We start from the raw sequence: 53,626 nt of genomic DNA, 5'->3' as shown, positions 1-53,626 counted from the left end.
GGGCTGCGTCGGCGGCGCGCCGGAACCCACCCGTTCCGGCGCGCCGCCGCCGTTCCCGGTCTCCTCCTCGCCGTTCCCGGCTTCCGCTCGTCCTCATGCGCGACCCGGCCTCTCGCGTCGTGCGCGACCCGGCCTGTCGCGTCCCCGTACGCGACCCGGCTTTTCGTGGCCTCGCGCGCGGTCTCGCGGCGGGGTGTTTCCCGCCTCCGACCTGGGCGATCACGGTCCGGCCGCGCCGCCTCGCACCGGCACCGCACGGGCGGGGAATCGGCCGTGGCCGGTTAGGCCCGGACGTGCAGGGCAAGTGCTCTGGCAACCGGCTGTGAAAGGAGGGGACCGTGGAGGCAACCATCGCGCTGCGTCTGCCGCGTGACGCCGCGAGTGTTCCCGTCATCAGGCAACTTCTCGACTCCTCGCTGCAGGCCCTGGGCGTCATCCCCCAGATCCGCGAGGACATCCAGCTCATGCTCTCGGAGGCGTGTTCCAACGTCATCCAGCACGCCACCCCCAGCGACGACTACATGGTCAGCACCGAGCTGTCCCGGGACCGTTGCGTGATCAAGGTGGTGGACGCCGGCAACGGCTTCGACTTCGACGGCGCCTCCTCCCCCGCCCCCACCTCCGAGCACGGCAGGGGACTGCTGATCATGCAGGCCCTGGCCGACGACATCCGGTTCGTCAACCGGCACGAGAAGGGCTCGATCGTCTGCCTGGAGAAGGCACTGCGCTTCGTCGACGACGCCCCGGGGCTGTCACTGCTGCTCAACGAGGAGCTTGAGCTCGACGAGGGCGTCCCCCAGGTAGTCGGTGACGGTCCACACGTCGGGGACCATCTCCCGGCAGGCGATCACGCCGACGTCAAGTGAGCCGTCGTAGGAGAAGACCGTGATGTTCAGCCCTCCGCTGGCGTCGGTCACCACCGAGACCGGGTGGTACGCCAGCAGCCGGGCGCCGCTGATGTAGAGCGGGAGCTGCGGGCCCGGGACGTTCGAGATCATCACGTTGATCGGGCCCGCGCTCCCGGCGAAGAGGTTGAAGGCGGCGCGCGCGGCCAGGCCGGTCAGCGCGGCGGGCATCATGTCGCTCATCTCCTGCAGCCAGCGGGCCGGGGCGAGCGAGGAGCGCTCCTTGATCAGCCGCATCGCGTCGCGTACCGCCATCAGGCGTTCCAGCGGGTCGGCCACCTGGGTGGCCAGCGTGGTGATCATGATGGTCACCTGGTTCCCGGTCCGCCGGTCCCCGGGGGTGCGCAGCGAGAACGGCACCCCGGCGACGAGCGGCTGCTCGGGCAGGGAGCCGTGCTTGAGCAGCCACTGGCGCAGCGCCCCGGCGCACACGGCCATCACCACGTCGTTCACGGTGACGCCGAGGGCGTTCTTGACGAGCTTGACGTCCTCCAGCGGCAGGGTGGTGAAGGCGAACCTGCGGTGCGCGCTGATCCTGCCGCTGAACGGGGTGCGGGGGACGACCATGCGGGGCATCTCGGGCACCTCGGCGGTCCCGGCCAGCCGGTTGGCCAGGTGCCGGGTGGCCCGTGAGATCGTCCTGGCCCCGGGCATCTGGGAGACCAGGGGGATCTCGTCCAGGTGCGGGACCGCGTTGACCAGGAAGCGCACCGTGTTGGCCGGGTTGACGACGGCCTTGGCGATCCCCCTGGCGAGCATCTCCCGGGTGTCGATCGTCTCCGCGGGCTCGGCGGGCTCCACGAGCCCCGAAGGCCCCGCGGGATCCTCGGACCCCTCGGATCCCGCGGACTTCGCGGACTTCGCGGACTTTCCGGACTTCGCGGCCCTCTTGGACCGCGGGGACTCCGGGAACTCGGGCTCGGCGAGGTCGGGCGGTTCCGGCGAGGTGTCCAGCAGGCCGGCCAGCACGTCGGCACCGGTGACGCCGTCGACCGCGGCGTGGTGCACCTTCATGTACAGGGCCGTGCGGTTCCCGGCCAGGCCGTGGATCAGGTACATCTCCCACAGCGGCAGCCGCCGGTCCAGCCGGCGGGCGTGCAGCCTGGCCACCTGCTCCCCGAGCTGCTCGTCGCTGCCGGGCGCGGGCAGCGCGAGCTCGCGCACGTGGTAGTCCAGGTCGACCGCGTGCTCCTCGGTCCAGTAGGGGTGGTCCAGTCCGAGCGGGACGGGCACCAGCCTCATCCGGAAGGGCGCCGCCAGGTGCAGCCTCCTGGCCAGCAGCGACACCAGGTCGCCGCGCGACAGCCCGCCCGACAGGATCGCCAGCCCCCCGATGTTCGCGACGTTCGTCGAGGTCTCGAAATTCAGGAACTGCGTGTCCACCGCGTTGAGCTGTCGCACCGTCTACCTCCGGGAAGTCGTCCTCCCATCCTGCTCCCGTGAGGTCGTCAGGGCCAGCGCCGCGAGCGCGGCGAGCATGACCACCGACACCAGGACGAGTGACAGCGGGATGAGAGCGAACACGACGAGAACGGTCATGATCTCACTGATCAACTGCGACACCGGAAAGCCCTGCCCGGTTCGTCCGGCCGTTACACCGCGTTCCAGCGTCCGAGCTTCAGCGCGAGATGGAGTTCTAACCTGTGGGTTCCGTTCTTGAGGTCGCGGTCGGCCAGCTGCTCGATCCTGGTGAGCCGGTAGTACAGGCTGGTGCGGTGCAGGTGCAGCAACCGGGCGGTCTCCTGGACGTCTCCCCCGCTGTCCAGGTAGGTCTCCAGGGTGACGACGAGCCCGGGGTGCTCGCGCAGCGCGTCCAGCGGCCCGCCGGCATGGCCGGAGGCGTCGGTGACCGGTTCGGCCAGCAGCCGGTACACGCCCAGGTCCGGCCAGCGGGCGACGGGTCCCAGCCTCGGCTCGGCCGCCGCCGCCCTGGCCGCGACGAGCGCCTCGCGGTGCGCCCGTACGGCCGACTCCAGCCCCGGGTGCACGGCGCTCACCCCGGCGCCCGCGCCGGTCCGCGCGACCAGCCGCTCCCCCAGCGCCACCGCGTCCTCACCGCGGTTGAGCAGCAGCACGGCGTGCCGGTCCAGCATGGTGAAGGCCGGGGGGCGCAGTGTCCTGGCCAGTTCCGCGCCGACCGCCTCGCGCACCCCGGCCGGCTCCCCCCGGAGGGCGAGGACGCGCAGCGGTCCCTCGCCGAGCACGCCGGCCGCGCGCCGCACCCCGATCTCGCCGGTGAGCAGGTGGCCCAGGGTGTGGGAGCTGCCGCCGTCGTCGAGCAGGGCGGCGATCGCGGCGGCGTCGCGCACGGCCCTGGCCCGCTCCTGCGGGCTCAGCGGGCCGGCCCCCTCGATGATCCACAGGTAGCCGACCCGGCGGTCCTGGTGGAGCAGCGGCACGCAGAGCCGGCCGACCATGCCGAGCGCGGCGTTCTCGGGGACCCTGACCGGCTCCCTGGCCGTGCTCACCCCGTGCGCCTCCTGCCAGGCGGTCACCTCCGCCGGGACCGACCGCGACAGGATGGCGTGCGCCCTGACCGGGTCGGCGTCGCCGTGGTGGGCGCTGTGGGCCACGACCCGGCCCTCCAGGTCGTCCACGGACATGCCCCGGCCCACCGCCGCGGCCAGCGATTCCAGCAGTTCCTGAACATCATCCGCGATCACCGTCCGATCCTACATATGTAGGAAGGATCTCCACCGGCGGAACGATGACGGGCCACCGCGCGCGTCGTAGCGTCACAGTAGTCACAGTCCGGGCGCGCGTCTCGCCAGAGCCGTCCGGCCGATCGGCGGAAGGACGTTCTTTGGAGATGCGCAGCCGCGTCGCCCCGTGGGCCCCGCCCCGGGCACAGCTGCGCCTGACCGAGCTGGAGTCGGAGGTGTCCGGGCTGGGCCTGGACGCGGTGACCCGGCTGGTCGACGCGGTGCTGGCCGAGCACCGGGGCCGCCTCGACGAGGACGGCGTGGTCCTGTACGCGGGCACCAACACGATGAGCGAGCGGGCCAGGGCGGCCCACGAGATCTCCATGGGATGCCGTCCCTCGATGGGCTGGCCGGGCGACAAGTACCAGACCGGCCTGGACGAGCTGGACGTGCTGGAGGTGCTCGTCCCGCTCCAGGTCGCCGCGCTGATGGGCGGCGAGTTCGCCGAGGTGCGGCTGCAGAGCGCCACGCTGGCCAATCTGGCCTGCTACAGCGCGTTCACCGCCCCGGGCGACACGATCGCGGTGCCGCCCGAGGAGGCCGGGGGCCACGGCGCCCGGAACGCGCGGGCCGTGGCAGGCATCCGGGGGCTGCGGGTCGCCGACCTGCCCTACGACGCCGCGCGGCTCGACGTCGACCACGACGCCCTCCCGGCCTTCCTGCGCGAGCACCGGCCCGCGCTGGTGGTGCTCGGCACGGGGCTGATGCTGTTCCCGTACGACGTCGCGCGGGTGCGCGCGGCCTGCGACGAGGTCGGCGCGCTGGTGGTGTACGACGCCTCGCACGTGGCGGGGCTGATCGCCGGCGGCCGGTTCCAGTGCCCGCTGGGCGAGGGCGCGCACCTGCTGACCATGTCCACCTACACCTCCTTCGGCGGCCCTCCGGGCGCGGCCGTGGTGACCCGGGACGAGGAGCTGGCCCGCCGGGTGTCGGCGGCGGCCTACCCGGGCCTGACCGCCAACTACGACGCCTCCCGCCTGGCGCCGCTGGCCGTCGTCGCCGCCGAGCACGCCGCCGGGGGCTCCGGCTACGCCGACCGCTGCCTGGCCAACGCCCGGGCGCTGGCCTCGGCGCTGGACGCGGAGGGCTTCACCGTCTTCGCCGCCGACCGGGGCTGGACCGCCTCGCACCACGTGGCGGTGGACGCCACCGCGTTCGGCGGCGGGGACGAGGCCGCCAGGCTGCTGGCCGAGGGCGGTGTCTACCTCAGCGGCATCGGCCTGCCCGGCCAGGCGCCCGGAGAGCCCATGCGGGGCCTGCGGATCGGCACCCAGGAGGTGACCCGGCGCGGTTTCCCCCCGGAGGCCATGGGCGCGGTCGCGGCCCTGATGCGCCGCCTGCTGATCGACGGCCATGATCCCGCCAGGGTGCTGCGGGACGCGGTGGCGCTGCGCCACGCCACCCCATGATCCCGGACCGGCCCGCTCGACCCCCGGAGGCTCGCCTCCTGGCGGGCCGGTCCGCTTCCCCCTCCTGCCGGTGACCGGCGGGACGGCCCGCGTCCCCCCTCGCGGGCCGCCCCGTCCCGGTCCCCGCCCCGAATCCCGTCCGGTCGCGCTCGCGAGCGTGTCCGGAGGGGATCGGCGTGGCCGCCGTGAGGTCCCGCGGGACCCGGTGGACCCCGCGGGATCGCGCGGAACCTCGGGGCGGGTCAGACCGCCCGGTGGTACTGGTCGGGCCAGCGGGCGCCGGCCGGGGCCAGCTCGCGGGCGGCGAGGTTGGGCCAGTAGGGGTTGCGCAGCAGCTCGCGGCCGAGCAGCACGGCGTCGGCCCGGTCGGAGGCGACGATCTCCTCGGCCTGCCGGGGGTCGGTGATCTCCCCGACGGCCCCGACCGGCAGGTCGGTCTCGGCCTTCACCCGGGCCGCGAACGGCACCTGGTAACCGGGTCCGGTGAGGATGCGCGCCCTGGGGACGTTGCCTCCGGAGGAGACGTCGAGGAGGTCGACGCCGTGGGCGAGCAGGTCCTTGGCGAAGCGGACGGTGTCGTCGACGCTCCAGCCCTCGCGGTCGTCGGCGGGGTCCTCGGCGAGCCAGTCGGTGGCCGAGATGCGGAAGAAGACGGGAAGCTCCTCGGGCCAGACCGCGCGCACCGCGTCGACGACCCGGAGCGCGAACCGCGTCCGGCCCTCGTAGGAGCCGCCGTAGGCGTCGGTGCGGTGGTTGCTGAACGGCGAGAGGAACTCGCCGATCAGGTAGCCGTGCGCGCCGTGGACCTCGGCCACCCGGAAACCCGCGGCCAGCGCCCGCCGGGCCGCGGCGGCGAAGGCGTCCACGAGCCGGTCGATGCCGTCGGCGTCCAGCTCCTCGGGGACGGGGTGGCCGTCGGCGAAGGGGATCGGGCTCGGCGCGACCGGCCGCCAGCCGTTCTCGCCGGGACCGGTGGGGGCACCGCCCTGCCAGGGGCGGCGGGTGGAGGCCTTGCGCCCGGCGTGCGCGAGCTGGATGGCGGGCACGGCACCGTGCTCGGACAGAAAACGGGTGATGCGGGCGAACGCCTCCTGCTGGCGGTCGTTCCACAGGCCGAGGTCGGCCGGGCTGATGCGGCCCTCCGGCGTCACCGCGGTGGCCTCGGCCATGACGAGCCCGGCGCCGCCCACCGCGCGGGCGCCCAGGTGGGTCAGGTGCCAGTCGGTCGGCACCCCCTGCTCCGGCCCCTCCTCCGCCGCGCAGTACTGGCACATCGGAGACATCCAGATCCGGTTGGGGACGGTGAGGCTGCGCAACGTCAGGGGCTCGAACAGGGCGCTCACGGCCGTACTCCTTCTCACGCGGGGGCATCCGGGGGTGACGCGGGGACGGGCTCCCCGGCTCACGGTCATACGATAAACGACGTACTACGAGAGATGTCAAACTACGATCGTTCTCGTACAATCATGACGACCCGCGAGAAGGGAGACCGCGTGCCGACCGCCCCCGCCGCCAGGACCCTGGACCACCCCGAGCCCGGCGAGATCACCCTGGAGGGCGTGCTGCACGCGCTGTCCGACCCGATGCGCCTGCAGATCGTGCGCTTCCTGTGGCCGCTGGAGGAGGACGAGGAGGCCCCCTGCTCGGCGATCGACCTGGCGATCACCAAGTCGACCACCACCCACCACTTCCGGGTGCTGCGCGAGGCGGGCGTGATCAGGCAGGTCTACCGGGGCACCGCCAAGATGAACGCGCTGCGGCGCGGTGACCTCGACGCGCTCTATCCCGGCCTGCTCGACGCGATCCTGACCGCCGACGCGACCCGGCGCGAACGCGAGGAGCCGCTCGCCCGCTCCCCCGCGTGACCCCCGGCCGGGGCTCCCGGCACCTCCCGTGCCGGTGCCGCCGGAATCCGCGGACCCATCGAGAGGGCGGGCGGTGCGCCGGGCCGGGGCGAGCCGGCGGGCGAATCGTCGGTGGCGCGCAGTACCGTCCTGGCATGTGCCGGAGTATCAAGACCCTTCGTGAGCCCTACGTCAGCGACGTGACCGAGGAGGACGTACGAGCCGCCGCGCTCCAGTACGTCCGCAAGATCTCGGGATTCCGTGCCCCGTCGGCGCGCAACGCCGAGGCCTTCGACAGAGCCGTGGAGGAGGTGGCCGCGGCCACCCGGACCCTGCTCGGCGACCTGCGGCTGAAGCAGGTCGCCCGCGACTGACCGGGGCTCCGGGCACCGCGGCCTCCACCACCGGGCCTCGGCCACCGGGGCTCCGGACACCTGGCCTCCGGATGGCCGGGGCCTGGACATCCGGCCCCGAACACCCGAGTCCTGAACGTGCAGGCCCTGAAGATCCGGGTCCGGAACACGGGCCCGGAACGCCGGAAGCCCGGCATGCGCGCAGGCATGCCGGGCCGTGGACGGTCATGCCGGGTCCCGGCCGGTGATGGCCGGTGGGCCGATGATGCCCTATCGCCTCCGGTCACGGCCGGTATCGAACCCCGAGCGATACCGACCGGCGCACAGGACCGGGGCCCGGGTCCGCTGACGCCTGCCCGGACACGGCGGCGGTGCCGCCCGTCCGAAAGACGCCGGCGCCACCCGTCCGGCACGGCGCCGTCTGCCGGACCTAGCGCCGGTCACCCGGGCCTGGCGCCGGTCACCCGGGCCTGGCGCCGTTCGACGAGCGTGGCGCCGGCCACCCGGGCACGGAGGTCACCCGCGCGTGTTCGAGGAGCCGAACAGCCTGCTCGCGAACATGATCACCACGCCCACCAGGCCGATGATCAGCGCCCACTTGATGAGCGTGAACAGGAAGCCCAGAACCGAGCCCAGCAGGAGGAAGGCGATCACCACGGCCGCCACGATCAACAGAATTCGTCCCATGCCCCCACGCTAGGCCCCGCCGCCGCCCGGCGGCAGGGCCCGGCGCCGATGTCAGGGACAAGCCAGGGTTCCCCCTCAGGGTGGCCCGGACCCCACCGAGGACGCGCCGGGGACGCGTCGGGGACGCGTCGGGGACGCGTCGGGGCGGGGGCCGGGCTCCGTCGGCCGGCCACCCCGCCGTCCGAACACCGCCGTCCGAACACCGTCGGCCGGACGCCGTCGGGCGACCGTCGTCAGCCGGCCACCGTCAGCGCAGCACCGACCGGCCGCCGACCAGGGGCAGCCGCACCGAGGTCCGCGCGGGCTCGACCGAGACGCCGGTGCCCGGGGGCAGCCGCAGGGTGAAGTCCCGGTCGGTGGACAGCAGCACGACGCCGATGCGGTGACCGGCCTTGAACACGTGGTCGTTCGGCTGCAGGTCGAAGCCGAAGTCGTAGAAGCGGCCCTCGCGCAGCAGGTCGGTGCGGGAGGCGGAGTGACGGTTGCGGACGTCGATCCACCCCCGCGTGATGATCTTGTAGGGGGCGGTCACCGTGACGTGCTCGGCCAGCCGCGCGCACCCGGTGTCGCCCGCCACGCCCTGGCCGTAGCAGACCGGGGTGTCGCCGTAGACGACGTCGCCGTAGGCGCGGGCGTCGGTGCCGTAGTCCACCAGCAGCGCCGTCAGGTAGGGCGAGCGCCCGCCCTTGAACGAGGCCCGTACCGAGATCTCCGGGGTGCCGGACAGGCGCGTGTCGCGGGTCAGCGGGGCCGAGAGGTAGGCCAGGCGGTTGGGGTCGGTCGCCTCGGCGTTCTCGGCGAGCAGCTCGGCGGTGCGGACGCTCTGGTCGACGAAGGACTCCACGGCGCGGTCCCGGGAACGGCCGACGTCCAGGGTGCCGTTACGGCCGCCGGAGCCCGGGGCCAGGTGGAGCCGGACGTCCTCGGTGCCCGGCAGCGGCCACGAGGCGTGCCGTTCCCACCGGCCCGGCCCGGACTCCACGTCGGCCTGGGGCTCGTTCATGATGCCGTTGGACAGGCCGTACAGGTGGTGGTCGAACCAGTGGTGCAGCTGGCGCAGCCACTCGGCGTTGCGCCCGGCGTAGGAGAACGGGTTGAAGTGGCCGCCCTGGTGGAGCCAGATCTTGCGGGGCACGTTCCGCTCGGCGAGGGCGTCCCACCACTGCACGGCCTGCTTGGTCTTGACGTTCCAGTCGTTGAGGCCGTGCACCAGGAAGACGGCCGCGCGGACCTTGCGCACGTCGTCGAGGTAGTTGCGCCGGTCCCAGAAGTCGGAGTAGTCGCCGGTGACGCGGTCCTGTTCGCGTTCGATCGCGTCGACGAACGCGCCGCAGGCCTTCTGGGCGTCGGCGCGCGTCAGCACGTAGCGGGCCAGCACGTCGGCGTCCTCACCCTGGTAGCCGCCGGGGGCCAGCACGCCGCCGTTGGCGCGGTAGTAGTCGTACCAGGAGGAGATGGCCGCGATCGGCACGATCGCCTTGAGTCCCTTGACGCCGGTCGCGGCGACCGCGTTGGGCAGCGTGCCGTTGTAGGAGACGCCGATCATGCCGACGTTCCCGGTGGACCAGCCGGCCTTGACCTCGTTCCCGGCGGCGTCGAAGGCGCGGGCGCGGCCGTTGAGCCAGTCGATCGCGGCCTTGGGGCCGGCGGTCTCGTTCGGCAGGCCGGTCGTGGGACAGCCGGTCGCCCGTCCCGAGCCCAGGTTCTCCACCAGGACGACCGCGTATCCGCGGGGCACGAAGTAGTTGTCGTAGTAACCGCGGAAGGGCGGGGCCTCGGCGCGGGCCACGTCCAGGCCGTCGACGCCGAACATCTCGTCGCGCAGGTCGTCGAACTTGTTGCGCCGGTACTCCATGCCCGCGGGGTCGGAGCCGTCGAGGTCGACGACGTGGTTGGGCACGTCGTTGCCGCCGGCGTAGTAGGGGCTCGCCTCCATGATGACCGGCACCTTGAGGCCGGAGGCGGTCGCCCTGGGACGCATGATGTCGGCCGCGACCCGGTCGGGCAGCCCGTCGGCGTCGCTGTCGACCCCGGCGACCTCGACGAACACCGTCTCGGTCAGCGCGTCGGCGCGCGAGTGGACCGGCTGGGTCTCACCGTCGCGGACCGCGGGCGCGGCCGTCGGCGCGGTGACCGGTGCGGTGGTCGGCGCGGCCGTCGGCGCGGTGACCGGCGCCGCCGCGGCAGGGGCGCCGGCGACCGGCGTCCCGGGGAGCGGTGGATCGGCGGGCGACGCCGCGGCGGGCGACGCGACGGCCGGAAGCACGGCGAGCGGCACGGCGGCCACCGTCGCGGCGACGATCATCTTCCATCTGTTCATCAGGAAGGCTCCCAGAAGGTAGCTGAATATCTGACTACTCCGGTCAATCTCCTGCGAAGCAATCTTGACCTGCAAGATCGAAGGTATAACGAATGAGCGGCTATCCCGCGTTACGCGCGAGTTCCAGCGCGTATTCGGGGAACCAGTCGCCCGCCCTGGGCTCCCCGCGGTGGCACTCACCGTCCGACTCTCCCGGTCGCTTGATCCACAGGAAGGCGTCCACCCGTTCCCGGCCGGTCTCGGTGGTCGGCTCGGTGCCCAGCGCGCGTCCCTTGGGGTTGCACCAGGCGTCGTCGCCGTGGGCGTCGCGGACGGGGCCGTTGCCGTTACGGGAGGTGTCGATGACGTAGTGGGCGCCCCCCAGCCCGTCGGAGAGCCTGCGGGCGACGGCGACGCTCTCCTCGACGGTGAAGAAGTTGCTGACGTTGAAGGCGAAGCCGTCGGCCTGAGGGACCCCGGCCCTGCGCATGGGCTCGGCCCAGTCGTCCGGGTTCTTGATCCAGCCGGCGTTCCCGGCGTCCACGTAGACCTTGGTGGCGGGCTGCCTCTTGAGCGTCTCCACCGCGCCGCGGAGCAGGTCCAGGCGCTCACCGGCCTGGCCGCCCCGGGTGCAGTTGTCGAGGATGTGGGCCAGCGCGTCGGGTTCGACGATCACCCAGGCGGGCCGGTCGCCGATGCCCGCGGCGAACCTGCCGATCCAGGCGCGGTACTCGTCCGCGCCCGCGGCGCCGCCCGCGGAGAACCGCCCGCAGTCGCGGTCGGGGATGTGGTACGCCACCAGGACCGGTATGCGCCCCGCCTGCCGGGCCTTGGTCGTGATGTCGGCGACCCTGCCCTGGGGGTCCTGGTCGCCGATCCAGATGGCGTTGGGACGGTCGGCGATCCGGCGGATCAGCGCGGCCTCCTCGCTCTTCCCCTCCCCCTCCAGCCTGCGGACCTCCTGGGCGGCGGCGCTGTCGGGGTCCACGTAGAAGCCCGTGCCCGCGGGGCTCTCCGGGGAGGCCGGGGGCGCGGAGGAGGCGGCCGTGGCGGGCGTGCCGGATCCGGACGCGCCCGGACCGGCCGGGCCGGGGTCGGCCGCGCAGGCCGCCGTGGCGAGCGCGAGGGCCAGCGCGACGGCGAGACCGTACCTGTTCATCGAGTACCTCCGGCGTGCGGACCCCGGGACCGTTCCTGGGGAGGGGAAGTGACGGGACGCCGTGCGGCGTCCGCGCGGGTCCCCGTGGGAGTCGCGGGGGTCGTGGAGGTGTCCGCGCGGGTCTCGGCGGGGGTCCGCACGGGGGCCTCCGCGGGTGACTCGGCGGGCGTCCTGGTCCACGGGTCCGCCTGCCGGCGCGACCGCGGCTCCCCCTGGACGCGGACCCAGCGCGCCGGGGACGGCGTGCCCCGCTCGGTGACACCGAACAGCATGTACCACCCCGGAGGGACCAGGGCGGGATTGGAGGGAATCGTCACGATGATGCCGCTCTTCACCCGGATGAAGTTCAGCCTGATCGAGCGCTGCTCCACGTCGGTGACGTGGGTGACCGCGCTCGGGCGCATCAGCCGCACCTCGCGGATGCGGGCGGCGTCGGGGGTCTGGAAACCGGCCCGGCGGCCCGGTCCCACGCTCTCGCGCCCGCCGGTGAACACCGGCGCCTTCTCCCCGTTGTGCAGGTAGGTCGGGGTGTAGATCTCGATCCGCTGGTCGAAGGTGCCGGGGAGCGACCCCACCTCGTCGGCGAAGAGCGGGTCGGACCCCATGCTGAGCACCCGGCCGTCGGGCAGCAGCAGTCCCTCGGCGTGGTAGTTGCGGCCGACCGCGGGAGAGGCGGCCTCGTGGAAGCGGTTGGTCGCCGGGTGGTAGACCTCGGCGCGCAGCACGTCGCTGGCGCCCCGGCCCCGGTAGTCGCCGGAGCCGTTGAAGGAGAGCACGGTGTCGTCGGGCAGCAGCACGGCCGACGGGTAGCGCACCGGGTGCGACAGGTCGGGGCCGCGCACGTAGCGGGGGCTGGCCTCGTTGAGGTCGACGATGGCGGTCCTGGCGGTGGAGTTGGGCAGGCCCGGCTGGCGTTCGCCGACCGGCCCGCCGCCCATCACCATGACCCGCTGGTCCTGGGCGGGCGGCAGCAGCACCGAGGCGCCGGTCTCGTTCAGCTCCGGCTGCGGCAGGCCCGGAACGGGGGTGAACGCCTCCGTCTCGTCCGGCGCCAGGCCGCCCACCCCTCCGGGGGTCCTGACCAGGCGGTCGGTGTCGCGCCGGTAGTCCCAGATGCCGGGCGGGCGCAGAGCGAGCTGCCCGGGGCCGTATCCGGCGCTCATCCCGGAGAAGAACAGCATGTCGTCCTCGAGCAGGAACAGCGCCGGGTAGGTCGGGAAGAAGCGCTTGGGGCCGGGCCTCCAGGTCTTGGTCCTCGGGTCGTAGATCTCGTTGTCCCGGGTGATCTGCCCCACGGTGTCCAGGCCGGAGACCGTCATCACCCTGCCGTCGGGCAGCTCGGTCATGGTCGGGTACCAGCGCCCCTCGGCCATGTCCTGGACCTTGTGGTAACGCTCGGTCACGGGGTCGAACTCGTAGGCGTCCTTGATGCCCTGGAAGTCCTGCTTCTCCAGCGTCATGCCGCCGCCCATGGCGTACAGGTCGCGTTTCTGGCGGCCCTTGAGGCCCTGGATCCCGTACTTGACCGAGCCGGGCCGCGCGGTGAGCACCCCGGCGGCGCCCTCGGTCACCGCCTCGGCGAAGACCTTGGTCTCGCTGGGCCTGATCCGCACCTTGCCCGGCACACCGCTCTCGATCTTCCTGGCGGGCGGCACGGTGACGTGGTCGAGGGTGCGGTAGACCTGCCCTCCGGGAGCGGTCAGCAACGTACCGGGGTGGAAGTCCCTGGGCCTGGCGTCGGGGTTCTCGTTCTTGATGACCAGGGCTCCCGCGGCCCGCTTCACCTTGGACTTCAGCACCTCGAAGCGCTTGGTGCCGCCCGCGATGAGGAGCCGGCCGTCGGGCAGCGCCACGTGACCGGCGCAGAAGAAGTCCACCGGGGTGTCGACGAGCTTGAACTCCTCGGGCCGGCCGGGCTTCGACGGGTCCCACAGCACGGTCTTGAAGGTGCCCTTGTCGAAGTTCGCGGCGTTGTTACCGGAACCGGCGACGATGAGCACCTTGCCGGTGTGCAGCAGCGCGGCGTGGATGGCGTTGACCTTGAACCTCTCCGGGACGTCGAGGAAGGTCCAGTGGCCGTGGGTGGCCTTGTAGTCCGGCCGGTTGATGCTGTAGTCGTGCCACTGCCGGGTGGCGAACCCCGCGACGGCGGGCAGGTTGACGGCCAGGATCACGGCCACCACCATCAGGCCGGCCAGGTTCTTGCGCAGGCGGCTCACGAGCGGACCTCCCCTGCGGCCTGCGCACCGGCCCGGGCGCCGCGCAGGCCCCAGGCCCACATGACGAGCGGTCCGGTGCAGATGACCAGGGCGAGGATCGCCCACAGGGTCATCACCAGGTGGACGTGACCGGTCCAGAACACGGTCAGCAGCAGCCCTCCACCGAAGATCGCCGCCCACCACAGGTGGATGCGGAACGTGGCGATCTGGTCGGGGCTGGCCGAGTCGCCCTTGGGGGTGACCACGAACTTGCTGGGCCTGCGCAGCGCGGCGCCCAGCAGGGAGGTGACGTAGACGGGCGCCGACAGCGCCGACATGACCATTCCCGCGACCCCGGAGGAGCCCTCGGGCTCGTGCGGGCTGACGTTGTGCCGCCGGTTCCAGGTGTAGAGCATGACCTGCAGCAGCGCCGCGTCACCGTACAGCATGAGCCACATGTCCATGGGCACGGTGACCCCCGAGCCGCCGACGGCCATGAACAGGGTCGCGCTGAGACCGGCCAGCAGCCAGTTCAGCGCGGACATCGGGTAGAACGTCACCATCAGGGTGTAGTTGAAGAACCGTCCCGGTGACAGCCGGGGCGCGGCCCTCCAGAACTGGGTGAGCAGCGTCTCGTAGGTGCCGCGGCTCCAGCGCAGCTGCTGGGTGAAGAAGTCGGTCCACGACGACGGCCCCTCGCCCACGGCCAGCACGTCGGGGGTGTAGACCGACATCCAGCGCTCGCCGGTCCGCGGGTCGCGGGCGCGGTGGAACTCGATGCCGGTGGCCATGTCCTCGGTGATCGAGTCGTACAGGCCGCCGATCTGCTTGAGCGCGCGGATGCGCACGGCGTTGTTGGTGCCGACGAACATCGGCGCGCCGTACAGGTTCCCGGCGCGCTGGATCAGCGAGTGGAACAGGAACTGCTGGCTCTCGGCGGCCTTGGTGACGCCGGCCTCGTAGTTTCCGTACACCTGGGGGCCGACCACGAAGGCCACCCTCGGGTCGCGGAAGTAGCCGAGCATGCGCTCGCAGAACTCCGGGAGCGGGACGTGGTCGGTGTCGACCGAGACGAAGAAGTCGTACTCGTCGCCGTGCGCGTCCAGCCAGCTGTTGTAGTTGCCGTGCTTGGTCCTCGCCCGGAACGCGCCCTTGGCCTGGTTCCAGTGGGGCACGCCCTTGCGGCTGAAGTGGTGGACGCCCAGCCAGTCGCAGAGCTCGTGGATGTCGGGGTCGTCGCCCTCGTCGAGCAGCCAGACGTCGAACACCCCGTCGTGGCGGACCTTCAGCGCGGCGGACAGGGTCTCCCTGACCATCTCCAGCGGCTCCTTGCCGGGGACGCAGGTGGTGATGAACGCCACCCGGGTGCCCGGTTCGGGCGGAACCGGGACGGGGTCTCGCGCCGCGAGCATGGCGTGCACGTTGGAGACCACGCTGACCAGGCGGAAGACCTCGATCAGCGCGATCGCCACGAGCATGACGCGGTCGGCCACCGGCAGGTACCACGGGAGCGCGCCGTAGGGGTCGGGCCGGACGGTCCAGTGGTCGGGCTGCAGCAGCCAGATCATCAGGGTGAACTCGACCAGGAGCGCGGCGACCATCAGCAGCACCGCCCGCACCCGGTGCGGCTCGGTGGCCAGCAGGGAGCGGTAGCGCACGCGGTACGGGGCTCCCGGGTCCGGTTCGGTCACCGGCCCGGCCAGCCTGCTGAACCTCTCGTAGTCGTAGGGAACGGTTCTCGCGGCGTCGGCGGGGGCGCTCATCGATCCAGCGACCTCGCAGCGCGCGAAGACAAGCCCAGCACTGTTCCCCCAGGTAGATCGCGTAGGCCGCTCCGCTCCACGGAAAAGTCAACCGCGGCCCGCGTGGTGATAAATCGCGACACATCATATTGCGGCCGGTAAGTAAGATCGCCCCGCCGGGGACTAGCCTTGTGCCATGGCCTCCCCCGACACCCACGAACCCGGCCGGATCGTCACGATCACCTCGGAGGAAGGGCTCCGCCGGGTCACCGGCGAGCCCTCCGAGGCCGTGCTGCGCAAGGACATCGGCCGCCTCGACGAGCACGCGCGCACCTTCATCGGCGCCTCGCCGTTCGTCCTGCTGGCCACCTCCGGGCCCGACGGCACCTGTGACGTCTCCCCCCGGGGCGAGGAGGCCGGCGGGGTGCTGGTCCTCGACGAGCACACGCTGGTCATCCCCGACCGTCCCGGCAACCGCAGGATCGACAGCCTGCGCAACATCGTGGTGAACCCGAACGTCGGCCTGCTGTTCATGGTGCCGGGCACCGAGGAGACCCTGCGCGTCAACGGGCGGGCCCAGGTGGTCAGCCAGGCCCCGTACATGGAGCGGCTGAGCGTGCGGGGGAAGGTCCCGGCGCTGGCGATCAGCGTCGAGGTGCGGGAGTGCTTCTTCCACTGCTCCAAGGCGTTCCGCCGCTCGTCGCTGTGGCGTCCCGAGCGGTGGCCGGCCCGCGAGTCGCTGCCCACGCTCGGCCAGATCATGAAGGACCAGCTCTCCCTGGACGTGCCGGCCGAGCTGATCGACGAGGACCTGAACGCCGCCGCCCGCGACACCCTCTACTGACGGCACGGAAGTGGAACACGTCCCCGATCACCTGGTCCTGTCGGTGGTGGTCGGCTCGCGGGCGTACGGCCTGGAGGTCGACGGCTCCGACACCGACCGGCGCGGCGTCTTCGTGGCGCCGACGCCGCTGTTCTGGCGGCTGGACAAGCCGCCCACGCACGTCGAGGGGCCGCTGCCCGAGCAGTTCTCCTGGGAGGTCGAGCGGTTCTGCGGGCTCGCGCTCGAGGCCAACCCGACGGTGCTGGAGTGCCTGTGGTCCCCGGTCGTCGAGCACGTCACCCCGGTGGGCGAGGAACTGCTCGCCCTGCGGGACGCCTTCGTCTCCGGACGCGCCTGCCGGACCTTCGTCGGGTACGCCGACGCGCAGTTCCGGCGCCTCGACCCGGAGCGGCCCCGCTGGAAGCAGGCCATGCACATGATCCGCCTGCTGCTCAGCGGCCTGCACCTGGTCCGCCACGGCGAGCCGCTGGTCCGGATGGACGCCCACCGCGACCGGCTTCTCGCGGTGCGCCGGGGAGAGGTGCCCTGGGACGAGGTCGACCGCTGGCGCCGCGACCTGGTCGCGGCGTTCGGCGACGCGGGCGTGCTGCCCGCCGAGCCCGGCCGGGAGCGCGTGGAGGAGTTCCTGGTGCGGACCAGGCGGGCGGCGCTGTGACCGTCGTGCTGCCCTCCTGGCTGCCCGAGATCCCCGCCGGGCAGGCGTACCGGAGCGTCTTCGCCACGGTCAGCGGCGCGCACCTGTACGGCTTCCCGTCGGACGACTCCGACGTCGACCTGCGCGGCGTGCACCTGCTGCCGCTGGAGGAGATCGTCGGCCTGCGCACGGGCCCGGAGACCCTCACCCGCTCCTGGGTGCGCGACGGCGTCGAGGTGGACCTGGTCACCCACGACCTGGCCAAGTTCTGCCGCCTGCTGCTGCGCCGCAACGGGTACGTGCTGGAGCAGCTGCTCTCCCCGCTGGTGGTGGCCACCTCGCCGGTCCACCGGGAGATGGCCGCGCTCGCCCCGGGCTGCGTCACCCGCCACCACGCCGGTCACTACCTCGGTTTCGCCCGTACCCAGTGGCGGCTGTTCGAGCGGTCGGGTGAGCTCAAGCCGCTGCTGTACACCTTCCGCGTGCTGCTCACCGGCCTGCACCTGATGCGCACCGGGGAGCTGGAGGCCGACCTCACCCGGCTGCCGGGCGGCCCCGCGTACCTCGGTGACCTGGTGGCCGCCAAGCGCTTCGCCGAGCACGGCCTGCCGCCCGCGGACGCGCCGGGCCCCGAGCGGCTGGCGGACGACGTCGCCCGGCTGACCGCGCGGCTGGAGGAGGCGCGCGACGCCTCCCACCTGCCCGGCACCGCGCCGGCCGCGGACGCGGTGCACGACCTCGTCGTCCGCACCCGCCTGTCGGCCGGGCCCCGGGACGCCTGACGTCGCGGGTCAGAGCCTCGGGAAGGGCGACTCGTCGTTCGGCTCCCCGGCCTGTACGGGTTCCCGGGGAAGGGAGGACGCCGCGGTCCCGCCGCCGTGCAGCAGCTCCCACCAGCTCTCCAGCATGGGCACGTCCACGGTGTCGACGCGCTCGCCGGGACGGGGGACGGCGATGCGCACGCCGCGGGCCTTGGCCTCGTGCCACAGCCGGTCGACCGGCTCGGCCCAGGGGTGGGTGGCCAGGGCGAAGGTCGCCCAGTGGACCGGCAGGAGCAGCCTGCCGCCCAGGTCGAGGTGGGCGTCGACCGCCTCCTCGGGGTCCATGTGGATGTCGGGCCAGGCGTCGTTGTAGGCGCCGATCGGCATGAGCGTGAGGTCGAAGGGGCCGTGGGCCGCGCCGATGGCGGCGTAACCGTCGAAGTATCCGGAGTCGCCCGCGTAGAAGACCCGCTTGCCGCTTCCCGCGATCACCCACGAGCCCCACAGCGTGACGTTGCGGTCGAAGGTGCGGCCGGAGAAGTGCCGGGCGGCGGTGGCGACGAACCGCAGGCCCGCGACGGTCGCCTCCTCCTCCCAGTCGAGCTCGACGATCCGCGAGGCGGGCACGCCCCAGCGCTCCAGGTGGGCGCCGATCCCCAGCGGCACCAGGAACGGCGCGGTCTGCAGCGCGGTGAGGCGGCGGACCGTGGCGCGGTCGAGGTGGTCGTAGTGGTCGTGCGAGATCACGATCGCGTCGAGCGGCGGAAGACCGGCCAGGGGCACCGGCACCGGGTGCAGGCGGCGCGGGCCGGCCAGCTGGGTGGGCGAGGCGCGCCTGCTCCACACCGGGTCGAGGAGCACCCTGCGGCCCTCGATCTCCAGCAGCGAGGTGGCGTGGCCGTACCAGATGACGCTCAGTCCCGTCGGGGACGGCCCGCCGGACGGGGTGGTCACCACCGGGACCGGCGCGGCCGGGCGGCGCTCGACACGGTTGGCGAACATGTGCCAGAAGATCTGGCGCGCGCTCTGCGCCGAGGGCACGAAGCCGCCGGGCGTGGAGTTGCGGAAGACGCCGTCGTGGAACTGCGGCGAGCGGCGCATCCGCTCCAGGCGCTCGCCCTCGGCCCTGCCGCCGAGCTCGGCCGGGATGTCCTTCAGCACCCACCCGGCCGCGGCCAGTGCCGCCCCGCCCGCGAGGAGCCGCCCGATCGATCTGCTGCCCGCCATGTCGCCACACTCCTGGAGTCGTCCGTCCCTGCAGAACGATCCCGTCCGGCGAGGTGTTCCCGCGACGCCCCGGCGAGGCCGGAGCAGGGGCCGCTATCCGGCCAGGTGGCGTTCGACGGTGGCCACCTTGGCCTCCAGGCGGCCGGGCGATCCCTCGCGGATGTCGGCCTTGAGCACGAGGCTGACCCGGCCGGCCCGCGCCTCCACGGCCGCGACGGCGTCCCTGACGACGGTCATCACCTCGTCCCAGTCCGCGCCCTCGATCGTGGTGAACATGGCGTCGGTCCTGTTCGGCAGTCCGGAGGCGCGCACGACGCGCACCGCCTCGGAGACGAGCTCGCCGACGTCCTCCCCCGTCCCGATCGGAGTCACGCTGAACGCCACGAGCACCGACATGCCGCACCTCTCCCGAATCCTGAATCCCGAATCACGCACCCGAACCCCGCGGGCCTTCTCCGGAAACCTTAGCCCCGGCCCCGCGGCAGGCCCGGTGTCAGGACGGTCCGGCGGGCCGTTCTCCCGGGACCGGACCCGGGACGACGGTGACGTCGTCCCCGGGGCCGACGGCGCCGGGGCGGGTGACCCGCATGATCACGCCGAACCTGTTGCGGTGCTCGGCGATCAGCCACTTCTGCAGCTCGGGCCGGCGCTCGCGGCCCAGCGGGTCCCAGCTCGGCACGACGCACCTGACGCACGGGCCCGTGCGCTCGCCGGCGATCGAGAGCTCGGCCCCTCCGACGGTGATCACGGTGCCGGGCTCCCAGTCCTCCTCGTCGAAGGCGGGGGCGTCAACGTCCAGGTGCAGGTTGGGCCGGAACCGCTCCACCTCCACCGGCGTGCCGAGCTCCTCGCCCAGCGCGGCCAGGGACCTGTCGAAGGTGACCAGCACGGTCATCGACCGGTCGTGCTGCCCGTCGGCGGCGCGCAGGCTCAGCGGCGTGTTCAGCGACTCCGTCAGCGCGCCCCTCAGGCCGGGGGCGTCCCACTCCCAGACGGTCCCGTCCGGCGCGGTCAGCGCCGGCGCCCGCCCGTCGTCGCCGCTCAGGGACGCGGGCTCGCCCGCGTATCCGGCGCGCCAGTGCAGCATCTCCGGCCGGTGCCGTACGGTCAGCACCTTGCCCGCGTGGCTCTCGCGCTCGTCGACGAGCGCGTAGGCCCGGTCGCCGATCAGCCCCCGCCCGTCGAAGTGGCCCCGGCGGAGTTCCTCACCCCGCAACGACTTGACCGGCCACCGGAGAATCCGCTGGACGGTTCCAAAATAAGACGTCATAAGCTAAAAGTAGCGATCATGCAGTCATGAGGGGACAAATGCCGCTTACCGTGATGGAAGCCGAGGCCGTTCAGGCGGAACTCCGGCAACTGCTCGACCTGACCGGTCCCGGCCCGCGGAGGCCGGCCCGGGTGGCGGGAGTGGACGTCGCCTACGACGGGGACAGGCTCGCGGCGGCGGTCACCGTGCTGGACGGCACGACGCTGGAGGTCGTCGAGGAGATCGCCGTCGACGGGCGGGCGAGCTTCGGCTACGTCCCCGGGCTGCTCGCCTTCCGCGAGGTCCCCTCCCTGCTGGAGGCCCTCGGAAGGCTGTCGGCGCCCCCGGACCTGGTCGTCTGCGACGGGTACGGCCTGGCGCACCCGCGCCGCTTCGGGCTGGCCTGCCACCTGGGCGTGCTCACCGGGCTGCCCACCATCGGGGTGGGCAAGACCGCCTTCGTCGGCGTCCACGCCGTGCCCGCGGCCGAGCGCGGCTCCTGGACCGACCTGACGCTGGACGGCGACGTCGTCGGTCGCGTGCTCCGCACCCGGGACGGGGTCAAGCCCGTCTTCGTCTCGGTGGGCCACCGCGTCGACCTGGACACCGCCTGCCAGAACGTACTGGACCTGACACCCCGGTACCGCCTTCCCGAGACCACCCGTACCGCCGACCGCCTCTCCCGGAGGAGACTGGCCGAAAACCGTCGTACCGGGCTGGTTGAATCCGCTCAGCACGACGAGACGAGGTGAACATGGGCGACGAGGAGTGGGCCGAGGACGCCGACGCGTGGCGCGACACCAACCTGGCGCAGATCCGCAGGCACCTGGCGGACGGCTTCGACCCGGGCCGCAGGCTGCCGTGGCTGGGCACGACGCCCATGCACCAGGCCGCCAAGGAGGGCGCCGCCCAGGTGATCGAGCTGCTGCTGGCCTCGGGGGCGGGGGTGGACCCGGTCGACGCCGACGGTGTCACCCCGCTCTGGGAGGCCGTGCGCCACGGCTGTGACGACGCCGCGCGCGTCCTGCTCGCCGCGGGGGCCGACCCCTGGCGGCCGTGCATCGCGGGCCGCTCCCCCGGCGTCCAGGCGCTCTTCACCGAGATGGCCGGCCTGTTCTCCGGCCTGCCCGGCGCCCCGGGCGTCAGCCCCCGCCTGCGCGAGCTGCAGGACACCGTCGACGCGATGATGTTCTCGTACGAGGACTACAACGAGGGTCTCTGCGTCGCCTTCGTCGGCGAGGTGAGCGAGGACGAGGTGGTCCGCCGCCTGGGGGCCGCGCCGGAGCTGTACCCGCCGATGGACATCGCCGAGCTGTGGCGCGCCGAGCAGGAGGCCCCGGTGGAGACCCTGCGGGTGGCCAGCCCTCCGGGCGGCGGGGTGGTGCTCTTCCAGACCGACGGCATCCTGCCGGTGCACGACGCGGTCGGCCGGGCGGTCACCTCGGGCGGCGGGGTGCTGGCCGGGTCGTTCCCGTTCGCCAGCCCGTCGGTCGACATCTGGCGGGACGGCTTCCACACCGGGCGGCCCTCGGTGCACGAGCAGCTCTCCGACGACAGCATCTTCGAGCTGTGGATGTGCCGCTTCGGCGACTGCGGGGCCCACCCCTCCACCTCGACCGAACGCGCCCTGGGCCTGATGTCGCTGCTCACCTCCACCTACATCACCGAGGAGTGGCTGTGGAGCACCCCGATGCGGCTGGTCCCCTTCGACCCGGGCTGAGCCGGGCGGACCCCGGGTGCGGGACTTCGGTGCCCGGCGCGCTGAAGTGACCGGGAATGGGTAGAGTCGCACGACGATGAGACAGCACACGATCACCGCCCTGTGGGAAGAGGTCCCCGACGACGCCGACGACCTCGTCGTGGTGCGCGGCGGGTTCCGGATCTACCGGTGCCTGTGCGGCGTCCGGCTGGCCGACCGGGCCGCCGCCGAGCTGCACGCCTCGGAGACCGGCCGGTGCACCACCTGCCTGGGCGGCACCGTCGAGGACATCGTGCCCGGCTTCTCCCAGCCGTGCACGGCCTGCGCGGGGACGGGCCGCCGCGGGGTCCAGCTGACCTGGCAGCTCGCCCACCTCGAGGCCCAGACAGTGATCACCGACGAGCTCGTCCGCGATCTGATCGCCCCCTTCACCGGGCCGTTCCGGCTCTCCCAGGTCGCCGACCTGGTCCGCGACACCCTCGGCCTCCCGCCGGGGCGCCTGCCGGTCGGGCCGCGGGTCCGCGACGTGCTGCGCGGCCTGGAGGCGGCGGGCGAGCTCGTGCTGGTCTCCGCGCCGAACGAGCTGCTCCGCGGCACCACGGTCGTGCTCTACCGCGACCCGCACTGGGAGCACGTCACCCGCTGAGCCGGCTTCGCGGGCTCCCACCGGATCGGTCGCGTACCCGATCCCGGTCGTGACGGCGCCGCCACCGGGTGATGAGGGCCCTCTCGTGCGAGGCTGTGTCCGAGCGCGCCGTGCGGTGCGGGGAGGGCAGGGACCATGAGGGTATTCCAGATCGGCGCCGCCGGAGGCGTGGGACGCCGGCTCGCCCCGCTGCTCACCGCCCGCGGCGACGAGGTCACCGGCATGATCCGCGACCCCGCCCAGGAGGAGACCGTACGCGCGACCGGTGCGGTGCCCCTGGCCGGGGACCTCGTCGAGGACTCCGTGGACGAGCTGGCGCGCAGGCTCCGGGGGCACGACGCCGTGGTGTTCTCGGCCGGGGCCCACGGCACCGGCATGGACCGGACCACCGCGATCGACGGCAAGGGGCTGGAGAAGGCCGCCGACGCGGCCGCCCGCGCCGGGGTGTCGCGCTTCGTGCTCGTGTCGGTGTTCCCGGACGCGGGGCGCGGCCGCGAGCCCGTGGAGGGCTTCGAGCACTACATGCGGGTCAAGAAGACCGCCGACGTCCACCTCACCGGCACCGGCCTCGACTGGCTCATCGTCCGGCCGGGCACGCTCCTGGACGCGCCCGGCACCGGGCGCGTCAGCGCGGGCCCGGCGATCGAGTACGGCGACGTGCCCCGTGACGACGTCGCGGCGTTCATCGACGCGGCCCTGCACGAGCCGGCCCTGAACCACGCCATCGTCGAGCTCACCACCGGCGGGACCCCGGTGGCCGAGGCGGTCGCCCGGCTGGTGACCCTGACGGGCCGGCGCCCCTCCTAGCCCGGTCCACCGCGCCGGACGCGGGCTCGGGACGCGGGCGCCGCCGGAGACCGGCACGGGCCCGCGTCACCCGTCCACGGCCTCCCCGGCGTGCCCGTTCTCCCCGGCCTCCCAGCGCAGCAGGTCCCCCGGCTGGCATTCGAGCACCTCGCAGAGCGCGGCGAGCGTGGTGAAGCGCACCGCCTTGGCACGGCCGTTCTTGAGCACCGCCAGGTTGGCGGGTGTGATCCCGACGCGGTCGGCGAGCTCGCCCACGGACATCTTGCGCTTGGCCAGCATCACGTCGATGTCGACGGCGATCGGCATCAGATGACCTCTTCCAGCTCGGCCCGCATCTGCGCCGCCTCGACGTCGCGCGCGACGGCCTGGGCGAGCAGCATCCGCAGCACGAGCACGACGAGGGCGACCCCCAGGACCGCCAGGGATCCCCCGCATATCAGCAGGACCACGCCCGGGGCGACCGGTTCGCCCGGTGCCAGCAGGACCGCGAGCGCGAACACCAGCAGGGCCGCCGCCACGATCGCGCCGATCACGATGTGCACGTACCGGAAGGCGGCGTGGGAGAACACCGTTCCGCGGCGCACCATCGTGACCAGCCTCCACACGCAGACCAGGACGACCTGGACCGTCACGACGCCCAGCACGATGATCACGAGAAGCGGGGTGCGCAGGTAGGCGAACTCCGCGTTGAACCCCTCCATGTCACTGGCCAGCAGCGGCACCATCACCGCCTGAACGAACACCGAACCCGCGAGCAACGCCACGAGCACGGCGCGCAACGCGAGCACTGCCAACTTTCCCATCGCCCCTCCTTCAATCGACTATCGATGAAAACATATCGACAATCGATAGGTGAAGCAACAGGACGGGGGCCGTCCACCAGGTGACCCTTCCGGTACGGCCGCGGCACGGCGTCCCGTCGTCGCCGGGGAGGGACACCCGCGGCCGGACCTGAGGAGGAGGACACACCGTCACGGGCTCGGCGGCCAGGAGCCGAAGGGGCCCCGCAGCGGCAGTGGCACCGGCCGCGACGGGTCACCCGGCGGCCGTCACCTCGATCTCCACCAGCCAGTCGCCGGCCAGCGTCTGCGCGACGATCGCGGTGGTGGGAACGGTACGGCCGCCCAGCGCCCTCACCCGGGCCGCCGCGTTCGCCTCGGCGTAGGAGGCGTCGCGCAGGTGGCTGGTGAGCCTGACGACGTTGTCCACGGTCATGCCGGCCGAGGCCAGGATCGCGCGCAGGTTGGCCCAGACGAGGGCGAGCTGTTCGTCGAGCGTGGCTCCGGCGGCACCCGAGGGATCCAGTCCCATCGTCCCGGAGACGAACAGCAGCCGTTGCACGTTGCGGACCTCCACCGCGTGGACGTAGTCGTCGGTGCTGGCGTACACCCCGTCCGCCGGGTCGTGGACGATGATCTCGATCTTCGGATTCGCGGTCATGGCGAGGATCCTGTCAGCGTTCCACCACCTCCCGCCAGGGGATCCCCGCGCGGCGACGCCGTGCGTCGCAACGGACGGTACGCCCGCCGGTGGCGCCCGCGAGGGGGTGACCCGGGCGTCCGAGGCCCGTCCTCTACCCTCGATCCATGACGACGACGCACACCTATGACGTCACGGTCGAGTGGACGGGAAACCTGGGGCCGGGCACCGAGGACTACCGGTCCTACAGCCGCGACCACGAGATCCTGGCGGATCGCAAGGCTCCGATCGCCGCCTCCTCCGACCCGGCCTTCCGCGGCGACCCCGCGCGCTGGAGCCCCGAGGAACTGCTCGTGGCCTCCGTGGCCCAGTGCCACATGCTCTGGTACCTGCACCTGTGCGCCGCCGGCGGGGTCACGGTCGTCGAGTACGAGGACCGTGCCCACGGGGTCATGACGATGGACGAGAGCGGCGGGGGCGGCCGGATCACCGAGGTCGTGCTGCGTCCCGAGGTGACGGTCGCCGACCCGTCGATGACGGAGAAGGCCCGCGCCCTGCACGGCGAGATCCACGCGCTGTGCTTCATCGCCCGCTCGGTGAACTTCCCCATCACCCACCTGCCCTCGATCCGCGTCCGGGGGGCGTAGGCACCGCGTCCTCAGTCGCGCCCGGCCCCGCGCGGGTTCATCACGCGCTGCACGGCGGCGTCCACCAGCTCGCGGACCTCTTCCTCGGTGAAGATGTCGGGCAGCGTCAGCCGTTCCAGGATGAGCCAGTTCAGAGCGAGGTAGAGGAGCACCACCGAGGTCGAGTCGCCGGGCAGGCCCGACTCGGCGTGGTAGCCGACGTTGGCGTCGATGTCCTCGCGGATCCGCTTCGTCAGCACGGCGCGCAGCTCGGGGCGCCGGGTGGACTCCAGCCGGAGCTCCAGCAGGGCCAGGTAGCCGGTGTCGAAGGCGGCGATCCGGGCCAGCAGCTCGTGCATGAGCTCGGTGTAACGGGCCTCGTCCTGAACGCCCTCCCGGCTCCGGGCGAAGGTGGCCTCGTCGGGCAGCAACCGCTCGTAGATACGCCCGCCGACCTGGGTGAACAGGTCGTCGCGGTTGGCGAAGTAGTTGGAGGCCGTCCCCGGGGGCACGGCCGCCTCCGTGTCGACGGCCCGGAAGGTCAGCCCCCGCGCGCCCTCCCTGGCCAGCACCTCGATGGCCGCGTCGATGAGCGCCAGCCGCCGCTCGGGATTTCTCCGCACTTGACATCACTCCAGATGTAGTACTACGTTCAGACCACTTCATCCAGAGTACTACATTTAAGGTGATGCCCGTGCGAAAGCTCGTCTACTACATCGCTGTCTCGCTCGACGGCTACATCGCGGGTCCCGGCGGTGAGTTCGACTTCTACCCGCTGTCGGAGGAGATGGCCGCCTGGATCAACACCCGCTATCCCGAGACGCTCCCCACCCACGTCCGCAGGCACGTCGGCATCGACGACGTACCGAACAAGGTCTTCGACACGCTGGTCATGGGCCGCGGCACCTACGAGCCCGCCCTGGCCGTCCCCACCACCAGCCCCTACTCCCACCTGCGCCAGTACGTCGTCTCCGGCACGCTGACGATCGACGACCCGGCGGTCGAGGTGGAGACCGGTGACCCGGTCGAGCTCGTCCGCCGGCTGAAGGCGGAGGACACCGGCATGGACATCTACCTCTGCGGCGGCGGCAGGCTCGCCGGTTCCCTGCTCCCGGAGATCGACGAGATCATCCTCAAGAGCTACCCCGTGGTGGCGGGCGCGGGCATCCCGATGTTCTCCGGAGGGTTCGACCCCACCATGTTCACCCCCACCCGGCGCGAGTCCTTCGACAACGGCGCCCAGGTCACCTGGCTCACCAGGACCTAGGACCACGGGACCCGGCGGGGCGGGGAGGCTCAACGGCCGGGTGGCCGGATGCGCCGGGTGACCGACTTCTCACACCCCGAACCGGGGAGCAAATCCCCGTATCGGTGGCCGTCACCCGACCCGATCGCCTCCAGCCCTCAGGGCCCTTTGTCCCCTCCTGGCATAGGGTCGTGCCATGAGTGAGCGTCGCGTCATCGTCGTCGGGTACGACGCCGCGGAGTTGCTCGACATCGCCTGCGTGACCACGACCCTGGTGATGGCCAACACCCAGGGGGCCGCTCCCCCGTACCACGTCCTCGTGGTGACCCCGGGCGGGCATCCCATCGTCTGCGGCACCGGCCTGACGCTGCAGGCGCAGGGGGCGCTCGAACGGGTGACCGGGCCGCTCGACACGCTCATCGTGTCGGGAGGGATAGGCCACCGGGCCGCGGCCGGCAACCGGCTGATCGTGGGCCACGTCCGCCGCCTGGCGCGCGAGAGCCGTCGCGTCGCGTCGGTGTGCACCGGGGCCGAGATCCTGGCCGGCGCCGGGCTGCTCGACGGCCGCCGGGCGACCACCCACTGGCAGTGGGCGGACGACCTCGCCGCGCGCCACCCGGGGGTCACCGTCGACCCGGGTCCGATCTTCGTCCGCGACGGGGACACCTACACGGCGGCCGGTGTCACCAGCGCCCTGGACCTCACGCTGGCCTTCGTCGAGGACGACCACGGCGCCGAGACGGCCCGCAAGGTGGCGCAGCACCTGGTGACCTACCTGCAGCGGCCCGGCAACCAGGCGCAGATGAGCATGTACACCGCCACCCCGCCGTCGGACAACGTCCTGGTCAGGCAGATCGTCGACCACGTGACGGGGAACCTGGACGCCGACCTGGCCTCCTCCACGCTGGCGGCCGGGGCGGGCGTGAGCGAGCGGCACCTGACCCGGCTGTTCCTGAGACACCTCGGGCAGACCCCTGCCCGGTTCGTACGGCGGGCCCGCACCGAGGGCGCCGCGCACCTGCTGGCCTCCACCTCGCTGCCGATGAGCGCCGTGGCGAGCCGCTGCGGGTTCGGCACGACCGAGACCCTGCGCCAGGCGTTCGTCGACCGCTACGGCGTCCCGCCCTCGCGCTACCGCTCCACGGCGTCCTCCGCGCGCTCCGGCCGGGCGGTGCCCGTCCGGCACCCCGGGGGTCACGGGCCTTCCGGGGACGTCAGCCCTCGCGCGTCCAGGCGAGCGTGATCCGCGACTCGCGGAACCGCCAGCCCGCCGGCGTCCGTGCCGCGGTGCAGGCCAGGCGCAGGCCGCTCGTCAGGTGGGGCGCCCGGCCGTCGCGGTAGAAGTACACCAGCGAGTTCGCCGAGGCGGCCGCCCGGTCGCCGTCGACGTCCACCAGCAGGTCGGTCGTCAGGTGCTGGGTGCGCTCCCCCTCGACCTCGCTCCCCCGCAGATAGCCGACGATCTCGTCGATGCCGTGGAGCTCGCCCCCGCGCGGCGAGCGCACCACCACGTCGTCGGTGTAGACGGTGCCCGCGTCCTCCCACCGCGCCTCGTCGAGCAGGTGCGCGAGACGGGTGAACAGGCCGGCGATCTCGACACGGTCGGCGGTCAGGGTGTCCGTGGACATGAGGACTCCATTTCGTAGGTCATTCCAACATTGGTATCACCAACTATATACAGATCCCTTGGTTTCACCAACGATATTCGATGGCCTCGCGGAAGAGATCCCCGCCCGGGAGCGCGGAGCGCCGGAGGCGAAGTGATCCGCTTCCGTGAAAGACGGAGCTATCCGGCCAGGAGCTTGCCGACCGCCTGGTGGGAGACTCCGAGGAGCAGGCCGATGTCGCGATGCGGGAGTCCCTGTTCGTGCAGGTGCCGTGCGGTCCGGCGCGAGCGGCTGACCGCGTCCTCGCGCAGCCTGTCGGCCTCCCGCCGGACCTCCCTGGTCCGTGCGACCTCCGCCGCGAGGTCGTCCCCGAGCACGGGAACGACCGTGATACGCCAGGTGGCCGCGAGCCGACCATCCGATTCGGCGGCGAGCAGGGCCTCCCGCTCCCCGAGGATGCCCCTGGCCGTCAACTCGTTGATCTCAACGTCGCGCGGCACGATCACCGCGTCCCCCGGACGTACCACTTGTCACGACCACCGCCGTGCACGTCGGGCCTTCCAGGAGAACTCGAAGCCGTACCGCCTGGCCAGGCGCGCCGTTCGAGCGAGCAGGTCATTCGTTTCACTCAGGGGAGTCAATGCGGTTGCCACCATCAAGGCAATGCGTTTGCCTTTACGTCCGCATGGATTCCACCTGCACCGCTTTCGGGCACGATGCCCGTTCGAGCCACGGGACCGGCCACGCCGGGCATCTCATTCCGGAGTTCCATGAACAAGCGGGGTCCACCGTCCACGACGCCTCGGCGGAGGCCGGTCGACGTGTCGCCCGCTGGCGGGCTATCGTGGCGCGCATGGAGTGCTTCGCCGCCTGGCGTACCCGCCGCTGAGGGCCGGCTCACCGTCCGCACCGGGCCGTGAGCGGGCCGACCGATGCCTTTTTCCATCCAGGTGTCACGCCCTCAGCCTGAAAGGCGCACTTCCATGCTCATCCGTCCGTTCGTCCAGCATGACCTGGCGCGGCTCACCGAACTGACCATCGAGACGTTCCGGCCGTTCTACGAGGAATCCTTCCGCCCCCTGGTGGGCGAGGTCGTCTTCGCCAACCAGCACGGCGACTGGCGCGCCGACTACCGCGAGGAGGTCGCCGAACTCCACGCCCCGGAGCGGCACAGGCACGTCGCGGTCGCCGAGATCGGCGACGCGGTCGCCGGTTACGTGGCCTGGAGCGTCGATGTGGCTCGCAGGAACGGGACCGTCTCGCACCTCGCCGTCCAGGCCGAGCACCGCCGTCACCGCGTGGGTACCGCGCTGTGCGAGCACGCCTTCGACCGGATGCGGGCCCTCGGGGCCGAGGTGGTCGAGATCGGCACCGGCGGCGACCCCTTCCACGCACCCGCCAGAGCCCTCTACGAGAAGCTCGGGTGCACCATGCTCCCCGTCGCCGTCTACTACAGGACGCTCTGACCGCACCTTCCGGACGGCAGGCCGGGATCGCCCCGCGCGCTCCCGGCCTCGCCGGTCAGGCGGGCGGGGCGAGGTAAGTGATCATCGAGGGCTGGTCGGACGGGGTGGTGCCGGTGTAGCAGGAGACGTACCGGATGCTCACGTACATGGCGTAGAGCTGCGAGGGATGGGACAGGTTGCAGAACGCGGGCCCGGGCCCGGTGGCGGTGACCTGCACGTTGTCCACGTACATGTTGACGATCCCGGAGACGGTCACCTGCTTCCTGCCGACCGCCGGGCGCTGGATCCCGACACCCATGCCGTGGGAGTTGTGGTTGACGGCCGACGGGACCGGCACGTAGGAGCCCGCGGTGGCGGGCGCGTTGTCGAAGGTGTAGGCCGAGTCGTACTGCGGGTACGTCGCTAGGACGGCGTGCGCGCGGTGGTAGGTCAGGCTCCATCCGGTGTCGAGCGGCGTGTCGTTCGCGTCGTGGCACCGCACCACGATCCTCTGCTCGGCGGCCGTCGATGTCCATCCGCCCACCTTGCAGCGGGCCGGCACGGACGGGTTCACCGCGGTCACCTGGATGTTGCCGGCCAGGCCCGTCGTGCCGAGGCCGGGCAGGACGGCCTGCCATACTCCCGGGGTCGTCGCCGACCTCACCACGGAGTTCACGGCGGTCGCCGCCGAGGAGTTGAACTGCCCGGCCACCGCGGAGCCGTCCCAGTGCACGTAGCCGTACGCCTGGCGTGCGGGCAGGATCTGGGCGCTGTGCCCGAAGACGACGTAGAAGGGGATGAGGACCCGCTCCCCGCCATAACGGTGGCATCGCACCGCCACGATCTCGTCGGCGCCGGACTGCCGCCACTCACGAACCTGGCACCAGGCGGGGGCTCCCGACACCGCCGTGACGTGCGCGGCTCCTCCGGAGGCGAGGCCGATCCGCGGGAACCTCACCAGCACCTCGCCCGGCTCCCCGAAGGAGCTCTGGACCTGGTACTCGACCGGCCACGTGCCTCGCTGGCGCTGGACGGTCGTGGTGGTGGGGCCGTTGACGACGAATGCGACCCCCCACGGGCCGGGAGGTCCGGCCACCCGGCCGTGCGCGGCGGCCGAGGCGGAACCGGCCCCGAGCGGGACCGCGAACACGGCCATGACACAGAGGATTCGCATGATCGCTTGCCGCACGTGTCGCATGTCGTCCTTCGTCCACTCCGGGGTGGATGGTCACAGGCATCCGGGGCGGGATCGTCCGGCGGCCTGACGCGAGGGCGGGGGCCTGCGGGCCCCGCAGCCCTTGATAACCCGGCGCGTGGACCCTGAGAAGACCCAACCTCACCCGGCGGCCGACGTCCCGGCGCCGGCCCCCGTCGGCGCCGGGCCTCGACGCCCCCGCCGGATCGCCGGATCCGGCCGGGGCCGCCGAGCCGGGGCGTCAGCTCCCGCAACCGGCGTACTCGTCGCGGCGCCACAGCATGGCGACCAGCATCAGCGGGAACATCGCCATGTGAGCGATCATCATCAGGCCCTCGGAGTCGATGACGCCCGCCCACAGCAGGGGGAACAGCGGCACGACCGGGACGAACATGGCCGCGCACATCTCCAGGGTGGGGACCCAGCCATGCCCCCGGTAGCGCATCCAGACGACCATGCCGACCGACATGTCGAACGCCATCAGCAGGTAGGCGAGCTCGGGCTGCCGTTCCTGGGAGAACCCCAGGCCGACGGCACGCAGGAGCATGCCCAGGACGAACATCCCGACGAACATCGCGATGATCATCTCGACGTAGTGCCAGGCGAACCGGCCCCACCGGATGCGGGGACCCGCCGCCGTGCCGGCCGGGCCACCGTCCTGTGCCGCCGTGACCGGTCCGCGAGTCGGTTCTGTCTGTGTCATGTACCCACGGTCCCGCCGGACCGGCCGGGCGCCAACGAAAGCGGATCGACAGGTCCGGAAACCTGCGACCACTGTCTTTTCTGACCCGTACGGGGGCCTGTCCGGCCCGCGCGGGCGCGGGGACGAACCCCGGTCTCCCGCTCCGGACCGTGACGCTCCGGAGCCCTCCGCCTCCGTTCGCGTGATCCCCGATCCGCACCGGGCGGGCACAGCGGCGGGCCGACCACCGTCGTGTGCTGGGAGTACGCCGCTGCGGCGGTCCTGTCACACCGCCCATAGCACGACGTTATGGAACTTTGTGAGGTGTTCGACCGGCTTCTTCGATGTCAGCTTTGCGTGTAGCCCCCACCTGCAGGGCTCCTTGCATCCCTCCTACCCCCCAAGGGACATCGAGAGGAGTCACCCCGCGTGAACTCGAAGCTCAAGGTCGGCGCCGTGGCCGTACTGGCCGTCGCCGCCCTGACCACCCCCTCCGCGGTGAACGCCGCCACCGCGCCGGTGAACGACCCCGCACGCGCCGCCTCCGCGGAGCCGCCGGTGTACGCGCCGCCGAGCGCCGAGGCGCGCGCCCAGGCCGTCGCGACCGCCAACGCGACCCTGGCCGCCAGGGCCGACCTCACGCTCAAGGGAGAGAACGAGAAGTTCGACCTGGCCGCCAACGTCTCGGGCGTCAAGGGTCTGCAGTACCTGACCTACTCGCGCAGCTACCGCGGCCTGCGGGTCCACGGCGGTGAGGTGGTCGTGGCCACCGACCGGTTCGGCGAGCAGGTCGGCTCGGTGAACTCGGGCCTGCAGAGCAGGATCACGATCGACGTCACCAGCAGGGTGGACGCCGCCACGGCGTCGGCCACCGCCCGCGCGCAGCTGCCGACCGTGGAGAGCGTGGGCACCCCCGAGCTGGTCGTGCACGCGACCACCACGACGCCCAGGCTGGCCTGGGAGGTGGTCGTCAACGGCGCCACCCAGGAGGCCCCGAGCGTCCTGCACGTCTTCGTGGACGCGCTCGACGGGTCGATCATCGAGTCCTACGACGACGTCCGCGCCGGCACCGGCAACAGCTACTACAACGGCAACCCGGTGACCATCCAGACGTCGGGGTCGAGCGGCTCGTACTCGATGACCGACACCACCCGTCCCGGCCTGCGCTGCGGCGGCCAGAACGGTGCCGTCTACACCAAGTCGACCGACAACTGGGGCAACGGGTCCGGCACCAACCTGGAGACCGCGTGCGTCGACGCCCTGTACGCGGCGCAGAAGCAGTGGGACATGCTCCGCACCTGGCTGGGCCGCAACGGCGTCACCGGCACGGGCCGCTCCTACCCCGCGCGGGTCGGCCTGGCCGCCGTCAACGCCTACTGGAACGGCAGCTACACCAGCTTCGGCCGTAACTCGGCCAACACCCGGCAGGCCACCCCGATGGACGTGGTCGCCCACGAGTACGGCCACGCCATCTTCCAGAACTCCGGAAGCGGCGGCGGTGGCAGCGGCAACGAGTCCGGCGGCCTGAACGAGTCGACCGGTGACATCTACGGCGCGCTGACCGAGCACTACGCCAACCAGCCCGCCACCCTCGACCCGCCGGACTACCTGGTGGGCGAGGAGGTCAACCTGTCCGGTTCGGGGGAGATCCGCAACATGTACAACCCCTCCGCCAAGGGGCACCCGAACTGCTACAGCTCCTCCATCCCCTCCACCCCGGTGCACTCGGCGGCCGGCCCGCAGAACCACTGGTTCTACCTGCTCTCCGAGGGCACCAACCCGGTCGGCAAGCCGGCCAGCACGGTCTGCTCGGGCCCGACGACCCTGACCGGCATCGGCATCCAGAAGGCCGGCCAGATCTTCCAGTCCGGCCTGAACACCAAGACGGCGCCGTGGACGCACGCCAAGGCGCGCCGGGCCACGGTGGCCGCGGCCAAGTCGCTCTTCCCGGGAAGCTGCGTCGAGGTCAACGCGGTCAAGGCCGCCTGGACCGCGGTGAACGTACCGGCCGCCAGCGGCGAGGTGGCCTGCCCGTGACATCGGGTGATCTCCGGCCCTGAGTTCTTCCGGGGCCGGGGCTCCCCGATCCGGGACTCCCCGGCGCCGGGAGCGTTCGGCGCCGGGGGCTCGGGCCGGAAGGGCCCCGGCCTCGTGGGAGGGAGCGTTCAGGGCGGGCCGGGTACGGCGGGCGGCGAGGATGCCGCCCGCCGTACCTTTCCCGTGCGCCTGCCGCGTTCCCTCCCCGCGGACCCACCGCCCCCTTCTCGCCACCCCACCGCGACCCTCTTCACGAACCCACCGCACTTCCGCACCACGCCCCCGGAGCCGGGCTCGTGATTCGGATGTCCGCAAGGGGTAGGTAGGGGCTGCCGAGCACGGAGCCCGGCCGTCGGCGCGGAGAACGAGGTGGTCACGATGGTCTTCGGCCCGTCGCCCGTGTCGCCGGGGCCGTGTCGCGCCGCTCTCCCCCGCGTGCGCGGATGAGCGGCGGATCGCCGGGCACGGCCGCCACCCGGGATCCGGAGGGTGCGGACCCGCGCCGGTGGAAGGCGCTGACCGTCTGCCTGGTCGCCGGGTTCATGACCCTGCTGGACGTCAGCATCGTCAACGTGGCCCTGCCCGCCATCCGCACCGGGCTGGACGCCTCGCAGAGCGCCCTGCAGTGGGTGGTGTCGGGCTACGCGCTCACCTTCGGGCTGGCGCTGATCCCCGCCGGGCGGTTCGGCGACATGTACGGCCGGCGCAACGCGTTCGTCCTCGGCGTCGTGCTGTTCACCCTGGCCAGCGCGGTCGCGGGGATCGCCGGCGACGCGAGCTGGCTGGTCGTGGCGAGGCTCGTGCAGGGGGTGGCGGGCGGGGTGATCAACCCGCAGGTCAGCGGCCTGATCCAGCAGCTCTTCCGGGGGGCCGAGCGGGGCCGGGCGTTCGGCATGCTGGGCACCGTCATCGGCGTGTCGACCGCGATCGGCCCGCTGCTCGGCGGGGCGCTCATCCATCTGGGCGGCGGCACCGACGGGTGGCGGCTGGTGTTCTACGTCAACGTGCCCATCGGCATCCTGGCCGTGGTGCTGGCGTACCGCTACATCCGGCCTCACGTTCCCACCGGGCGCGCCCGGGAGAGCACCGACCCGGTGGGCGTGCTGCTGCTGGCGGGCGGGATCACGCTGGTGCTCCTGCCGCTCGTCGAGGGGCAGGAGTGGCACGGCGCCGGGAAGTGGGTCTCGGCCGCGGCCGGGGTGGTCGTGCTGGCGGGGTTCGCGGCCTGGGAGCGCCGCTACGGGCGGCACTCGACGCCGGTCGTCGACCTGTCGCTGTTCCGCAGGCGCTCCTACGCGCTGGGCGCGCTGATCGGCGCGCTCTACTTCGCCGGGTTCACCGCGATCTTCTTCATCCTGACCCTGTACCTGCAGAACGGGCTGCACTACTCGCCCCTGGAGGCGGGCCTGGCCACCACGCCGTTCGCGGCCGGGTCGGCGGTGGCCGCCGCCCTGGGCGGCAGGCTCGTCACCCGGATGGGCCGCCCGCTGGTCGTGGCCGGTCTGCTGCTGGTCGCGGTCTCGCTGTGCGTCACGGCGCTCGCGGTGTGGCTGGTCCCCGGCGAGCACGTGGCCTGGGCGACCGCGCTGCCGCTGCTCGCCGCCGGCCTGGGCAGCGGGCTGGTGATCTCCCCCAACCAGACGCTGACGCTGTCGGAGGTGCCGCCCGCCATGGGAGGCGCCGCCGGTGGGGTGCTGCAGACCGGTCAGCGGATGGGGGCGGCCCTCGGGATCGCGGCGATCGGCTCGGTGTTCTTCGCCGAGGTCGCCTCGTCCGGAGGTGACCAGGCCACGGCGTTCCGGCACTCGCTGCTGGTCACCGTGGCCTTCGTGCTGGTGGCGCTGGTCGTGGCCGTCGCCGACGTGGTCGTCGACCGGCGGGCCCGGACGAGCTCTCCCTGAGGCCCGGCCGGGGACCCGGCGCCGGGGCGCCGTTCCAGGTCCGCCCGTGTCGCCGGGCGTGCACGGATCAGGCGGGAGCGTAGGTCAGGCAGTCGATGTCCTTCTGCGCGTACCCCACGACGATGCCGGAGGCCTGGCACTCGAACTGGACGTTGTGCTGGCAGTTGGACATCTTGCAGGCGCCGACGTGACCGGTGGCGCTCGGGTCGCCGCCCTTGGTGGAGACCCTGAAGAAGGTCTCGCACTCGGCGTGGGTGCTGTTGCCGACCGTGATGGCCAGCGCGTGGCAGGAGTGGTCGGTGTTGTACGCGCACGCGTCGACCTGGCACTCGTTGACTGCGGGCATCTGCATGGTGAAGCCTCCTGAGGCTGGGGCCGGTCCCGGGATCGGCCGGTCGCCCCGGGCTCTGCCACCCGGGAGCCTGTCCGGCGTACCACCCGGCGGCCCGGCGTGTCCCGGTGGGTATTACCGCCCTCCGGTCCCGTCCGCCGGGTCCCGATCACGGTCCCTGGCGTCCGTGGCCGGACGTGACGCGGCCCGTGCCCGCTCGTGAGCACGGGAGCTACCCCGTCTCATACCTCGGCCGGGGTGCCCTCACGCCCATGCCCGTGCCAAGTCTTCCCCTCCGGCGAACCCCGGCGACCCCCGGGTGCCCTCCGGTGACCTCCGGTGACCTCCGGTGAGCAGGGCGTTCACCGGCCGGGGGCCTGCCCGCGCGAGTCGCTCAGCACCCTGAACGTGATGCCCGCGCGCCGCAGGCGCCCGATCAGCGCGTCGCCCATCGCCACGGCGGTGGTCACCTGGCCCGAGACGTCCGGCAGGTCGTCGCTCGCCAGGCAGAGCGCGGCCTCGCCGAGCATCCTGGCGGTCTCGGTGTAGCCGGGGTCGCCGCCCGCGACCTCGGTGACGACGCGCGCCCCGCCGCCGCGGCCGAGGAAGGTGACCTTGAACCAGTTCCGGGCCCGGCGCTCCGGGGTGGGCCCGGCGCCCTGCGGGAAGCGGCTCAGCAGCAGGGAACGGGCCGGGGGGACCTGGGCGAGCAGGGCCAGCGTGCCCATGCCCGCGGCGAGGCCGAGCGCGGCCGGCAGGCTCCTGATCGCGAAGTGGTGGCGGTAGGTGAAGTCGGGGCCGTAACGCTCCAGCGCGCGGGCCGAGCGGGCGACGACCTGCGGGTCGAGCGTGGGCAGCGGCAGCGCCCAGCCCCCGACGTAGCGGACCGTGCCGGGCCCGCCGCGCGCCCTCCTGGGAGCGGGTGGCGGCACGGGGTCCACCGCGCGGTCCGCCGCCGGGCCCGCGACGAGCCGGGGTTCCGGCACGCGTTCGAGCTCCTCCCGGACCCGCGCGGCCTCGCCCGCCTCGCGGAGCCGGGAGGCCGCCAGGACGGCGGAGTGCACGGTGCCGCCCGAGACGGCGCCCGAGGCCCGGACGAACCCGTCCACCTCCAGCGGTACCCCCTCGGGCAGGTGGCCGACCGTGAAGTAGGCGCCCAGGTCGTGCGGGATCGAGTCGAACCCGCAGGCGTGCACGAGCTTGGCCCCGGTCCGCCTGGCCCGCTCGTGGTGCCGGATGAACATCCGGTCGACGAACTCGGGCTCGCCGGTGAGGTCGGCGTAGTGGGTGCCCGCGTCGGCGCAGGCGGCCACGAGCGGCTCGCCGTAGGTCAGGTAGGGGCCCACGGTGGTCGCGACGACCCTGGCCTGCCGGGCGATCTCCGTCATGGAGGCGGGATCGGTCACGTCGGCGAGCAGCAGCGGCAGCCCGGGCAGGCCGATCCGCTCCCTGACCGCCTGGAGCCTGGCCCGGTCGCGTCCGGCCAGGGCCCAGCGGAGCCCTGGACCCGCGGCGCGCGCGAGGTAGTCCGCGGTGAGCCCCCCGGTGAAGCCGGTGGCACCGAACAGCACGATGTCGTACGGGCGGTCGTCGGCCATGCGTGCGGCTCCTCGTCACGAGATCACGTACGGCCACAGTAATCGCCTCCCGCCCGGAGCGCCGCGACAGGGGACGCCGGGGCCCGCGGGGTGTCCGTGCTGACCGCGCACCTCATGGGTGGCGTTGGTAGGTTCTGTGCAGGGTCGTGCTCCGGAGAGGCCGGGGCACGCACGCGTGAAGGGCTGGAACGGTGGAGGTCGAGCAGACGGCACTGCCCGGAATAGGACTGCGGCACGAGTTCACCACGCGGTCGGGCAGACGCATAGGACTCGTCTCGCACCGCAACGGCCGCCGCGACCTGGTGATCTACGACCGCAACGACCCCGACCGGGCCTGCGAGACCGTCAAGCTGAACGACGAGGAGGCCGACGCGCTCGCCGAGCTGCTCGGCGCGCCGCGCATCGTGCAGCGCCTCAACGCCCTGCACCGCGAGGTCGAGGGGCTGGTCAGCCTGCAGCTGCCGATCGCGCCGGGCTCGCCGTACGCCGGCCGGCCGATGGGTGACGCGCGCGTGCGCACCCGTACCGGGGCCTCCATCGTGGCCGTGGTGCGCGAGGGACAGGTGTTCGCCAGCCCCGCGCCCGACTTCGAGCTGGCCGAGGCCGACGTGGTGGTCGTGGTGGGCAGCCCGGAGAGCACCTCCGCCGTGTCCGACATCCTTTCCGGCGGGTAGGTCAGCGGGTGCACACGGCGATCCTCTTTCTTGAGCTCGGCGCCGTTCTCCTCGGGCTGGGCATCCTCGGTGCCCTGGCCCTGAGGGTCGGCATCTCCCCCATCCCCCTCTATCTCATCGCCGGTCTGGCCTTCGGCACCGGCGGCATCCTCCCCCTGGCCACCAGCGAGGAGTTCATCTCGGTCGGCGCCGAGCTGGGCGTCATCCTGCTGCTGCTCACCCTGGGCCTGGAGTACAACGCCGACGAGCTCGTGACGAGCCTGAGGAGCAACGCCCGCGCGGGCGTGGTCGACCTGGTGCTCAACGCGGCGCCGGGCGCGATCGCCGCGCTGCTGCTGGGCTGGGGTCCGGTGGCGGCCATCGCCATGGCCGGCGTCACCTACGCGACCTCCTCGGGCATCACCGCCAAGGTCCTGTCCGACCTGGGCTGGATCGGTAACCGCGAGACTCCGGTGGTGCTGTCGCTGCTGGTCTTCGAGGACCTCACGATGGCGATCTACCTGCCGGTCCTGACCGCGGTGCTGGCCGGGCTGAGCCTCGCGAGCGGCGCGGTCACCGTGGCGATCGCCCTGGCCGCGGTCAGCGTCGTGCTGGTGGTCGCGCTCCGCTACGGCAGGGCCATCGAGGCGTTCGTCTCCAGCCCCAACTCCGAGGTGCTGCTGCTGAAGGTCATCGGGCTGGCGCTGCTGGTCGCCGGGGTGGCCCAGCAGCTCCAGGTCTCGGCCGCGGTCGGCGCCTTCCTGGTGGGCATCGCGCTCTCGGGCGAGCTGGCCGAGGACGCCCAGGCGCTGCTCACCCCGGTACGCGACCTGTTCGCCGCGGTGTTCTTCGTCTTCTTCGGCCTGCAGACCGACCCGACCAAGATCCTTCCGGTCGCCGGGCTGGCCGCGCTGCTCGCCCTGGTCAGCATGATCACGAAGCTGCTCACCGGCGCGTACGCCGCGCGGCGGGCCGGGATCGCCAAGGCGGGGCGGGTGCGGGCCGGGATCGCGCTCATCCCCCGGGGCGAGTTCAACATCGTCATCGCCGGTCTGGCCGTGGCCGCCGGGGTCCACCCCGACCTCGGCCCGCTGGCCGCCACGTACGTGCTCATCCTGGCCGCCTTCGGCCCGCTGGCCGCCCGGCTGGTGCAGCCCCTCATCACCGCCATCGCCAAGCGCGCCTGACCCGGCCGGTCCGTTCCCCGCCGGTCCCGGCCCGCCCTTGCCGCGTCGTGTCGCGCACGGGGGCGTGCACGGCCGGCCGGGAGCGGGCCGGGGTCAGCGCGACGAGGCGTCCAGGGAGGCGACGACGCGGCGCAGGGTGCGCTGCAGCTCGGCGACCTCGGCGGGCTCCAGGCCCGCGGCCCGGAAGATGTGCTCGGGCACGTCGCAGGCCCGCTCCTCCAGGGCCTCGCCCTCGGGGGTGAGGCCCACCAGCACGGAGCGCTCGTCGGCGGCGCTGCGCTCGCGGCGCACCAGGCCCGCGGCCTCCAGCCGCTTCAGCAGCGGTGACAGGGTGCCCGAGTCGAGCCTGAGGGCGAGCCCGAGCTCCTTGACCGTCACCGGCCCGCGCTCCCACAGGGTCATCATCACCAGGTACTGCGGGTAGGTCAGGCCCAGCTCGCGCAGCACCCCGCGGTAGACGGCGTCCAGCGCCCGGGACGCGGCGTGGACGTCGAAGCAGACGAGGTCCTCCACGGAGAGTTTCACGGTTCCGAGTGTACCGGATTTGACTGTGTCCTATTAAGTTACGCACAATCAAATGGTTCGCAACAGATGAAGGGGATCACGATGAGTACGCTCTACACCGCCATCGCCACCGCCAACGGCCGGGAAGGGCGGGCGGTCTCGTCCGACGGGCGTCTCGACGTGGCCCTCGCCCCGCCCAAGGAGCTGGGCGGCTCCGGCGAGGGCACCAACCCCGAGCAGCTGTTCGCGGCCGGCTACGCCGCCTGCTTCGCCAGCGCGCTCCAGCTCGTCGGCCGCAGGCACAAGGCCGACGTCTCCGAGGCCTCGGTGACCGCCGAGGTCGGCCTCGTCCCGTCGGGCGAGGGCTTCGGGCTCGCCGTGACGCTCCGCGTCGAGCTCCCCGACGCGTTGCACGGGGAGGCCGGCACCGCCCTGGTGGAGGCCGCCCACCAGGTCTGCCCCTACTCCAACGCCACCCGCGGCAACATCCCGGTGGAGCTGGTGGTCGAGTAGACCCCGCCCGGAGGGGACCCGTGGCGGTCAGGGAAGGGGCCTGCGCCCCGCGAAGCCGAGCTCGTCACGGTGGTACCAGGCCAGCTCACGGTCCCCTTCGAGCCAGCACAACCGCACCCGCATCCCGTCCAGCACCGCGGGGAAGTCGACCAGCAGCGGCGCGACGCCCTTGACCTCGATGCCCCGCTCCTCGAACCAGCCCAGGATCTCCTCCAGCCTGGCCTCGTACGCCTTCGCCTCCGCCAGCCCACCGGCCTCGGAGGTGCCGGTGGTGCGGAGCTCGTGCGCGAGCTCGGCCAGCTCGCCCCGCATCGTCACGAACGCGTCGGCCCGCTCCAGCAGCACGGGCATGAGCGCCCGCGCCTCCTCGACGGTGAAGGTCCTGTCCACCCCAGCACGCTAGCGCGTGCCGCGGCCACGACCGGAGGTGGGGCGGCACGTGGGCGTGGCACGTCCCCGCGACCGGGCCCAAGCCGTCCGGAGGTCCCGGTCACAGCCGGTCGTAGAGCGCCTCCAGGATCGGGGGCCAGCGCGGGTCGGGGCCCGCGGGGGCGGTGATCGTACGGCTCGGCGTGTAGGCGAACCCGATGCCCGCCACCGGGTCGGCGAAGGCGAGCGAACCGCCCGATCCGCTGTGCCCGAACGCCTCGGCCCGGGGCGCGAAGGGGCGTACCTCGTTGGGGAGCATGTATCCCAGGCCGAAGCGGGTCCGGCCGCGCAGGACCTCGTCGAAACCGTCGCTGTGCGCCGTGGTGGCACGCTCCAGCGTCCCGGGGTCGAGCAGGTCGCCGGACAGGAGGGCGCCGTAGAGGGTGGCCAGGGCCCTGGCGGACGCGTGGCCGTTGGCCGCGGGGATCTGGGCGGCACGCCAGCGCCCGGTGTTCACCAGCCCGGGCACGAGCTGGTCGGCCGGGTTGAGGAACGCCTTGGCGGTGACCGACGCGGGGTCCGCCATCGCCTCGGCCAGCGGGGATCCTCCCGGCCCGGTCGGGCCTCCCGGCGTGGGCGGGCCCTCCGGCGCGGACGCGCCTCCCCGGATGGACGGGCCTTCCTGGGGGGACCGGCCTTCCGCCGACGAGCTCTCCGGGGTGGGCGGGCTCTCCGGAGGGAGCACGAACGCCGCCCGGTGCGCGTCGTGCCGGGGAAGGCCGATCCACAGGCCGGGGACGCCCAGCTCCCCGGAGAGGCCGGAGACGAGGTCGCGGATCTCCCGGCCGGTGACCCGGCGGAGCAGCTCGCCGACCAGCCAGCCGAACGTGACCGCGTGGTAGCCGTGCCGCTCCCCCGGCGTCCACCAGGGCTCCTCGGCGACCAGCGCTCTCGTCATGGCGTCCCAGTCGTAGAGGCTCCCCGGCGGCAGCGGGGAGCGGATCGCGGGCAGCCCGGCGCGGTGGGAGAGCAGCTGGGCGACGGTGGCCCGCGCGGTGAACTCCGGCCAGTAGCGGGCCACCGGCGCGTCGAGGTCGAGGAGGCCGCGCCGCGCGCACAGCAGGGCCACGGTCGCGACGACCCCCTTGGAGACGGAGAAGACGTTGACGACCGTGTCGCGCCGCCACGGACGGGTCCCTCCCTCGTCGGCCGTACCGGCCCAGACGTCCACGACGAGGCGGCCGCCCGCGGCGACGGCCAGGGCGGCGCCTCCGGGGCCGATCCCCTGCCTGAACGCCTCGACGACCGGGGTGAACGCCGGATCGCAGAACATGACCCCTCCCTCATTTACTCAACCATGGTTGCGCAACCTTGGTTGAGTATTGGACGGTGGGACACATGACGTCAAGCCCCGCCGATCCCGGTGCGACCGGGGACCTCACCCTGCTCTTCACCGCCCTGGCCGCCGCCTGCGACGCCGAGGTGCGCGGGCGCATGGCCGCGGCGGGACACGCCGAGGTGCGCACGGTGCACGGCTACGTCTTCCAGCACCTTCTCGGCGGCCCGGTCCGCGTGAGCGACCTGGCCGGCCTGCTCGGCATGACGCCGCAGGGCGCGTCCAAGGTCGTGACGGAGATGGAGCGGATCGGCTACCTCACCCGCAGGACCGATCCGGAGGATCAGCGGGCGCGCGTCGTCGAGCTCACCGGGCACGGCAGGGACGCCGTCGACGCGGGCCGCGGGGCGCGCGCCGCCGTCACCGCCGAGCTCCGCGCGGTCCTGGGCGAGGCGGCGGCGGACGATCTGCTGTCGTCCCTCGACCGGCTGGCCGACCACACGGGGGCCATGCGCGAGCTCCTCGCCCGCCGCCTCCGCCCTCGTCCCGGGTGAGCTCCCCCGCGCCGGCGCGGGCGGACGCCGGGAGCCGTCAGTCCCCGATCCGGTAGAAGCGCGTGGCCGTGCCGCCGAGGACGGCGGCGCGCTCGGTCTCGGCCAGGCCCGCGAGCAGCACCCCGGTCTCGCGCCACACCTTGGCGTAGTCCCCGGCGAGGACGGCCACCGGCCAGTCGCTGCCGAACATCAGCCGGTCGGGGCCGAAGACCTCCAGCGCGTGGTCCACGTAGGGGCGCAGGTCCTCGGCCGTCCAGGTCTCCGCGTCGGCCGCGGTGTTGAGGCCGGACACCTTGGCGTACACGTTCGGGTGCTCGGCGGCGCGGGCGATGAGCGACGCCCACGGCTCCCACCCCTTCTCCCTGATCGGCGGCTTGGCCAGGTGGTCGACGACCAGCCGCAGCCCCGGGACGCGCTCGGCCAGTACCGGCACGTGCTCCAGGTGCCTGGGCAGGACCGCGACCACGTCGAACGGCAGCCCCGCCCCGGCCAGGAGCCCCAGGCCCTCGACCACCGGGTCCCGGATCAGCCAGTCGGGGTCGGGGTCGTCGTGGATGAGGTGCCGGACCCCGGCGAACCTCGGATGCCGGCGGTAGCGCTCCAGCGCCCCGGCGGCCTCGTCCGGGCGGTGCAGCGGCACCCAGCCGACCACGGCCGCGACGAAGTCGTGGGCGTCCGCCTGCGCCAGCATCGCGTCGGTGTCGGCGTAGGTGTCGGCGGCCTGGACCAGCACGGTCCGCTCCACCCCCGCGGCGGCGAGCTGCGGGAGGAGCTCCTCGGGGGCGAAGGTGCGGTGGATCGGGCCCGCCTCCGGCGTCAGCCAGGGGTAGGAGCCCGTCTCCAGGTTCCAGAAGTGCTGGTGGGCGTCGACGACGGCCATCCGCCGCTCCTTCTCGATCGGTCGTCCGGGCCCGCTCACGCTAGGGCCGTCCCGGAGGGCACGTCAACGCGGCGGGCCGGGCAGCGGGTGGCTCTCCCCCCTGGCCAGGTAGACGACCCGGGCGCCGTTGCCGTCCCGCTCGACCTCCTCGCGGAAGTCGGACAGCGGGGAGCTGAAGACGCCGTAGTCGTCGTAGTGCACCGGCAGGACGCGGCGTGGATTGATCATGGTCACCCAGTCGGCGCCCTGCCGTCCGTCCATCGTCACCATCACCATCCCCAGCAGCTTGGTGCCGCCCAGGTGGACGATGCCGACGTCGATGTCGGGGAAGCGCCGCGGGATGGCGTCCAGCTCCCTGCCCATCAGCGTGTCGCCGCTGACGTGCAGGCGCAGGCTCACGAGCCCGCCGGGGTCGGCGAACTCCAGCATGCTTCCCATGACCGGCGGCATGAGGGCGTTCATCAGGCCGGGGCCGTGCCGCGCGGGCAGCGAGGTGATCCTGACGGAGCCGCCCGGGCCCCGCAGCTCGTGGTCACGCCAGGTGTTCAGGCCGACCGCCTCGCCGAAGCCCTGCCGCTTCAGCTTCCGCGCGGCGTGCGGCGTGGTGACGACCGGCAGGCCCTTGTCCAGCCCCCTGCGGGCCACCCGGTCCCAGTGGTCGCCGTGCATGTGCGAGAGCAGGACGGCGTCCAGCGGCGGGAGACGGTCGACGCTCAGCGCGGGTTCGGTCAGCCGCCGGGTGGACAGGCCGTAGCCCAGGTAGGCGCGCTGGCCGCGGTGCAGGAAGTTGGGGTCGGTGAGGATGGTGAACCCGTTGTAACGGATGAGGGTGGTGGCGTTGCCGATGAACGACACGCTCGCCTCGTCCCGGTCGGACATACCGCGGCTCCGTGTCAGGTCGATGGGATGGGGTGGGGAGAGAGCGAGTCATGCCCCGACACCCCGGAGTCACACCTCGCCCGTCTCATCCCCCGGCATCCCGTACGCACACCTCGCCCGTCCCTCCCGCACCCCGGCCGGCGGCGCGGTCAGTTCGGGGTCAGCGTGCGGTAGGTGTTGCCGTGCCACTCGACCAGCAGCACGGTGGCGTCGTCCTGGAGCTTGCCGTCGTGGTACTCCAGCACGTGGTGGATCAGGCGGCGCAGGGTCTCGGAGACCGGCAGGCCGTCGGAGTGGTGGCGGACGATGAAGTCGACGAAGCGCTCCAGCCCGAACTCCCGGCCCTCGCGGTTGCGCGCCTCGGTGACGCCGTCGGTGTAGAGCAGCACCCGGTCGCCGGGCTGCAGCTGCTCGCGGCAGACCGTGACGGGAAGGTCGAAGTCCAGGCCCATGGGGTGGGCGGGCGGGCAGCGCAGGGTGGTGATCGCCTTCCCGCCCCGGATCACCACCGGCGGGTGGTGGCCGCGGTTGATCCAGCTGAGCATCCCGGTGGGGACGTGCAGTTCGGCCAGGATGCCGGTGACGAAACGGGTCGCCCTGCCGAACTCGGCGATCAGTACCTTCTCGATCTCCTCGCTGTTGGCGGCCAGGTCCATGCCCTGGCGCCGGTTGTTGCGGCAGGCGGCCAGGGCCAGGTTGGCGGTCAGCCCGGCCGAGACGTCGTGGCCCATCGCGTCGAAGATGCCCAGGTGCAGCAGGTCGCCGCCGACGGCGTAGTCGAAGGCGTCCCCGCCGACCTCGTAGGCCGGTTCCAGCGCGGCGCTGACCACCACCTCGGTGTTGGCGAAGGTCAGCGGCGGCATCAGCGTCCACTGCATCTCCGCGGCCACGTGCATCGGCCGGGTGCGCACCAGACGGGGATAGGAGTCGCTGTGGCCGCGCTTGCTGGCCACGATGAGCGCCATCGCCGCGGCCAGCGCGCGCATCGCCTCCTGGCCCGCCTCCCCGAGGTCGGCCCGGGCCTCGATGCGCAGCATGCCCAGACGTTCGGTGCCGTCCAGCAGCGGCATCCACCAGTGGCCCGTCCCGGCCTCGTCGTCCTCGTCGCCGGGCCGGAAGAGCACCCGCGACTCCTGGAATCCCCGCCCGGCCAGCGTCGTGTCGATACGAAGCTCGGCGGCGTGCCCGTCGGCCTCCTCACCGGCGTCCTCGCCCTGGCCGGTCAGCAGCCGGAGCACCCTCTGCTGCAGGTCGGCCAGGTAGATCAGCACCTCGCCCAGACCGGCGTGCGCGGCGTGCTCGGTGACCAGCGGGGGCAGATCCTCCAGCGCGCTCAGATGGCTGGCGGCGAGCAGTCCGGTCAGCATCCGGGCCGTACCGCGCTGGACACCCGGCTCGTCATGTACGTCCATCTGTGACCACCCACGTCTCTTCACGCTCCGCACACACCGGACGAGTATGCGGCAACGGGCGCACCGGTTCGGCACTCTTGAGCGCACCGGCCGGCATCACTTTACGGGCCCGGCCCTCCGCGTCCACGGGGGCGGGCCCGGGCCCGGCGCGGGAGACCGTGCCGGGCCCGGGTGCGAGGGACGGACCGGCCCGCGGGAAGGCCGCCGCCGGACGCGGAGGGCGGACCGTCCCGGGGACGGCGCCGGTACGCCGGCGCCGGGCGCGGATCAGCCCTCGCGCCACTCGCCCGACTTCAGGGCACCGCCCGCCTGCGGGCCCATGAGCCCCAGGCCGCCGTCCACGAACAGCGAGGCGCCGGTGACGTACGACGAGGAGGGGCCGGCGAGGAAGGTGACGGCGGCGGCGACCTCGCGGGCGTCGCCGGGCCGGTCGATGGGGTACCCGGGACGGCTGCCGGGCTCCGGCAGCTCGTCCTCCTGGCCGGTCATCGGGGTGGCGATCTCCCCGGGGGCGATGTTGTTCACCGTGATCCCGTACGGGGCCAGTTCCAGGGCGAGCACCCGGGTCAGCATGCGCAGGCCGCCCTTGGCCGCGCAGTACGGTCCCGAGCCGACCCTCGGGTGCTCCTCGTGGACGCTGGTGACGTTGACGATGCGGCCCCCGCGACCGGAGGCGACCATGCGGCGGGCGGCACGCTGGGCGCACGTGAACGCTCCGTCGAGGTCCACCGCGATCACCGACCGCCACTCCTGGAAGTCCATCTCCAGCAGTGGCGTGCTGCTGCCGGTCCCGGCGTTGTTCACCAGGACGCCGAGGCCGCCCAATTCCTCGGCCAGCTCGTCCACGGCGGAGGCGGCCTCCTCCGGCCGGGTCAGGTCCTGCCGGCGCACGGCCGCCGTACGGCCCAGCTCACGGACCAGCTTCGCGGTCTCCTCGGCCCCGTCCTGGTCCGAGTGGTAGGTGATGCCCACGTCGAAGCCCTCTTCGGCCAGCGCCACCGCGCTCGCCCTGCCGATGCCGGAGTCCGCTCCGGTGACGATCGCGACCCGGTCGTAGCCGGATGGGGATATGGGTGCTCTGCTCATGACGAACCGCTTTCCTGGGAGTACCTGCCGTCCCGGCCGGGACGTCCGCGCACGGCGGGCCCGGCCCGGACGATGTCCGGGAACGCGATGTCTCCCCTGGAGAGGACCCCTTAAACGGGGCGCTCGGGGGGCAGGATCGGGGACGTCCCGGATGTCCCCGACGTCTATGCCAGGGCGGCGCCCAGGCGGCGCCACTGCTCGCGCGGGAAGGCGTCCGGATCGGCCGTGAGCACCTGCAGGGCGACGTGGTCGGCCCCGGCGGCGCGGTGCTCGTCCACCCTGCGCCTGACCGCCTCCTCATCCCCCCACGCGATCAGGGCGTCGAACAGGCGGTCGCTGACCGACTCCAGGTCCTCGGGCGAGAAACCCAGGCGCAGCAGGCTGTTGGCGTAGTTCGGGAGGGTGAGATAGCCCCGCAGCCAGTCGGTCCCGATCGCGCGTGCCTCGTCGGCTCCGGAGCACAGGATCACCGTCTGCTCCGGAAGGACGAGCGGGCCCTCGCCCAGCGCCTCGCGGGCGAGCCGCGTGTGGCCGGGGGTGACGAGGTAGGGATGGACCCCGCGCGTCCTCTCCCCCGCGAGCCGGAGCATCTTCGGGCCGAGCGCGGCGAGGACCCTCCTGCCGGTGGGCACGGGGGGCTCCGCCGCGTCCAGGCCGTCGAGGAACGTCTCCATGGCCGCCATCGGCCGCCGGTACCGGCCGGCCTCGGCCTGGTCGACCAGCGGGGCGTGGCTCACCCCGATCCCCATCAGGAACCGGTCGCCGTGGGCGGCCGACAGCGTCGCGTACGAGGCCGCGGCCTCGGCCGGGGTGTGCATCCACAGGTTCAGGATGCCGGTCGCGACGACCGTCCGGCGGGTCGCCGCCAGCAGGTGCTCGACGGCGTCGAACAGCGCCCCTCCGACGTCGGGGATCCACAGGGCGCCGAAGCCCAGCTCCTCCAGCTCGGCCGCCGCCTCGGCGGACTCGGCCGGGTCCCCGTACCGCAGCTGGGTGCTCCACACGCCCACACCAGAGAGATTCATCGCGACCTTTCCGTTTCCCAGGACGCCGGTCGGCACTGCGTAGCGCGTGGTGCCGGGACCACCGGCACGGCCGCGCACCGAGGTACCCGGGTGCCCGCCGTCCCGCCGGTGCCCCGGCCCGCGGCTCCCGCGGGCCGCCGGCGTGGTGTGCCGGCACGGTGTGCCGGTGGCGGCGAGGTGCCACCGGCGGCACCGTACCCGGCCCGGGCAGGTTCTACGCGGGCGAGAGCGCCGGGTCGCCCGAGCGGGTCGCGGGCGGCGGGGTGTCCCCGTCGTCACCGTCGTTCCCGTCGCCGCCGTCATCGCCCTGGTCGCCGTGGTCGTCGTCCAGCAGGGTCGCCTCGTCGAACGGCGCCCTGCCGGCCAGTACCTCCTCCGCGCGCTCCCGGTCGAACTCGCCGGTCCAGGTGCCGACCAGCACGGTGGCGACCGCGTTGCCCGCGAAGTTGGTCAGCGCCCGCGCCTCGGACATGAAGCGGTCGATGCCGACGATCAGGCCGACCCCGTCCACCAGGTCGGGGCGGTGCGACTGCAGGCCGCCCGCGAGGGTGGCCAGGCCCGCGCCGGTGACCCCGGCGGCGCCCTTGGAGGCGATCATCATGAAGACCAGCAGGGAGATCTGCTCGCCGAAGGAGAGCGGGGCGCCGGTGGCGCTCGCGATGAACAGCGTGGCCATGGTCAGGTAGATGGCGGTGCCGTCCAGGTTGAAGGAGTAGCCGGTCGGCACGGTGATGCCGACCACGGGCCTGCTGACGCCGAGGTGCTCCATCTTGGCGATCAGGCGGGGCAGCGCCGACTCCGACGAGGAGGTGGACAGGATCAGCAGGAACTCCCGGCCCAGGTAGCGCAGCAGGGAGAACAGGCCGACCCGGGCCACCAGCCACAGCAGCGGGCCGAGCACCACGAACACGAAGAGCAGGCAGGTCAGGTAGAAGGCCAGCATGATGACGCCGAGGCTCCTGAGCGCGTCCATGCCGGTGGCGCCGACGACCGCGGCCATCGCGCCGAATGCGCCGACCGGGGCGGCCCACATGATCATGGCGAGGATCCGGAAGACGAGCCGCTGGACGTGCGTGATGCCGTTCAGGATCGGCCTGCCGCGCTCGCCCATGGCCTGCAGGGCGAACCCGGCCAGCAGCGCGACCAGGAGGGTCTGCAGCACCTCGCCGGAGGTGAGCGCGGAGACCAGCGTGGTGGGGATGATCCCGAGCAGGAACGTCACCGTGTCGCTCTCGCCGCCCTTGGCCGCCTCGGCCCCGGCCGCCTTGCGCAGCTCGTCGGTGAGCTGGAGGCCCTGGCCGGGGTCGATGAGGTTGCCGACCAGCAGGCCGATGCCCAGCGCGACGGTCGACATGGCCAGGAAGTAGCCGAGCGCGAGCCCGCCGACCCGGCCGACCTTGGCGGCCCTGGTGACGGAGCCGACGCCGAGCACGATGGTGCAGAAGATGATCGGGCTGATCATCATCTTGATCAGGGCGACGAAGGCGGTGCCGATCGGCTTGAGCTCCTTGGCCAGATCGGGGGCCACGAGCCCGACGGCGATACCGGCGACCACGGCGACGATCACGGCGATGTAGAGGTAGTGCGTTCGATCCCGGGCCGCGCTCATGCGTGCCTCCCGTTCTGGATGAGAATCCGGTCGAGCGACTATGAGCCGGTGCTGTGATCTAAGTCACCATTGCGTACATTTCGTTCGTGGACTTGTGGACGCTTCCCCGCCGCGTGCGCGGCTGGAGCCTGGCCGTGCGCGGCTGGAGCCTGGCGCGGCAGATGCTGGCGCTGCAGATCGTCGTCGTGGGCGTCACCGTGGCCGGTGGCGCGTCGCTGGCCCTCCTGCAGACGCGGGACCTGCTCGTCGAGGAGGCCGCCGGCACCGCCAGGGCGGTGACGGTCAGCGTGGCCGACTCCCCCTCCGTGCTGGCCTCCCTCGGCGACCCGTCGGCGCTGCAGCCGTACGCGGAGCGGGTCAGGAGGGAGACCGGGGTCGACTTCATCACGATCATGAGCCTGGACGGCGTGCGCTACACGCACCCCAACCCGGCCCAGATCGGCCGTCGCTTCCTGGGCACCACCGCGCCCGCCCTGGCGGGGCGGACCTTCACCGAGACCTACACCGGCACGCTCGGCCCCTCGGTGCGCGCCGTCGCCCCGGTCCGCGACACCGGCGGCCGGGTCAGGGCCCTGGTGAGCGGGGGCATCACGATCGACAGGATCAGCGTCAGGCTCCGCGACCAGCTCGCCGGGGCCCTGCTGATCGGCGGGCTGGGCCTGTCGGTCGGCGGGGCCGGCACCTACCTGGTCGGCGCCCGGCTGCGGCGCCAGACGCACGGCATGGGCCCGGCCGAGCTGAGCCGGATGTACGAGTACCACGACGCGATCCTGCACGCCGTACGGGAGGGGCTGCTGCTCGTCGACGCCGAGGGGCGGGTGACGCTCTCCAATGACGGCGCGCGCGAGCTGCTGGGCCTGACGGGCGAGCCGGCCGGGCGGCACGTCACCGAGATCGGCCTTCCCCCGTCGCTGGCCGAGCGGCTGGCGACGGGCGAGAACCGTACCGACGAGATCCACATGACCGGGGAGCGGACACTGGTGGTGAACGCGGCGGTGGTCCGCTCGGGCAACCGCTCGCTGGGCACCGTGGTCACCCTGCGCGACCACACCGAGCTGCAGTTCCTCGCCGGGCAGCTGGACGCCGAACGCGGGTTCGCCGACTCCCTGCGGGCCGCCGCGCACGAGTCGGCCAACCGGCTGCACACCGTCATCACCCTGGTCGAGCTGGGCCGTACCGAGCAGGCGGTGGAGTTCGCGACCGCGGAGATCCGGGCCGCGCAGCAGCTCACCGACCGGGTGGTGGGCGCCGTGCGCGAGCCGGTGCTCGCCGCGCTGCTGCTGGGCAAGAGCGCCGAGGCCGCCGAGCGCGGGGTGGAGCTGGCGATCACCCCCGACAGCGAGCTGGGCGACCTCGGCCTGGACACCCGCGACCTGGTGACGATCGTCGGCAACCTGGTGGACAACGCGGTGGACGCGGCCATGGCGGGTACCCGTCCCGCGCGGGTGGAGGTGCGGTTGCGCGCCGACGAGACGACCTTCGTGATCGACGTCTCCGACAGCGGCCAGGGGCTCGACCCGGCCAGGACGGCCGACGCCTTCCGGCGGGGATGGACCACCAAGGGCGACGGCCGCGGTCTCGGCCTGGCCATGGTCGGGCAGGCGGTCCGCCGGGCGGGCGGGACGATCGCGGTCGGCGGGACGGACCCGGGCGGCCACGGCGACGACGGTGACGGCCACGGACGCGGGCACGGTGACGGCCACGGTGACGGGCGCGGTGACGGGCACGGCCACGGGCACGGCCACGGGCACGGCGCGGTGTTCACCGTGCGGCTGCCGCTGAACGGGAGGGAGGCCCCATGATCTCGGTACTGGTCGTGGAGGACGAGGAGATCACCGCCGAGGCGAACCGGGTCTTCGTGGAGCGGGTGCCCGGCTTCCGGGTGGAGGGGGTGGCGAGGTCCGGCGGCGAGGCGCTGCGCTTCCTGCGCCGCCGCCCGGTGGACCTGGTCCTGCTCGACCTCTACCTGCCCGACATGCACGGGCTGGAGGTGTGCCGGGCGCTGCGGGCCGCGGGGGTGATGTCGGACGTCATCGCGGTCACCTCGGCGCGCGACCTGTCGGTGATCAGGTCCGCGGTCTCGGTGGGCGTGGCGCAGTACCTGCTCAAGCCCTTCACCTTCGCCGCGCTGAACGAGAGGCTCACCCGCTACGCGGAGTTCCGGTCGTCGGTGGAGGGGGTGGGCGAGGCCAGCGGCCAGGACGAGGTGGACCGCGCGCTGGCGGCGCTGCGGAACCCGGCGCAGGGCCCGCTGCCCAAGGGGATGACGCAGGCCACCCTCGACGCCGTCCTGGCGGAGCTGCGCGCGAACCCCGGCGGCCTGTCGGCCCAGGCCGCCGGAGCGGCGATCGGCGTCTCCCGGGTGACCGCCCGCCGCTACCTGGAGCACCTGACCGAGAGCGGGATCGTCCGCCGGGTGCCCCGGTACGGTGGGGTCGGACGGCCCGAGTTGCTCTATCGGATCATCTGAGGCCGCTTCTCCGGGGCATCGCGTCCCCGGAACTGGTAGGAAAAAGACAGCCCGCCCTGTCCCCGCGGGCGAAGGAGCCCAGCATGACCTTTTTCACGATCTCATCGAGCCTGCTCGGGACGGCGCTGGTCGTCCGGGTGCTCGGGGAGCTCGACTACCGGCACGCCCCCACCTTCCGCGGAGAGATGGACAAGGCCTGGGAGGCCGGCACGCCCTCCATGGTCGTGGTCGACGTCGGTGAGATCACCTTCTGCGACTCCACCGGGGTCGCCCAGCTCATCCAGGTGCTCCGGCGGAGCCGCTCCCAGGGCTTCGGCCTGGCCCTGGTCGGCCTGCACGGAGTCCTGGAGCGGATTCTCACCATCACCGGCCTGCGCTCGTCCTTCGGCGTCTTCGCCACCGTGGAGGAGGCGCTGGCGTCCGGTGGATCGGCCTCAGCGCTGGTCCATCGGAGCCCGGGGGGCGTCGATGATGACGTCCGAGAAGATGTCCACCATCAGGGCGATCACGCCGCCGACCGCGACGATCCCGGCGCCGATCCAGAAGAACGTCCAATTGGGGCCTAGGCACAGCGCCACGCCCCCGACGGTGAACCCCAGCAGGATGACGATCACCGCGAGCCAGGACTTGGGGCTTCCCCCGTGACTACCGGCCATGAGCCTTTCCTCTCCACGTGAGTCAGTGATGCGCGCCGCCGGCCGCGGCGATCACCCGGGTCAGCGACCGGTGGAGCTCCTGTAGCTCCTCCAGGTCCATCCCCAGGCGCTCGGCGATCGCCGGCGGGATCCTCTCCGCCTCGTCCCGCAACCGGAGGCCCTCCGGGGTGAGCGTGACGGCCAGGACACGCTGGTCCTGGCCGTCCCGTCGCCTCCGGACGTAGCCGACGGTCTCGAGACGCTTCAGCAGCGGGGACAGCGTACCGGGGTCGAGGTGCAGTAGCTTGCTCAGCTCCTTGACGGACAGCGGTGCCCGCTCCCAGAGGGCGAGCATGACCAGATACTGCGGGTGGGTCAGCCTCATCGGTTCCAGCAGCGGCCGGTAGAGCGCGATGACGTCACGCGAGGCGACCGCCAGGGCGAAACAGACCTGCCGCTCCAGGCTGAGGGCATCGATCACGTCCCTCATCACCTCTCATCTGAACATAGTAGGATATTTAGCGTACAAATGATTATCGCCCCAAGCATCGGCGAGCAAAGGATCCCCCATGTTTCACCGGAAGCCGATCGAGGAACGGATCGCCGAGCGCCAGGCCGGGAGGCCGGCCCTGAAGGAGGGCCGGCACTTCGAGCACGGCCCGGCCAAGTTCGTCTTCGTCTTCGTGCTCGTCTTCGTGGTCGTGGGCCATCTGGCCGGCCTGCTGCTGCTGATGGCCCTGGACGTGCACTGAGGCGGACGGCCGCCCTTCCTCTCACAGCCGAAGCCACGGTGCCACCCGGACGGTATCCGGGTGAGAGAATGACGATCCTGTTGGTGGGGTTGGACCGCCCGCCAGATCAGGAGGTCTGTAGATGTCTGACGTCACACCGGAGCCCCAGAGCTCCGACGAGAGTTCCGACGACGAGCTGAAGCGCAAGTTCCGCGAGGCACTGGAACGCAAGAAGCTCGCCGAGACGGACGCGGGTTCCGGGGGCAAGGGGAAGAACTCCTCGAAGATCCACGGTGCCCACGGCCCGGCTGCGGCCAAGCGCTCCTTCCGCCGCAAGAGCGGCGGCTGAGCCGCCTTCCGGATCAGGGGCCTTCCGGATCGATCGTCTTCGGGGACGGGGGCCTTGCGGGCCGGGAGCGGGATCGCCCGGCCCGTCTCGTGAACCGCGGGGGGGGGGGGGGGGGGGGGGGCGCGCGCCCCGCCCCCCCCCCCCCCCCCCCCCCCCCCCCCCCCCCCCCCCCCCCCCCCCCC

General features: G+C 72.8%; 58 protein-coding genes and 1 pseudogene. 26 read left to right on the top strand and 33 right to left on the bottom strand.

The genetic code is table 11. The features are described from left to right. The first annotated feature begins 338 nt into the window (after positions 1–338). Positions 339–866, top strand: coding sequence for an ATP-binding protein (locus tag ACIBCT_RS36855; protein ID WP_399196634.1), 528 nt, complete (start codon positions 339–341; stop codon positions 864–866). On the opposite strand, the gene ACIBCT_RS36850 is transcribed toward ACIBCT_RS36855, so the two are convergent. Genes ACIBCT_RS36850 through ACIBCT_RS36840 form a run of 3 tightly spaced genes read right to left on the bottom strand, consistent with a single transcriptional unit; the run spans position 753 to position 3,568 of the window. After that, the gene (locus ACIBCT_RS36850; protein ID WP_399196633.1) at positions 753–2,306 is read right to left on the bottom strand and encodes a wax ester/triacylglycerol synthase family O-acyltransferase; all 1,554 of its coding nucleotides are present in this window, start codon (positions 2,304–2,306) and stop codon (positions 753–755) included. The genes ACIBCT_RS36855 and ACIBCT_RS36850 overlap by 114 nt on opposite strands. A 3-nt stretch (positions 2,307–2,309) precedes the next feature. Then, a complete protein-coding gene (locus ACIBCT_RS36845; protein WP_399196632.1) occupies positions 2,310–2,444 on the bottom strand; it encodes a hypothetical protein in 135 nt (44 codons plus the stop codon). Between the two features lie 53 nt (positions 2,445–2,497). Continuing rightward, positions 2,498–3,568, bottom strand: a complete 1,071-nt coding sequence (locus tag ACIBCT_RS36840; RefSeq protein WP_399196631.1) for a PucR family transcriptional regulator — start codon at positions 3,566–3,568, stop codon at positions 2,498–2,500. Positions 3,569–3,714: 146 nt separating this feature from the next. Between ACIBCT_RS36840 and glyA the strand changes: the two genes are divergently transcribed. Then, the gene (gene glyA, locus ACIBCT_RS36835; protein ID WP_399196655.1) at positions 3,715–5,016 is read left to right on the top strand and encodes a serine hydroxymethyltransferase; all 1,302 of its coding nucleotides are present in this window, start codon (positions 3,715–3,717) and stop codon (positions 5,014–5,016) included. Between the two features lie 242 nt (positions 5,017–5,258). Here the strand turns inward: glyA and ACIBCT_RS36830 are convergent, their stop codons facing one another. Next, positions 5,259–6,359 carry an NADH:flavin oxidoreductase/NADH oxidase gene (locus tag ACIBCT_RS36830; protein WP_399196630.1) on the bottom strand — a complete coding sequence of 367 codons (1,101 nt, stop codon included), beginning with the start codon at positions 6,357–6,359 and terminating at the stop codon, positions 5,259–5,261. A gap of 123 nt (positions 6,360–6,482) precedes the next feature. On the opposite strand from ACIBCT_RS36830, the gene ACIBCT_RS36825 reads away from it, so the two are divergent. After that, positions 6,483–6,881, top strand: coding sequence for an ArsR/SmtB family transcription factor (locus ACIBCT_RS36825; RefSeq protein ID WP_399196629.1), 399 nt, complete (start codon positions 6,483–6,485; stop codon positions 6,879–6,881). Between the two features lie 134 nt (positions 6,882–7,015). Then, positions 7,016–7,234: a DUF2277 domain-containing protein gene (locus ACIBCT_RS36820; protein ID WP_399196628.1), complete on the top strand. Its 219-nt coding sequence runs from the start codon at positions 7,016–7,018 to the stop codon at positions 7,232–7,234. 495 nt (positions 7,235–7,729) lie between these two features. On the opposite strand, the gene ACIBCT_RS36815 is transcribed toward ACIBCT_RS36820, so the two are convergent. The 5 genes from ACIBCT_RS36815 to ACIBCT_RS36795 form a co-directional block, all read right to left on the bottom strand. After that, positions 7,730–7,900 carry a hypothetical protein gene (locus tag ACIBCT_RS36815; protein WP_399196627.1) on the bottom strand — a complete coding sequence of 57 codons (171 nt, stop codon included), beginning with the start codon at positions 7,898–7,900 and terminating at the stop codon, positions 7,730–7,732. 247 nt (positions 7,901–8,147) lie between these two features. Further along, the gene (locus ACIBCT_RS36810; RefSeq protein ID WP_399196626.1) at positions 8,148–10,220 is read right to left on the bottom strand and encodes a Xaa-Pro dipeptidyl-peptidase; all 2,073 of its coding nucleotides are present in this window, start codon (positions 10,218–10,220) and stop codon (positions 8,148–8,150) included. A gap of 100 nt (positions 10,221–10,320) precedes the next feature. Further along, positions 10,321–11,358 (bottom strand): glycoside hydrolase family 6 protein, encoded by a 1,038-nt coding sequence (locus tag ACIBCT_RS36805; protein ID WP_399196625.1) that lies wholly within the window; start codon positions 11,356–11,358, stop codon positions 10,321–10,323. Then, on the bottom strand, positions 11,355–13,577 hold the full coding sequence (locus tag ACIBCT_RS36800; RefSeq protein WP_399196624.1) for a galactose oxidase-like domain-containing protein: 2,223 nt from the start codon (positions 13,575–13,577) through the stop codon (positions 11,355–11,357). Before ACIBCT_RS36800 ends, ACIBCT_RS36805 begins: the two co-directional genes overlap by 4 nt. Continuing rightward, the gene (locus ACIBCT_RS36795) at positions 13,574–15,319 is read right to left on the bottom strand and encodes a glycosyltransferase family 2 protein (RefSeq protein WP_399196623.1); all 1,746 of its coding nucleotides are present in this window, start codon (positions 15,317–15,319) and stop codon (positions 13,574–13,576) included. Before ACIBCT_RS36795 ends, ACIBCT_RS36800 begins: the two co-directional genes overlap by 4 nt. Before the next feature lie 175 nt (positions 15,320–15,494). Between ACIBCT_RS36795 and ACIBCT_RS36790 the strand changes: the two genes are divergently transcribed. The 3 genes from ACIBCT_RS36790 to ACIBCT_RS36780 are packed head-to-tail and all read left to right on the top strand — an operon-like array spanning position 15,495 to position 17,558. Further along, the gene (locus ACIBCT_RS36790; protein ID WP_399196622.1) at positions 15,495–16,142 is read left to right on the top strand and encodes a pyridoxamine 5'-phosphate oxidase family protein; all 648 of its coding nucleotides are present in this window, start codon (positions 15,495–15,497) and stop codon (positions 16,140–16,142) included. Positions 16,143–16,152: 10 nt separating this feature from the next. Beyond that, positions 16,153–16,797, top strand: coding sequence for a DNA polymerase beta superfamily protein (locus ACIBCT_RS36785; protein ID WP_399196621.1), 645 nt, complete (start codon positions 16,153–16,155; stop codon positions 16,795–16,797). Beyond that, on the top strand, positions 16,794–17,558 hold the full coding sequence (locus tag ACIBCT_RS36780; protein WP_399196620.1) for a DNA polymerase beta superfamily protein: 765 nt from the start codon (positions 16,794–16,796) through the stop codon (positions 17,556–17,558). Before ACIBCT_RS36785 ends, ACIBCT_RS36780 begins: the two co-directional genes overlap by 4 nt. Positions 17,559–17,567: 9 nt before the next feature. Here the strand turns inward: ACIBCT_RS36780 and ACIBCT_RS36775 are convergent, their stop codons facing one another. The 3 genes from ACIBCT_RS36775 to ACIBCT_RS36765 form a co-directional block, all read right to left on the bottom strand. Then, positions 17,568–18,764 carry an MBL fold metallo-hydrolase gene (locus tag ACIBCT_RS36775; protein ID WP_399196619.1) on the bottom strand — a complete coding sequence of 399 codons (1,197 nt, stop codon included), beginning with the start codon at positions 18,762–18,764 and terminating at the stop codon, positions 17,568–17,570. A gap of 93 nt (positions 18,765–18,857) precedes the next feature. Further along, the gene (locus ACIBCT_RS36770) at positions 18,858–19,154 is read right to left on the bottom strand and encodes a thiamine-binding protein (protein ID WP_344906591.1); all 297 of its coding nucleotides are present in this window, start codon (positions 19,152–19,154) and stop codon (positions 18,858–18,860) included. A gap of 103 nt (positions 19,155–19,257) precedes the next feature. Next, entirely contained in the window at positions 19,258–20,034 is a 777-nt protein-coding gene (locus tag ACIBCT_RS36765) for an MOSC domain-containing protein (protein WP_399196618.1), read from the bottom strand. A gap of 38 nt (positions 20,035–20,072) precedes the next feature. On the opposite strand from ACIBCT_RS36765, the gene ACIBCT_RS36760 reads away from it, so the two are divergent. The 4 genes from ACIBCT_RS36760 (at position 20,073) to ACIBCT_RS36745 (ending at position 23,165) form a co-directional block, all read left to right on the top strand. Continuing rightward, positions 20,073–20,765, top strand: coding sequence for an endonuclease V (locus ACIBCT_RS36760; RefSeq protein ID WP_399196617.1), 693 nt, complete (start codon positions 20,073–20,075; stop codon positions 20,763–20,765). Positions 20,766–20,767: 2 nt separating this feature from the next. Continuing rightward, a complete protein-coding gene (locus ACIBCT_RS36755; protein ID WP_399196616.1) occupies positions 20,768–21,733 on the top strand; it encodes an ankyrin repeat domain-containing protein in 966 nt (321 codons plus the stop codon). A 76-nt stretch (positions 21,734–21,809) separates the two neighbouring features. Then, positions 21,810–22,358 carry a hypothetical protein gene (locus ACIBCT_RS36750; protein ID WP_399196615.1) on the top strand — a complete coding sequence of 183 codons (549 nt, stop codon included), beginning with the start codon at positions 21,810–21,812 and terminating at the stop codon, positions 22,356–22,358. Positions 22,359–22,493: 135 nt separating this feature from the next. Then, positions 22,494–23,165 (top strand): NAD(P)H-binding protein, encoded by a 672-nt coding sequence (locus ACIBCT_RS36745; RefSeq protein WP_399196614.1) that lies wholly within the window; start codon positions 22,494–22,496, stop codon positions 23,163–23,165. Positions 23,166–23,231: 66 nt separating this feature from the next. On the opposite strand, the gene ACIBCT_RS36740 is transcribed toward ACIBCT_RS36745, so the two are convergent. The 3 genes from ACIBCT_RS36740 to ACIBCT_RS36730 all read right to left on the bottom strand — a co-directional run bounded on the left by ACIBCT_RS36740 (position 23,232) and on the right by ACIBCT_RS36730 (position 24,605). Beyond that, positions 23,232–23,471 (bottom strand): helix-turn-helix domain-containing protein, encoded by a 240-nt coding sequence (locus ACIBCT_RS36740; RefSeq protein WP_399196613.1) that lies wholly within the window; start codon positions 23,469–23,471, stop codon positions 23,232–23,234. Then, positions 23,471–23,968 carry a DUF2975 domain-containing protein gene (locus ACIBCT_RS36735; RefSeq protein ID WP_399196612.1) on the bottom strand — a complete coding sequence of 166 codons (498 nt, stop codon included), beginning with the start codon at positions 23,966–23,968 and terminating at the stop codon, positions 23,471–23,473. Before ACIBCT_RS36735 ends, ACIBCT_RS36740 begins: the two co-directional genes overlap by 1 nt. Before the next feature lie 232 nt (positions 23,969–24,200). Beyond that, entirely contained in the window at positions 24,201–24,605 is a 405-nt protein-coding gene (locus ACIBCT_RS36730) for a RidA family protein (protein WP_399196611.1), read from the bottom strand. A 146-nt stretch (positions 24,606–24,751) separates the two neighbouring features. Between ACIBCT_RS36730 and ACIBCT_RS36725 the strand changes: the two genes are divergently transcribed. After that, positions 24,752–25,231 (top strand): OsmC family protein, encoded by a 480-nt coding sequence (locus tag ACIBCT_RS36725; RefSeq protein ID WP_399196610.1) that lies wholly within the window; start codon positions 24,752–24,754, stop codon positions 25,229–25,231. Positions 25,232–25,242: 11 nt separating this feature from the next. Here ACIBCT_RS36725 and ACIBCT_RS36720 read toward each other — a convergent pair whose 3' ends face one another. Then, positions 25,243–25,833: a TetR/AcrR family transcriptional regulator gene (locus tag ACIBCT_RS36720; RefSeq protein ID WP_399196608.1), complete on the bottom strand. Its 591-nt coding sequence runs from the start codon at positions 25,831–25,833 to the stop codon at positions 25,243–25,245. A 71-nt stretch (positions 25,834–25,904) separates the two neighbouring features. On the opposite strand from ACIBCT_RS36720, the gene ACIBCT_RS36715 reads away from it, so the two are divergent. Further along, positions 25,905–26,477, top strand: coding sequence for a dihydrofolate reductase family protein (locus tag ACIBCT_RS36715; RefSeq protein WP_399196654.1), 573 nt, complete (start codon positions 25,905–25,907; stop codon positions 26,475–26,477). A gap of 175 nt (positions 26,478–26,652) precedes the next feature. Further along, positions 26,653–27,699, top strand: coding sequence for a GlxA family transcriptional regulator (locus tag ACIBCT_RS36710; RefSeq protein ID WP_399196607.1), 1,047 nt, complete (start codon positions 26,653–26,655; stop codon positions 27,697–27,699). Here ACIBCT_RS36710 and ACIBCT_RS36705 read toward each other — a convergent pair. Both ACIBCT_RS36705 and ACIBCT_RS36700 read right to left on the bottom strand, forming a co-directional pair. After that, on the bottom strand, positions 27,671–28,084 hold the full coding sequence (locus ACIBCT_RS36705; RefSeq protein WP_399196606.1) for a nuclear transport factor 2 family protein: 414 nt from the start codon (positions 28,082–28,084) through the stop codon (positions 27,671–27,673). The two genes, ACIBCT_RS36710 and ACIBCT_RS36705, sit on opposite strands and share 29 nt — an antisense overlap. Before the next feature lie 158 nt (positions 28,085–28,242). Continuing rightward, positions 28,243–28,563, bottom strand: a complete 321-nt coding sequence (locus ACIBCT_RS36700) for a hypothetical protein (RefSeq protein WP_399196605.1) — start codon at positions 28,561–28,563, stop codon at positions 28,243–28,245. A gap of 483 nt (positions 28,564–29,046) precedes the next feature. Here ACIBCT_RS36700 and ACIBCT_RS36695 point away from each other — a divergent pair, with 483 nt between their 5' ends. After that, positions 29,047–29,529 (top strand): GNAT family N-acetyltransferase, encoded by a 483-nt coding sequence (locus ACIBCT_RS36695; protein ID WP_399196604.1) that lies wholly within the window; start codon positions 29,047–29,049, stop codon positions 29,527–29,529. Positions 29,530–29,584: 55 nt separating this feature from the next. Here the strand turns inward: ACIBCT_RS36695 and ACIBCT_RS36690 are convergent, their stop codons facing one another. Both ACIBCT_RS36690 and ACIBCT_RS36685 read right to left on the bottom strand, forming a co-directional pair. After that, positions 29,585–30,664 (bottom strand): hypothetical protein, encoded by a 1,080-nt coding sequence (locus ACIBCT_RS36690; protein WP_399196603.1) that lies wholly within the window; start codon positions 30,662–30,664, stop codon positions 29,585–29,587. Between the two features lie 280 nt (positions 30,665–30,944). Further along, on the bottom strand, positions 30,945–31,406 hold the full coding sequence (locus ACIBCT_RS36685; protein WP_399196602.1) for a hypothetical protein: 462 nt from the start codon (positions 31,404–31,406) through the stop codon (positions 30,945–30,947). Between the two features lie 408 nt (positions 31,407–31,814). On the opposite strand from ACIBCT_RS36685, the gene ACIBCT_RS36680 reads away from it, so the two are divergent. Both ACIBCT_RS36680 and ACIBCT_RS36675 read left to right on the top strand, forming a co-directional pair. Further along, positions 31,815–33,422: a M4 family metallopeptidase gene (locus ACIBCT_RS36680; RefSeq protein ID WP_399196601.1), complete on the top strand. Its 1,608-nt coding sequence runs from the start codon at positions 31,815–31,817 to the stop codon at positions 33,420–33,422. Positions 33,423–33,865: 443 nt separating this feature from the next. Beyond that, a complete protein-coding gene (locus tag ACIBCT_RS36675) occupies positions 33,866–35,323 on the top strand; it encodes an MFS transporter (RefSeq protein WP_399196600.1) in 1,458 nt (485 codons plus the stop codon). Positions 35,324–35,390: 67 nt separating this feature from the next. Here ACIBCT_RS36675 and ACIBCT_RS36670 read toward each other — a convergent pair whose 3' ends face one another. Both ACIBCT_RS36670 and ACIBCT_RS36665 read right to left on the bottom strand, forming a co-directional pair. After that, the gene (locus ACIBCT_RS36670) at positions 35,391–35,675 is read right to left on the bottom strand and encodes a DUF1540 domain-containing protein (protein WP_344906431.1); all 285 of its coding nucleotides are present in this window, start codon (positions 35,673–35,675) and stop codon (positions 35,391–35,393) included. 341 nt (positions 35,676–36,016) lie between these two features. Further along, complete coding sequence (locus ACIBCT_RS36665; protein WP_399196599.1) at positions 36,017–37,252, bottom strand: saccharopine dehydrogenase family protein; 1,236 nt, start codon at positions 37,250–37,252, stop codon at positions 36,017–36,019. Between the two features lie 191 nt (positions 37,253–37,443). On the opposite strand from ACIBCT_RS36665, the gene ACIBCT_RS36660 reads away from it, so the two are divergent. Both ACIBCT_RS36660 and ACIBCT_RS36655 read left to right on the top strand, forming a co-directional pair. Continuing rightward, positions 37,444–37,926, top strand: coding sequence for a cation:proton antiporter regulatory subunit (locus tag ACIBCT_RS36660; RefSeq protein ID WP_399196598.1), 483 nt, complete (start codon positions 37,444–37,446; stop codon positions 37,924–37,926). An 8-nt stretch (positions 37,927–37,934) separates the two neighbouring features. Then, entirely contained in the window at positions 37,935–39,092 is a 1,158-nt protein-coding gene (locus ACIBCT_RS36655) for a cation:proton antiporter (protein WP_399196597.1), read from the top strand. Between the two features lie 93 nt (positions 39,093–39,185). On the opposite strand, the gene ACIBCT_RS36650 is transcribed toward ACIBCT_RS36655, so the two are convergent. Next, complete coding sequence (locus ACIBCT_RS36650; RefSeq protein ID WP_399196596.1) at positions 39,186–39,617, bottom strand: MarR family winged helix-turn-helix transcriptional regulator; 432 nt, start codon at positions 39,615–39,617, stop codon at positions 39,186–39,188. 81 nt (positions 39,618–39,698) lie between these two features. Here ACIBCT_RS36650 and ACIBCT_RS36645 point away from each other — a divergent pair, with 81 nt between their 5' ends. Then, a complete protein-coding gene (locus ACIBCT_RS36645) occupies positions 39,699–40,109 on the top strand; it encodes an organic hydroperoxide resistance protein (RefSeq protein WP_399196595.1) in 411 nt (136 codons plus the stop codon). A 27-nt stretch (positions 40,110–40,136) separates the two neighbouring features. Here the strand turns inward: ACIBCT_RS36645 and ACIBCT_RS36640 are convergent, their stop codons facing one another. Both ACIBCT_RS36640 and ACIBCT_RS36635 read right to left on the bottom strand, forming a co-directional pair. Beyond that, positions 40,137–40,499: a DUF2203 domain-containing protein gene (locus tag ACIBCT_RS36640; protein WP_399196594.1), complete on the bottom strand. Its 363-nt coding sequence runs from the start codon at positions 40,497–40,499 to the stop codon at positions 40,137–40,139. A 100-nt stretch (positions 40,500–40,599) separates the two neighbouring features. After that, positions 40,600–41,811 (bottom strand): serine hydrolase domain-containing protein, encoded by a 1,212-nt coding sequence (locus ACIBCT_RS36635; RefSeq protein WP_399196593.1) that lies wholly within the window; start codon positions 41,809–41,811, stop codon positions 40,600–40,602. A 65-nt stretch (positions 41,812–41,876) separates the two neighbouring features. Here ACIBCT_RS36635 and ACIBCT_RS36630 point away from each other — a divergent pair, with 65 nt between their 5' ends. Beyond that, on the top strand, positions 41,877–42,368 hold the full coding sequence (locus tag ACIBCT_RS36630) for a MarR family winged helix-turn-helix transcriptional regulator (RefSeq protein WP_399196592.1): 492 nt from the start codon (positions 41,877–41,879) through the stop codon (positions 42,366–42,368). A 37-nt stretch (positions 42,369–42,405) separates the two neighbouring features. Here ACIBCT_RS36630 and ACIBCT_RS36625 read toward each other — a convergent pair whose 3' ends face one another. The 6 genes from ACIBCT_RS36625 to ACIBCT_RS36600 all read right to left on the bottom strand — a co-directional run bounded on the left by ACIBCT_RS36625 (position 42,406) and on the right by ACIBCT_RS36600 (position 49,259). Continuing rightward, positions 42,406–43,248, bottom strand: a complete 843-nt coding sequence (locus ACIBCT_RS36625) for an amidohydrolase family protein (protein ID WP_399196591.1) — start codon at positions 43,246–43,248, stop codon at positions 42,406–42,408. Positions 43,249–43,311: 63 nt separating this feature from the next. Then, positions 43,312–44,127 carry an MBL fold metallo-hydrolase gene (locus tag ACIBCT_RS36620; RefSeq protein WP_399196590.1) on the bottom strand — a complete coding sequence of 272 codons (816 nt, stop codon included), beginning with the start codon at positions 44,125–44,127 and terminating at the stop codon, positions 43,312–43,314. Between the two features lie 149 nt (positions 44,128–44,276). Next, positions 44,277–45,539 carry a PP2C family protein-serine/threonine phosphatase gene (locus ACIBCT_RS36615; RefSeq protein ID WP_399196589.1) on the bottom strand — a complete coding sequence of 421 codons (1,263 nt, stop codon included), beginning with the start codon at positions 45,537–45,539 and terminating at the stop codon, positions 44,277–44,279. A gap of 267 nt (positions 45,540–45,806) precedes the next feature. Continuing rightward, positions 45,807–46,625, bottom strand: coding sequence for an SDR family oxidoreductase (locus ACIBCT_RS36610; protein ID WP_399196588.1), 819 nt, complete (start codon positions 46,623–46,625; stop codon positions 45,807–45,809). 164 nt (positions 46,626–46,789) lie between these two features. Continuing rightward, positions 46,790–47,650: an LLM class F420-dependent oxidoreductase gene (locus tag ACIBCT_RS36605; protein WP_399196587.1), complete on the bottom strand. Its 861-nt coding sequence runs from the start codon at positions 47,648–47,650 to the stop codon at positions 46,790–46,792. A gap of 214 nt (positions 47,651–47,864) precedes the next feature. Continuing rightward, positions 47,865–49,259 (bottom strand): cation:dicarboxylate symporter family transporter, encoded by a 1,395-nt coding sequence (locus ACIBCT_RS36600; RefSeq protein WP_399196586.1) that lies wholly within the window; start codon positions 49,257–49,259, stop codon positions 47,865–47,867. 86 nt (positions 49,260–49,345) lie between these two features. Here ACIBCT_RS36600 and ACIBCT_RS36595 point away from each other — a divergent pair, with 86 nt between their 5' ends. The 3 genes and pseudogenes from ACIBCT_RS36595 to ACIBCT_RS36585 all read left to right on the top strand — a co-directional run. Further along, positions 49,346–51,061, top strand: a complete 1,716-nt coding sequence (locus ACIBCT_RS36595; protein WP_399196585.1) for an ATP-binding protein — start codon at positions 49,346–49,348, stop codon at positions 51,059–51,061. Beyond that, positions 51,058–51,729 (top strand): response regulator, encoded by a 672-nt coding sequence (locus ACIBCT_RS36590; RefSeq protein WP_399196584.1) that lies wholly within the window; start codon positions 51,058–51,060, stop codon positions 51,727–51,729. The genes ACIBCT_RS36595 and ACIBCT_RS36590 overlap by 4 nt, the downstream gene beginning before the upstream one ends. 83 nt (positions 51,730–51,812) lie before the next feature. Continuing rightward, positions 51,813–52,130, top strand: a pseudogene (locus tag ACIBCT_RS36585) (STAS domain-containing protein); the annotation flags it as partial. Positions 52,131–52,163: 33 nt separating this feature from the next. Here the strand turns inward: ACIBCT_RS36585 and ACIBCT_RS36580 are convergent. Together ACIBCT_RS36580 and ACIBCT_RS36575 are read right to left on the bottom strand one after the other, a co-directional pair. Next, positions 52,164–52,385, bottom strand: a complete 222-nt coding sequence (locus ACIBCT_RS36580; RefSeq protein WP_399196583.1) for an HGxxPAAW family protein — start codon at positions 52,383–52,385, stop codon at positions 52,164–52,166. A 22-nt stretch (positions 52,386–52,407) separates the two neighbouring features. Next, positions 52,408–52,854 (bottom strand): MarR family winged helix-turn-helix transcriptional regulator, encoded by a 447-nt coding sequence (locus ACIBCT_RS36575; RefSeq protein WP_399196582.1) that lies wholly within the window; start codon positions 52,852–52,854, stop codon positions 52,408–52,410. A 79-nt stretch (positions 52,855–52,933) separates the two neighbouring features. Between ACIBCT_RS36575 and ACIBCT_RS36570 the strand changes: the two genes are divergently transcribed. Continuing rightward, complete coding sequence (locus ACIBCT_RS36570) at positions 52,934–53,116, top strand: hypothetical protein (protein WP_399196581.1); 183 nt, start codon at positions 52,934–52,936, stop codon at positions 53,114–53,116. Between the two features lie 121 nt (positions 53,117–53,237). Then, the gene (locus tag ACIBCT_RS36565; protein ID WP_344906494.1) at positions 53,238–53,444 is read left to right on the top strand and encodes a DUF5302 domain-containing protein; all 207 of its coding nucleotides are present in this window, start codon (positions 53,238–53,240) and stop codon (positions 53,442–53,444) included. The last annotated feature ends 182 nt before the right edge of the window (positions 53,445–53,626 follow it).

It is taken from the genome of Streptosporangium sp. NPDC050855 (assembly GCF_044456585.1).
Lineage (GTDB): Bacteria > Actinomycetota > Actinomycetes > Streptosporangiales > Streptosporangiaceae > Streptosporangium > Streptosporangium longisporum.
This window is presented reverse-complemented; position numbering and strand designations above follow the sequence as displayed.

Excerpts from the sequence above, each read along its gene's own strand:
- ACIBCT_RS36845 (WP_399196632.1), bottom strand. The coding sequence starts at position 2,444 with ATGACCGTTCTCGTCGTGTTCGCTCTCATCCCGCTGTCACTCGTCCTG.
- glyA (WP_399196655.1), top strand. The coding sequence starts at position 3,715 with ATGCGCAGCCGCGTCGCCCCGTGGGCCCCGCCCCGGGCACAGCTGCGC.
- ACIBCT_RS36825 (WP_399196629.1), top strand. The coding sequence starts at position 6,483 with ATGACGACCCGCGAGAAGGGAGACCGCGTGCCGACCGCCCCCGCCGCC.
- ACIBCT_RS36820 (WP_399196628.1), top strand. The coding sequence starts at position 7,016 with ATGTGCCGGAGTATCAAGACCCTTCGTGAGCCCTACGTCAGCGACGTG.
- ACIBCT_RS36815 (WP_399196627.1), bottom strand. The coding sequence starts at position 7,900 with ATGGGACGAATTCTGTTGATCGTGGCGGCCGTGGTGATCGCCTTCCTC.
- ACIBCT_RS36810 (WP_399196626.1), bottom strand. The coding sequence starts at position 10,220 with ATGAACAGATGGAAGATGATCGTCGCCGCGACGGTGGCCGCCGTGCCG.
- ACIBCT_RS36805 (WP_399196625.1), bottom strand. The coding sequence starts at position 11,358 with ATGAACAGGTACGGTCTCGCCGTCGCGCTGGCCCTCGCGCTCGCCACG.
- ACIBCT_RS36795 (WP_399196623.1), bottom strand. The coding sequence starts at position 15,319 with ATGAGCGCCCCCGCCGACGCCGCGAGAACCGTTCCCTACGACTACGAG.
- ACIBCT_RS36790 (WP_399196622.1), top strand. The coding sequence starts at position 15,495 with ATGGCCTCCCCCGACACCCACGAACCCGGCCGGATCGTCACGATCACC.
- ACIBCT_RS36775 (WP_399196619.1), bottom strand. The coding sequence starts at position 18,764 with ATGGCGGGCAGCAGATCGATCGGGCGGCTCCTCGCGGGCGGGGCGGCA.
- ACIBCT_RS36765 (WP_399196618.1), bottom strand. The coding sequence starts at position 20,034 with ATGACGTCTTATTTTGGAACCGTCCAGCGGATTCTCCGGTGGCCGGTC.
- ACIBCT_RS36760 (WP_399196617.1), top strand. The coding sequence starts at position 20,073 with ATGCCGCTTACCGTGATGGAAGCCGAGGCCGTTCAGGCGGAACTCCGG.
- ACIBCT_RS36755 (WP_399196616.1), top strand. The coding sequence starts at position 20,768 with ATGGGCGACGAGGAGTGGGCCGAGGACGCCGACGCGTGGCGCGACACC.
- ACIBCT_RS36750 (WP_399196615.1), top strand. The coding sequence starts at position 21,810 with ATGAGACAGCACACGATCACCGCCCTGTGGGAAGAGGTCCCCGACGAC.
- ACIBCT_RS36745 (WP_399196614.1), top strand. The coding sequence starts at position 22,494 with ATGAGGGTATTCCAGATCGGCGCCGCCGGAGGCGTGGGACGCCGGCTC.
- ACIBCT_RS36740 (WP_399196613.1), bottom strand. The coding sequence starts at position 23,471 with ATGCCGATCGCCGTCGACATCGACGTGATGCTGGCCAAGCGCAAGATG.
- ACIBCT_RS36735 (WP_399196612.1), bottom strand. The coding sequence starts at position 23,968 with ATGGGAAAGTTGGCAGTGCTCGCGTTGCGCGCCGTGCTCGTGGCGTTG.
- ACIBCT_RS36730 (WP_399196611.1), bottom strand. The coding sequence starts at position 24,605 with ATGACCGCGAATCCGAAGATCGAGATCATCGTCCACGACCCGGCGGAC.
- ACIBCT_RS36725 (WP_399196610.1), top strand. The coding sequence starts at position 24,752 with ATGACGACGACGCACACCTATGACGTCACGGTCGAGTGGACGGGAAAC.
- ACIBCT_RS36710 (WP_399196607.1), top strand. The coding sequence starts at position 26,653 with ATGAGTGAGCGTCGCGTCATCGTCGTCGGGTACGACGCCGCGGAGTTG.
- ACIBCT_RS36705 (WP_399196606.1), bottom strand. The coding sequence starts at position 28,084 with ATGTCCACGGACACCCTGACCGCCGACCGTGTCGAGATCGCCGGCCTG.
- ACIBCT_RS36695 (WP_399196604.1), top strand. The coding sequence starts at position 29,047 with ATGCTCATCCGTCCGTTCGTCCAGCATGACCTGGCGCGGCTCACCGAA.
- ACIBCT_RS36690 (WP_399196603.1), bottom strand. The coding sequence starts at position 30,664 with ATGGCCGTGTTCGCGGTCCCGCTCGGGGCCGGTTCCGCCTCGGCCGCC.
- ACIBCT_RS36685 (WP_399196602.1), bottom strand. The coding sequence starts at position 31,406 with ATGACACAGACAGAACCGACTCGCGGACCGGTCACGGCGGCACAGGAC.
- ACIBCT_RS36675 (WP_399196600.1), top strand. The coding sequence starts at position 33,866 with ATGAGCGGCGGATCGCCGGGCACGGCCGCCACCCGGGATCCGGAGGGT.
- ACIBCT_RS36670 (WP_344906431.1), bottom strand. The coding sequence starts at position 35,675 with ATGCAGATGCCCGCAGTCAACGAGTGCCAGGTCGACGCGTGCGCGTAC.
- ACIBCT_RS36665 (WP_399196599.1), bottom strand. The coding sequence starts at position 37,252 with ATGGCCGACGACCGCCCGTACGACATCGTGCTGTTCGGTGCCACCGGC.
- ACIBCT_RS36645 (WP_399196595.1), top strand. The coding sequence starts at position 39,699 with ATGAGTACGCTCTACACCGCCATCGCCACCGCCAACGGCCGGGAAGGG.
- ACIBCT_RS36635 (WP_399196593.1), bottom strand. The coding sequence starts at position 41,811 with ATGTTCTGCGATCCGGCGTTCACCCCGGTCGTCGAGGCGTTCAGGCAG.
- ACIBCT_RS36630 (WP_399196592.1), top strand. The coding sequence starts at position 41,877 with ATGACGTCAAGCCCCGCCGATCCCGGTGCGACCGGGGACCTCACCCTG.
- ACIBCT_RS36625 (WP_399196591.1), bottom strand. The coding sequence starts at position 43,248 with ATGGCCGTCGTCGACGCCCACCAGCACTTCTGGAACCTGGAGACGGGC.
- ACIBCT_RS36620 (WP_399196590.1), bottom strand. The coding sequence starts at position 44,127 with ATGTCCGACCGGGACGAGGCGAGCGTGTCGTTCATCGGCAACGCCACC.
- ACIBCT_RS36615 (WP_399196589.1), bottom strand. The coding sequence starts at position 45,539 with ATGGACGTACATGACGAGCCGGGTGTCCAGCGCGGTACGGCCCGGATG.
- ACIBCT_RS36610 (WP_399196588.1), bottom strand. The coding sequence starts at position 46,625 with ATGAGCAGAGCACCCATATCCCCATCCGGCTACGACCGGGTCGCGATC.
- ACIBCT_RS36605 (WP_399196587.1), bottom strand. The coding sequence starts at position 47,650 with ATGAATCTCTCTGGTGTGGGCGTGTGGAGCACCCAGCTGCGGTACGGG.
- ACIBCT_RS36600 (WP_399196586.1), bottom strand. The coding sequence starts at position 49,259 with ATGAGCGCGGCCCGGGATCGAACGCACTACCTCTACATCGCCGTGATC.
- ACIBCT_RS36590 (WP_399196584.1), top strand. The coding sequence starts at position 51,058 with ATGATCTCGGTACTGGTCGTGGAGGACGAGGAGATCACCGCCGAGGCG.
- ACIBCT_RS36580 (WP_399196583.1), bottom strand. The coding sequence starts at position 52,385 with ATGGCCGGTAGTCACGGGGGAAGCCCCAAGTCCTGGCTCGCGGTGATC.
- ACIBCT_RS36575 (WP_399196582.1), bottom strand. The coding sequence starts at position 52,854 with ATGAGGGACGTGATCGATGCCCTCAGCCTGGAGCGGCAGGTCTGTTTC.
- ACIBCT_RS36570 (WP_399196581.1), top strand. The coding sequence starts at position 52,934 with ATGTTTCACCGGAAGCCGATCGAGGAACGGATCGCCGAGCGCCAGGCC.
- ACIBCT_RS36565 (WP_344906494.1), top strand. The coding sequence starts at position 53,238 with ATGTCTGACGTCACACCGGAGCCCCAGAGCTCCGACGAGAGTTCCGAC.